Source organism: Saccharothrix sp., from assembly GCF_031180885.1.
In the GTDB taxonomy this organism is placed as follows: Bacteria; Actinomycetota; Actinomycetes; order Mycobacteriales; family Pseudonocardiaceae; genus Actinosynnema.
On the sequence record NZ_JAPSLK010000001.1, the window covers coordinates 644,719 to 700,678 of the forward strand.

General features: G+C 72.1%; 53 protein-coding genes, 4 tRNA genes and 1 other RNA gene (2 of these 58 running past the window's edge). 37 read left to right on the top strand and 21 right to left on the bottom strand.

The annotated features are described in order from the left end of the window. Both RIN75_RS03210 and RIN75_RS03215 read left to right on the top strand, forming a co-directional pair. Positions 1–43, top strand: a tRNA-Ser gene (locus RIN75_RS03210) (it extends 47 nt beyond the left edge of the window). A gap of 39 nt (positions 44–82) precedes the next feature. Beyond that, a tRNA-Arg gene (locus RIN75_RS03215) sits at positions 83–155 on the top strand. On the opposite strand, the gene RIN75_RS03220 is transcribed toward RIN75_RS03215, so the two are convergent. Both RIN75_RS03220 and RIN75_RS03225 read right to left on the bottom strand, forming a co-directional pair. Next, the gene (locus tag RIN75_RS03220; RefSeq protein WP_309110210.1) at positions 129–308 is read right to left on the bottom strand and encodes a hypothetical protein; all 180 of its coding nucleotides are present in this window, start codon (positions 306–308) and stop codon (positions 129–131) included. The two genes, RIN75_RS03215 and RIN75_RS03220, sit on opposite strands and share 27 nt — an antisense overlap. Positions 309–712: 404 nt before the next feature. Beyond that, entirely contained in the window at positions 713–1,375 is a 663-nt protein-coding gene (locus tag RIN75_RS03225) for a hypothetical protein (protein WP_309110211.1), read from the bottom strand. Between the two features lie 198 nt (positions 1,376–1,573). On the opposite strand from RIN75_RS03225, the gene RIN75_RS03230 reads away from it, so the two are divergent. The 3 genes from RIN75_RS03230 to RIN75_RS03240 are packed head-to-tail and all read left to right on the top strand — an operon-like array spanning position 1,574 to position 3,186. Continuing rightward, a complete protein-coding gene (locus tag RIN75_RS03230) occupies positions 1,574–1,984 on the top strand; it encodes a hypothetical protein (RefSeq protein ID WP_309110212.1) in 411 nt (136 codons plus the stop codon). Next, on the top strand, positions 1,985–2,203 hold the full coding sequence (locus RIN75_RS03235; protein WP_375295896.1) for a helix-turn-helix transcriptional regulator: 219 nt from the start codon (positions 1,985–1,987) through the stop codon (positions 2,201–2,203). It begins immediately after the preceding gene. 5 nt (positions 2,204–2,208) lie between these two features. Continuing rightward, the gene (locus RIN75_RS03240) at positions 2,209–3,186 is read left to right on the top strand and encodes an NAD(P)-dependent alcohol dehydrogenase (RefSeq protein ID WP_309110214.1); all 978 of its coding nucleotides are present in this window, start codon (positions 2,209–2,211) and stop codon (positions 3,184–3,186) included. Here RIN75_RS03240 and RIN75_RS03245 read toward each other — a convergent pair. After that, a complete protein-coding gene (locus RIN75_RS03245; RefSeq protein WP_309110215.1) occupies positions 3,152–3,967 on the bottom strand; it encodes a serine hydrolase domain-containing protein in 816 nt (271 codons plus the stop codon). The two genes, RIN75_RS03240 and RIN75_RS03245, sit on opposite strands and share 35 nt — an antisense overlap. A gap of 17 nt (positions 3,968–3,984) precedes the next feature. On the opposite strand from RIN75_RS03245, the gene RIN75_RS03250 reads away from it, so the two are divergent. Continuing rightward, entirely contained in the window at positions 3,985–4,869 is an 885-nt protein-coding gene (locus tag RIN75_RS03250) for a ribonuclease Z (protein WP_309110216.1), read from the top strand. On the opposite strand, the gene RIN75_RS03255 is transcribed toward RIN75_RS03250, so the two are convergent. Continuing rightward, positions 4,764–5,192, bottom strand: coding sequence for a hypothetical protein (locus RIN75_RS03255; protein ID WP_309110217.1), 429 nt, complete (start codon positions 5,190–5,192; stop codon positions 4,764–4,766). The two genes, RIN75_RS03250 and RIN75_RS03255, sit on opposite strands and share 106 nt — an antisense overlap. Positions 5,193–5,469: 277 nt before the next feature. Here RIN75_RS03255 and RIN75_RS03260 point away from each other — a divergent pair, with 277 nt between their 5' ends. Together RIN75_RS03260 and RIN75_RS03265 are read left to right on the top strand one after the other, a co-directional pair. Then, positions 5,470–6,213: a hypothetical protein gene (locus RIN75_RS03260; protein ID WP_309110218.1), complete on the top strand. Its 744-nt coding sequence runs from the start codon at positions 5,470–5,472 to the stop codon at positions 6,211–6,213. A 225-nt stretch (positions 6,214–6,438) separates the two neighbouring features. Beyond that, positions 6,439–7,020: a hypothetical protein gene (locus RIN75_RS03265; RefSeq protein ID WP_309110219.1), complete on the top strand. Its 582-nt coding sequence runs from the start codon at positions 6,439–6,441 to the stop codon at positions 7,018–7,020. Here the strand turns inward: RIN75_RS03265 and RIN75_RS03270 are convergent. After that, positions 7,017–7,841 carry an NAD-dependent epimerase/dehydratase family protein gene (locus RIN75_RS03270; protein WP_309110220.1) on the bottom strand — a complete coding sequence of 275 codons (825 nt, stop codon included), beginning with the start codon at positions 7,839–7,841 and terminating at the stop codon, positions 7,017–7,019. The two genes, RIN75_RS03265 and RIN75_RS03270, sit on opposite strands and share 4 nt — an antisense overlap. Before the next feature lie 145 nt (positions 7,842–7,986). On the opposite strand from RIN75_RS03270, the gene RIN75_RS03275 reads away from it, so the two are divergent. After that, on the top strand, positions 7,987–8,199 hold the full coding sequence (locus tag RIN75_RS03275) for a hypothetical protein (protein WP_309110221.1): 213 nt from the start codon (positions 7,987–7,989) through the stop codon (positions 8,197–8,199). 150 nt (positions 8,200–8,349) lie between these two features. Continuing rightward, positions 8,350–9,783 (top strand): hypothetical protein, encoded by a 1,434-nt coding sequence (locus RIN75_RS03280; RefSeq protein WP_309110222.1) that lies wholly within the window; start codon positions 8,350–8,352, stop codon positions 9,781–9,783. A 67-nt stretch (positions 9,784–9,850) separates the two neighbouring features. On the opposite strand, the gene RIN75_RS03285 is transcribed toward RIN75_RS03280, so the two are convergent. Next, a complete protein-coding gene (locus tag RIN75_RS03285) occupies positions 9,851–10,603 on the bottom strand; it encodes a hypothetical protein (protein WP_309110223.1) in 753 nt (250 codons plus the stop codon). A gap of 205 nt (positions 10,604–10,808) precedes the next feature. On the opposite strand from RIN75_RS03285, the gene RIN75_RS03290 reads away from it, so the two are divergent. Both RIN75_RS03290 and RIN75_RS03295 read left to right on the top strand, forming a co-directional pair. Beyond that, positions 10,809–12,020, top strand: a complete 1,212-nt coding sequence (locus tag RIN75_RS03290) for a DNA cytosine methyltransferase (protein ID WP_309110224.1) — start codon at positions 10,809–10,811, stop codon at positions 12,018–12,020. 386 nt (positions 12,021–12,406) lie between these two features. After that, complete coding sequence (locus tag RIN75_RS03295) at positions 12,407–13,624, top strand: thioester domain-containing protein (RefSeq protein WP_309110225.1); 1,218 nt, start codon at positions 12,407–12,409, stop codon at positions 13,622–13,624. 200 nt (positions 13,625–13,824) lie between these two features. Here RIN75_RS03295 and RIN75_RS03300 read toward each other — a convergent pair whose 3' ends face one another. Continuing rightward, positions 13,825–15,135 (bottom strand): BNR-4 repeat-containing protein, encoded by a 1,311-nt coding sequence (locus RIN75_RS03300; RefSeq protein WP_309110226.1) that lies wholly within the window; start codon positions 15,133–15,135, stop codon positions 13,825–13,827. A gap of 144 nt (positions 15,136–15,279) precedes the next feature. Between RIN75_RS03300 and RIN75_RS03305 the strand changes: the two genes are divergently transcribed. Both RIN75_RS03305 and RIN75_RS03310 read left to right on the top strand, forming a co-directional pair. Further along, a complete protein-coding gene (locus RIN75_RS03305) occupies positions 15,280–15,453 on the top strand; it encodes an antitoxin (protein WP_121223668.1) in 174 nt (57 codons plus the stop codon). Next, positions 15,450–16,073: a putative glycolipid-binding domain-containing protein gene (locus RIN75_RS03310; RefSeq protein ID WP_309110227.1), complete on the top strand. Its 624-nt coding sequence runs from the start codon at positions 15,450–15,452 to the stop codon at positions 16,071–16,073. Before RIN75_RS03305 ends, RIN75_RS03310 begins: the two co-directional genes overlap by 4 nt. A gap of 22 nt (positions 16,074–16,095) precedes the next feature. Here RIN75_RS03310 and RIN75_RS03315 read toward each other — a convergent pair whose 3' ends face one another. The 4 genes from RIN75_RS03315 to RIN75_RS03330 are packed head-to-tail and all read right to left on the bottom strand — an operon-like array spanning position 16,096 to position 21,923. Further along, the gene (locus RIN75_RS03315) at positions 16,096–17,277 is read right to left on the bottom strand and encodes a thiolase family protein (protein ID WP_309110228.1); all 1,182 of its coding nucleotides are present in this window, start codon (positions 17,275–17,277) and stop codon (positions 16,096–16,098) included. Between the two features lie 48 nt (positions 17,278–17,325). Continuing rightward, positions 17,326–19,131 (bottom strand): fibronectin type III domain-containing protein, encoded by a 1,806-nt coding sequence (locus tag RIN75_RS03320; RefSeq protein ID WP_309110229.1) that lies wholly within the window; start codon positions 19,129–19,131, stop codon positions 17,326–17,328. Between the two features lie 56 nt (positions 19,132–19,187). Continuing rightward, the gene (locus RIN75_RS03325; RefSeq protein ID WP_309110230.1) at positions 19,188–20,957 is read right to left on the bottom strand and encodes a fibronectin type III domain-containing protein; all 1,770 of its coding nucleotides are present in this window, start codon (positions 20,955–20,957) and stop codon (positions 19,188–19,190) included. A 9-nt stretch (positions 20,958–20,966) separates the two neighbouring features. Beyond that, entirely contained in the window at positions 20,967–21,923 is a 957-nt protein-coding gene (locus RIN75_RS03330; protein WP_309110231.1) for a prephenate dehydrogenase, read from the bottom strand. 98 nt (positions 21,924–22,021) lie between these two features. Here RIN75_RS03330 and RIN75_RS03335 point away from each other — a divergent pair, with 98 nt between their 5' ends. Then, positions 22,022–22,837: a GrpB family protein gene (locus tag RIN75_RS03335; protein WP_309110232.1), complete on the top strand. Its 816-nt coding sequence runs from the start codon at positions 22,022–22,024 to the stop codon at positions 22,835–22,837. 265 nt (positions 22,838–23,102) lie between these two features. Here RIN75_RS03335 and RIN75_RS03340 read toward each other — a convergent pair whose 3' ends face one another. Next, positions 23,103–24,338 (bottom strand): M20 family metallopeptidase, encoded by a 1,236-nt coding sequence (locus tag RIN75_RS03340; RefSeq protein ID WP_309110233.1) that lies wholly within the window; start codon positions 24,336–24,338, stop codon positions 23,103–23,105. Positions 24,339–24,427: 89 nt separating this feature from the next. Here RIN75_RS03340 and RIN75_RS03345 point away from each other — a divergent pair, with 89 nt between their 5' ends. From RIN75_RS03345 to RIN75_RS03365, 5 genes are all read left to right on the top strand, one after another. Further along, on the top strand, positions 24,428–24,916 hold the full coding sequence (locus tag RIN75_RS03345; protein ID WP_309110234.1) for a tRNA adenosine deaminase-associated protein: 489 nt from the start codon (positions 24,428–24,430) through the stop codon (positions 24,914–24,916). Continuing rightward, the gene (locus tag RIN75_RS03350; RefSeq protein WP_309110235.1) at positions 24,913–25,362 is read left to right on the top strand and encodes a nucleoside deaminase; all 450 of its coding nucleotides are present in this window, start codon (positions 24,913–24,915) and stop codon (positions 25,360–25,362) included. Before RIN75_RS03345 ends, RIN75_RS03350 begins: the two co-directional genes overlap by 4 nt. A gap of 93 nt (positions 25,363–25,455) precedes the next feature. After that, positions 25,456–26,016: an RNA polymerase sigma factor gene (locus tag RIN75_RS03355; RefSeq protein WP_309110236.1), complete on the top strand. Its 561-nt coding sequence runs from the start codon at positions 25,456–25,458 to the stop codon at positions 26,014–26,016. A 113-nt stretch (positions 26,017–26,129) separates the two neighbouring features. Then, a tRNA-Ser gene (locus tag RIN75_RS03360) sits at positions 26,130–26,214 on the top strand. Positions 26,215–26,576: 362 nt separating this feature from the next. Next, positions 26,577–29,018 carry an endonuclease/exonuclease/phosphatase family protein gene (locus tag RIN75_RS03365; protein ID WP_375295897.1) on the top strand — a complete coding sequence of 814 codons (2,442 nt, stop codon included), beginning with the start codon at positions 26,577–26,579 and terminating at the stop codon, positions 29,016–29,018. Between the two features lie 57 nt (positions 29,019–29,075). On the opposite strand, the gene RIN75_RS03370 is transcribed toward RIN75_RS03365, so the two are convergent. Further along, a tRNA-Ser gene (locus RIN75_RS03370) sits at positions 29,076–29,160 on the bottom strand. A 186-nt stretch (positions 29,161–29,346) separates the two neighbouring features. On the opposite strand from RIN75_RS03370, the gene ffs reads away from it, so the two are divergent. From ffs to RIN75_RS03395, 5 genes are all read left to right on the top strand, one after another. Then, positions 29,347–29,441, top strand: an RNA gene (ffs, locus tag RIN75_RS03375) — signal recognition particle sRNA small type. Positions 29,442–29,472: 31 nt separating this feature from the next. After that, entirely contained in the window at positions 29,473–31,551 is a 2,079-nt protein-coding gene (locus tag RIN75_RS03380; protein WP_309110237.1) for a DNA polymerase III subunit gamma and tau, read from the top strand. 67 nt (positions 31,552–31,618) lie between these two features. Beyond that, positions 31,619–31,936 carry a YbaB/EbfC family nucleoid-associated protein gene (locus RIN75_RS03385; RefSeq protein ID WP_309110434.1) on the top strand — a complete coding sequence of 106 codons (318 nt, stop codon included), beginning with the start codon at positions 31,619–31,621 and terminating at the stop codon, positions 31,934–31,936. After that, positions 31,936–32,529, top strand: coding sequence for a recombination mediator RecR (gene recR, locus RIN75_RS03390; protein WP_309110238.1), 594 nt, complete (start codon positions 31,936–31,938; stop codon positions 32,527–32,529). The genes RIN75_RS03385 and recR overlap by 1 nt, the downstream gene beginning before the upstream one ends. Beyond that, positions 32,526–32,999: a hypothetical protein gene (locus RIN75_RS03395; RefSeq protein ID WP_309110239.1), complete on the top strand. Its 474-nt coding sequence runs from the start codon at positions 32,526–32,528 to the stop codon at positions 32,997–32,999. Before recR ends, RIN75_RS03395 begins: the two co-directional genes overlap by 4 nt. Here RIN75_RS03395 and RIN75_RS03400 read toward each other — a convergent pair. After that, a complete protein-coding gene (locus RIN75_RS03400) occupies positions 32,989–36,243 on the bottom strand; it encodes a tetratricopeptide repeat protein (protein ID WP_309110240.1) in 3,255 nt (1,084 codons plus the stop codon). The two genes, RIN75_RS03395 and RIN75_RS03400, sit on opposite strands and share 11 nt — an antisense overlap. A gap of 228 nt (positions 36,244–36,471) precedes the next feature. Here RIN75_RS03400 and RIN75_RS03405 point away from each other — a divergent pair, with 228 nt between their 5' ends. The 5 genes from RIN75_RS03405 to RIN75_RS03425 all read left to right on the top strand — a co-directional run bounded on the left by RIN75_RS03405 (position 36,472) and on the right by RIN75_RS03425 (position 42,296). Further along, entirely contained in the window at positions 36,472–38,151 is a 1,680-nt protein-coding gene (locus RIN75_RS03405) for an ABC transporter substrate-binding protein (RefSeq protein WP_375295898.1), read from the top strand. A gap of 73 nt (positions 38,152–38,224) precedes the next feature. Then, positions 38,225–39,229, top strand: coding sequence for an ABC transporter permease (locus tag RIN75_RS03410; RefSeq protein WP_309110241.1), 1,005 nt, complete (start codon positions 38,225–38,227; stop codon positions 39,227–39,229). Further along, positions 39,226–40,152 (top strand): ABC transporter permease, encoded by a 927-nt coding sequence (locus RIN75_RS03415; protein ID WP_309110242.1) that lies wholly within the window; start codon positions 39,226–39,228, stop codon positions 40,150–40,152. Before RIN75_RS03410 ends, RIN75_RS03415 begins: the two co-directional genes overlap by 4 nt. Positions 40,153–40,158: 6 nt before the next feature. Beyond that, on the top strand, positions 40,159–41,157 hold the full coding sequence (locus RIN75_RS03420; protein WP_309110243.1) for an ABC transporter ATP-binding protein: 999 nt from the start codon (positions 40,159–40,161) through the stop codon (positions 41,155–41,157). Then, on the top strand, positions 41,154–42,296 hold the full coding sequence (locus RIN75_RS03425) for an oligopeptide/dipeptide ABC transporter ATP-binding protein (RefSeq protein WP_309110244.1): 1,143 nt from the start codon (positions 41,154–41,156) through the stop codon (positions 42,294–42,296). The genes RIN75_RS03420 and RIN75_RS03425 overlap by 4 nt, the downstream gene beginning before the upstream one ends. A gap of 88 nt (positions 42,297–42,384) precedes the next feature. Here RIN75_RS03425 and RIN75_RS03430 read toward each other — a convergent pair whose 3' ends face one another. Further along, on the bottom strand, positions 42,385–42,990 hold the full coding sequence (locus RIN75_RS03430) for a TIGR03086 family metal-binding protein (protein ID WP_309110245.1): 606 nt from the start codon (positions 42,988–42,990) through the stop codon (positions 42,385–42,387). Between the two features lie 80 nt (positions 42,991–43,070). Here RIN75_RS03430 and RIN75_RS03435 point away from each other — a divergent pair, with 80 nt between their 5' ends. Beyond that, a complete protein-coding gene (locus RIN75_RS03435; RefSeq protein WP_309110246.1) occupies positions 43,071–43,667 on the top strand; it encodes a TetR/AcrR family transcriptional regulator in 597 nt (198 codons plus the stop codon). Here RIN75_RS03435 and RIN75_RS03440 read toward each other — a convergent pair whose 3' ends face one another. Then, positions 43,668–44,222 carry a DedA family protein gene (locus tag RIN75_RS03440; protein WP_309110247.1) on the bottom strand — a complete coding sequence of 185 codons (555 nt, stop codon included), beginning with the start codon at positions 44,220–44,222 and terminating at the stop codon, positions 43,668–43,670. 97 nt (positions 44,223–44,319) lie between these two features. Continuing rightward, positions 44,320–46,113, bottom strand: a complete 1,794-nt coding sequence (gene leuA, locus RIN75_RS03445) for a 2-isopropylmalate synthase (RefSeq protein ID WP_309110248.1) — start codon at positions 46,111–46,113, stop codon at positions 44,320–44,322. 270 nt (positions 46,114–46,383) lie between these two features. Here leuA and RIN75_RS03450 point away from each other — a divergent pair, with 270 nt between their 5' ends. Together RIN75_RS03450 and RIN75_RS03455 are read left to right on the top strand one after the other, a co-directional pair. Continuing rightward, a complete protein-coding gene (locus RIN75_RS03450; RefSeq protein ID WP_309110249.1) occupies positions 46,384–46,683 on the top strand; it encodes a hypothetical protein in 300 nt (99 codons plus the stop codon). A 140-nt stretch (positions 46,684–46,823) separates the two neighbouring features. Then, positions 46,824–47,138 carry a hypothetical protein gene (locus RIN75_RS03455; protein WP_309110250.1) on the top strand — a complete coding sequence of 105 codons (315 nt, stop codon included), beginning with the start codon at positions 46,824–46,826 and terminating at the stop codon, positions 47,136–47,138. Here RIN75_RS03455 and RIN75_RS03460 read toward each other — a convergent pair. Then, positions 47,103–47,699, bottom strand: coding sequence for a nitroreductase family protein (locus RIN75_RS03460; protein WP_309110251.1), 597 nt, complete (start codon positions 47,697–47,699; stop codon positions 47,103–47,105). The two genes, RIN75_RS03455 and RIN75_RS03460, sit on opposite strands and share 36 nt — an antisense overlap. Further along, the gene (locus RIN75_RS03465) at positions 47,699–48,898 is read right to left on the bottom strand and encodes a hypothetical protein (RefSeq protein WP_309110252.1); all 1,200 of its coding nucleotides are present in this window, start codon (positions 48,896–48,898) and stop codon (positions 47,699–47,701) included. The genes RIN75_RS03460 and RIN75_RS03465 overlap by 1 nt, the downstream gene beginning before the upstream one ends. 143 nt (positions 48,899–49,041) lie before the next feature. On the opposite strand from RIN75_RS03465, the gene RIN75_RS03470 reads away from it, so the two are divergent. The 3 genes from RIN75_RS03470 to RIN75_RS03480 are packed head-to-tail and all read left to right on the top strand — an operon-like array spanning position 49,042 to position 52,803. Continuing rightward, positions 49,042–50,307: an aspartate kinase gene (locus RIN75_RS03470; RefSeq protein WP_121223638.1), complete on the top strand. Its 1,266-nt coding sequence runs from the start codon at positions 49,042–49,044 to the stop codon at positions 50,305–50,307. Continuing rightward, positions 50,304–51,365 carry an aspartate-semialdehyde dehydrogenase gene (locus RIN75_RS03475; protein ID WP_309110253.1) on the top strand — a complete coding sequence of 354 codons (1,062 nt, stop codon included), beginning with the start codon at positions 50,304–50,306 and terminating at the stop codon, positions 51,363–51,365. The genes RIN75_RS03470 and RIN75_RS03475 overlap by 4 nt, the downstream gene beginning before the upstream one ends. A gap of 10 nt (positions 51,366–51,375) precedes the next feature. Further along, complete coding sequence (locus tag RIN75_RS03480; RefSeq protein WP_309110254.1) at positions 51,376–52,803, top strand: gluconokinase; 1,428 nt, start codon at positions 51,376–51,378, stop codon at positions 52,801–52,803. Here the strand turns inward: RIN75_RS03480 and RIN75_RS03485 are convergent. After that, positions 52,786–53,952 carry an MFS transporter gene (locus tag RIN75_RS03485; RefSeq protein WP_309110255.1) on the bottom strand — a complete coding sequence of 389 codons (1,167 nt, stop codon included), beginning with the start codon at positions 53,950–53,952 and terminating at the stop codon, positions 52,786–52,788. The two genes, RIN75_RS03480 and RIN75_RS03485, sit on opposite strands and share 18 nt — an antisense overlap. Before the next feature lie 669 nt (positions 53,953–54,621). Further along, the gene (locus tag RIN75_RS03490; RefSeq protein WP_309110256.1) at positions 54,622–55,689 is read right to left on the bottom strand and encodes an alpha/beta hydrolase; all 1,068 of its coding nucleotides are present in this window, start codon (positions 55,687–55,689) and stop codon (positions 54,622–54,624) included. Between the two features lie 79 nt (positions 55,690–55,768). Here RIN75_RS03490 and RIN75_RS03495 point away from each other — a divergent pair, with 79 nt between their 5' ends. Continuing rightward, positions 55,769–55,960, top strand: the beginning of a protein-coding gene (locus RIN75_RS03495) for an NAD(P)H-dependent oxidoreductase (RefSeq protein WP_309110257.1). Its footprint extends 369 nt past the window's final position; only the first 192 of its 561 coding nucleotides appear in the window; it begins with the start codon at positions 55,769–55,771; the stop codon falls past the right edge of the window.

A 55,960-nucleotide genomic window follows, 5' to 3' on the forward strand; every position in this document is an offset into this window, starting at 1 on the left:
TTGGGTTTACCGCCCATCCCGGGTTCAAATCCCGGAGCCTCCGCAACACCCGACCCCGGTCGGGTGACAACTGAAGAACGATGCGCTCGTAGCTCAACGGATAGAGCATCTGACTACGGATCAGAAGGTTACAGGTTCGAATCCTGTCGAGCGCGCTCCACAAGAACCGCCGTGATGTCTCGCGGCGGTTCTTGCTTTATCACGTAGACGTACGAACCGGCCAGCAGCGGCAGCGTGCCGTCACACAGGTGCGCCGTGCGCTTGTGGAACGCCACGAGCACCGCGTGCGCCTGCGCGTCGAGCAGCACGCTCCCAACGGCCGCGAGAACCACCACGCCGACCCGAGTGCCACCCGACTCTCCGCCTGACCCCGGTGGTCATTCCGCCTCCCGGCCGCCTCGGCAGTCCGCTCGATGACGCCGACCAGGTGGTCGGGGTCGAAGCCCGTGATCATCCACAGAGGACAGTGGGACCGTGGTGCCGTTCCGGTCCCCAAGCCTGGCGGCACTCGGTGAGAGCCCCGGACGAAAGCCATCCCGGATTGGCCGACGCGGCGGTCCTGCTGGGTCCGAGCGGGTTGGCGACGTTCTCACGCGCGCTCGCGACCGCATCGTCCACATGGTCGCCGACGCACGAAAGGCCTGCGGCCACGACCTCTGCGACAAGCGAGAACCGCCGCGAGACGAGGTCTCGCGGCGGTCCCCCGCAAAGGTCAGGGGCGCTGCCAGATCTGGTACGGCAAGCCCTTGTTGCCGTTGACCACGATCCGGATGTAAGGGTTGTTCATCCTGATGCACCCGTACTTCACGATGCAGTTCTCCACCTTCCCCTGCATCGTCGACGCGTAGTGCGGCGTGTTCTTGCCGCTCTGCGTGTTGCTCACCAGCCCGCGGTCGTAGTTGAAGCCGTCGTTGTTCTTGATGTAGTGCCGGCGCTCCTTGATGGTGACCTTGCCGTTCGCCGACCAGCAGTAGTGCAGGACCTTGTGCCATTCGAACGCCTTGGCGCCCAGCACGGTCTTGTAGGAGATGTAGCGGTCCGCGCGGTGGCAGCCCTTCTTGCCCGCCTTGCCCGCCGCGGCGGTGGAGACGTCATGGACCTTGGTCTTGGCCGGGTCGACGACCTGCGCGGCCACCTTGCGGTTCTTCGCCAGGGCCTTGCGGTCGGCGGCGGAGAGCTTGCCGGTCCTGGCCAGGTTGTCCAGCGCGCGCACGGTCTCCGCGCCCAGGCTCGCCCGGTCGGCCTCCGTCGCGGCGGCGACCGGGACGATCTCGGGCTCGCGGTCGGACGCGGTCAGGGCGACCGTTCCCAGCACACCGGCGACGGCCAGTGCCAGGGCCGCGCGGGTGGCGGTTCGCTTGAGCAGGGTGATCACTGCCTTCTCCTCCATCAGGGGTGTCGAGCGCCAAGTCGCTCGAAACGGAGACAAGCCGTGCGAACCGGTGTCCGACAAGCGCCTGAGCTGCACCGGGACTGTCCCGGACGGCCGACCGGTGTCAAAGACTCTTGACATCATGTCCCCCGAGCTTGACACTGGCTCGTGTCAGGTTTTCTTTACACCGAAGGGGTCGGGGTGTCGTACGAAGAGCGCGGGACGTGGGTGTACCTGGTGGTCACCCTCGGCACGTACGTGGCGTACGCGGTCATCCTGCTCAGACGGAGCGGGCCGCTGGTCGACGTCGCGTACAAGAGCACCCTGTTGTGGGCCATCGGGATCGCCGTCGCGGCGTCCGTCGTCGGGCGCATCCTGGTCGAGGTCTTCGCGCGCGGCGACCAGAAGACCGACGTCCGGGACCGGGACATCAACCGGATCGGCGAGTACGTCGGTGGCGCGGTGCTCGGGGTCGGGATGGTCCTGCCGCTCGCGTTGACCCTGCTCGAAGCGCGGCACTTCTGGATCGCCAACGCGATGTACGCGGTGTTCGTGCTCGCGGCGGTGGTCGGCAGCGTCGTCAAGCTCGTCGCCTACCGGCGGGGGTTCTGAGTGGGCAAGCCGACGAAGGTGACCAATTCGATCCGGGCGCTGCGGTTCGCGCACGGCGAGATGACGCAGGCGGAACTGGCGAAGGCCGTGGACGTGACCCGCCAGACCATCATCGCCATCGAGCAGGGCAAGTACTCGCCCTCGCTGGAGATGGCCTTCCAGATCGCGCGCGTGTTCGGCGTGCCGCTGACCGACGTCTTCCAGTACCCCGAGGAGTGAGCCACGTGAAAGCCCTTGTGCACCAACGCTATGGCGACCCGGCGGAGGTGTTGACCGTCGAAGCGGTCGACCGGCCCGAACCGCGTGCGGGGGAGGTGCTGGTGCGGGTCGCGGCGGTGCCGCTCTCGGGCACGGACTGGCACCTCGTCCGCGGCCTGCCCTACGTGGCCCGGTTCGCCACCGGGCTGACAAGACCGCGCAACCGGTTCTTCGGGCTCGAACTCGCGGGCACCGTCGAAGCCGTCGGCCCCGGGGTGACCACGCTCCACCCGGGCGACGAGGTGTTCGGCTGGCACGCCGGGACCTGCGCCGAGTACGTGGCGGTGCCGGAACAGCAGCTCGTGCCGAAACCCGCGAACCTGACGCTCGCGGAGGCCGCCGCCGTCCCGATCTCCGCCTTCACCGCGATCCAGGCGCTCCGCGCGGCGACCGGCCGGCGGCTGTTGATCTCCGGCGCGTCCGGCGGGGTCGGCACGTACGCGGTCCAGCTCGCCAAGGCGCAGGGCGCGGAGGTGACCGGGATCTGTTCGCCCGCCAAAGCGGACCTGGTGCGCGGCCTCGGGGCGGACCACGTCCTCGACCACACCCGCGACGAGTTCGGCGGCGGCCGGACGTTCGACAGCCTCATCGACGTCTTCGGCAACCCGTCGCTGAAGGACTGCGGCCGGGTCATCGAACCCGGCGGCACGCTGGTCCTGGTCGGCGGCAGCGGCGGCAAGTGGTTCATGGGCGTCGACCGGTGGCTGCGGGCCGTGCTCACCGCCCCGTTCCGCCGGTTCAAACCCAAGGTCCTGGTCCACCGGGACAGCCGGGACGACCTGCTGGCCCTCAAGGACCTGATCGAGGACGGCAAGGTCCGCCCGGTGCTCGACCGGGTCTACCCCCTCGACCAGGTCCCCACGGCCATCGAGGACGTGCGCCGGGGTGACGTGCGCGGGCAGGCCGTGATCAGCCTCGCAGTTCCGCCAGCACCCCGTCCGTGAACGGCGTCCACGCCTCCACGGCCCACTCGCCGAACCGCCGGTCGGTCAGCGCCACGCACCCCGCGCCCGCGTCCGGGTCGATCCACAGGAACGTGCCGCTCTGCCCGAAGTGCCCGCACGTCCGGGGCGAGCTGGTGGTGCCCGTCCAGTGCGGCGACTTGGTCGACCGGATCTCGAAGCCCAGGCCCCAGTCGTTCTCCTTCTGCATCCCGTAGCCGGGCAGCACCCCGCGCAGCCCCGGGAAGGCCACCGACACGGCCTCGGCCACCAGCCCGGCGGACACCAGCTTCGGGGCCTGCACCTCGGCTGCGAACCGGACCAGGTCGTCCACGGTGGACGTGGCGCCGGCGGCGGGTGAAGCGTCCAAAGTGGACGATGTCATGCCCAGCGGCGTGAACACGGCCTCGGTCAGGTAGTCCGCGAACGGGATGTCGGTGGCCGCCGCCACCGTGTCCGCCATCAGCTCGAAGCCGGTGTTGGAGTAGATCCGCTTCGTCCCCGGCGCGGCCTGGACCGCGGACGAGTCGAACGCCAGCCCGGACGTGTGCGCGATCAGGTGGCGCAGCGTCGACCCCTCCGGCCCGGCCGGCTGGTCCCACTCCACCGCTCCCTCCTCCACGGCCACCAGCACCGCGTACGCCGTGAGCAGCTTGGTCACCGAGGCCAGGGGGAAGCGGTGGTCGGTCGGGCCGGTCGCGCCGAGCACCCGCCCGGAGGCGTCGACCACCGCGACCGCCGCCGTCTCGACCGGCCACCGGGACACCACGTGCAGACTCTCCATGCCGCAGACTCTGCCATGTGTCACCCCGTGAGCTGGTCGTGCTCGGCACCGCGAGCCAGGTACCCACCCGCACCCGCGCCCACAACGGCTACCTGCTGCGGTGGGACGACGAGGGTTTCCTGTTCGACCCCGGCGAAGGCGCCCAGCGGCAGATGCTGCTCGCCGGCGTGCCCGCGCGGGACGTCACCCGGCTGTGCGTCACGCACTTCCACGGCGACCACTGCCTGGGCGTGCCCGGCGTGGTGCAGCGGCTGTCCCTGGACCGCGCGCCGCACCCCGTGCACGCCTACTACCCGGCGTCCGGCGAGGAGTACTTCGGGCGGCTGCGGCACGCCAGTTCGTTCTTCGACGCGCTGGACCTGCGCCAGGTGCCGGTGGACGGGCCGGGCGTGGTCGCCGACGGCCCGTTCGGCGTGCTGGAGGCGCGGAGGCTGGACCACGTGATCGAGACCTACGGGTACCGCGTGGTGGAGCCGGACGGCCGGCGCATGGTCCCCGAACTCCTGGCGGAGCACGGCATCAGCGGACCGGCGGTGCGCGCGCTGACCCCGCCGCTGCTGGACGAGGTCAGCGTGCCGCGGCCGGGTCAGCGGTTCGCGTTCGTCATGGACACCCGGCTGTGCGACGGGGTGTACGAGCTGGCGGACGGCGCGGACCTGCTGGTGATCGAGTCGACGTTCCTGCACGCGGACGAGCGGCTGGCGGTCGAGTACGGCCACCTGACCGCGCGGCAGGCGGCGCGGGTGGCGGCCGAGAGCGGGGTGCGCAAGCTGGTGCTGACCCACTTCTCCCAGCGCTACACCGATCCCGAGCTGTTCCGGGCGGAGGCGGCGGAGGTGTTCGACGGCGAGTTGGTGGTCGCCGCCGACCTCGACCGGGTCCCGGTGCCACGCCGCCGCTGACCGCGGTCCGCGCCCGGCCCCTGCCCGGGCTGGTCGACACCCGGCTGGCCGCTGCCCGGCTGCCCACCGCCCGGCTGGCCGCTGCCCGGCACCACGACGAGCGGCTGCACCTCGGCCGGCTTGACCTCGGCGGGCTCCACCACCCGGTGCTCGACCCCGAACGGCCCGACGTGGATCACGACGTCGCCCGCCGCGTGCAGCGCGCCGACCACCACGGCGGCGGCCAGCAGGAGCCCCACCAGCAGGCGCAGCAGGGCGGCCCAGCTGGTGGCGAGCCGGTGCAGCAGGGCGGGCCAGGTGCTCGGGTCGCGCGGGGCGGGCATGGTCGGCTCCAGGTGTCGCGGGTCGAGTTGTCGATCTCCAGTGAAGCCGGCCGGCGCGCAATTCGGCAACGATGGTTTTCGCAATATGCCGGAAAGTCGCCGATGATCTTCGCGAGTCCGTCCCGGGGAGGGGAAAGTTTCCGGAAAGTGGGCGACAAGTCCATGCCGCGTGGAGCGGAAAGTCCACGGAATTTCCCCAGTTCGCGCATCGCGATTCCCGTACTTGTGCGGAAACGCTTCCGGTGTGCCGCGGTGCCGAGTTGAACGAACGTTTCCGGTGTCGGAAGATCTGCGCACGAGCCGGCGGCGCACGCCGGCCGTCCGCTGCTTCGGCGAGAGGGTTCCCTTGTCCGTGCCGATGGGTTCGCTGCACAAGAAGTTCGGCGTGCGCGGGCTCGACCTGATGGAGGTTCGGCGCTCCGATCTGGGTCGACACCTGCACGTCCACCCGCACGACGACGAATGGCACGTCCTCGCGAAGATCGTGTGGCAGGTCGACCGCGCCATTCGACGGGCCACCCGCGACGAGAAGAACCGCGACATCCTCAGGTACGCGTACAACACACCGCGCGACAGCGCGTTGAACGCCTTGTGGCTGCTCGGCCGGCTCGACCTGCTGGCCGCCCGACGCGGTAAGGGGTGGGCCAGGTCCACCACCAACAAAGTCGCGCCCAAGCTCGCGGAGTCGGTCGTGCGCGAACTCCAACGCGCACTACCCGCGCCCGACGGGGTGGAACTGGCCGAACTCGTCGAAGCCGAACGCGATTACGGCCGAGCCGGCACGGGCAGGGCGCGGATCGAGGTCGACGAAAGCCACCTGTCGAACCTGATCGACGAGTGGAACACGTCCCGTCGGGACGAGATCGAGTACTGGCGCAGCGAGGGCGTCCACCTGCTCGGGCGGCTCGCCGGGACGCCCGGGGTGGGACTGGCGGTGGACCCGGTGGTGGGCGGCACCGGCAGCACGTACTGGACCGCCGGGGAAGTGGCGCGACGCTGGGCCGCGGCGGGGGAGGGGTGAAGGTGGAGGGCGGTTTCTCGGTCGACCCGCGCGAGTTGGAGGAGCTGGCCGGCCGGTTCCTCGCGGTCGCGGACGGCGGACCAGGCTCCCGGTGACCCGGGCTGGACCCGTGCCTTCGCCGACACGACCGCCGCCCAGCGGGAACCGCTCGCCGACGGCGCGGACCAGCTGCCCGGCATCCGGCCCGAGTTCTGGCACGGTCCGACGAGCGAGCGGTTCGCCGACGTGCGCGACCGGCTCGCCGAAGCGTGGCGGGCCGTGCACGACACCCACGACGGCGTCGCGCGGCGGATCCAGCGGTACAACCTGTTCGTGCACGACCTCCAGCACCTGTGGGAGGCCGATCGCGGCAACCCCGTGGCCCTGCGGCACACGGCCGAGCTGCACCGGCGCATCACCGAGGAACTGGCGGCCGAACTGCTGGCGGGCGCGGCCGAACTGGACGCCGTCGCCGTCCCGACCACCCCAGCCGAACCGGTCGACGCCAACCACCCGCCGACCGCCCCGGACGACCCCCGGCCGGCCGAGTCGCGCGACCAAGGGCCGCCGGCCGATCGCCACCCGGACCCGTCAGTCGCTCCGCGCGACCCGATGCCGGCCGACGCGCGCCAGGTCCCGGTCGACCCGCCGGTGGTGCCCGCCGAGCCACCGCACGAGCAGCACCTCCAGCCCGTCACCGACCCGCCCGACCAAGCGGAGACACCCACCTCCCCCGCCCAGCGCTACCAGCTCACCGAAAAGCTCGGCGTCCAACTCCTCGCCGGCAGCCGGGTCCTGCGCATCCCGTGGGAAGCCGTCCGCCGCTAGACCTCACCCGCCCACTGGTCGCGGACGATCTCCGCCAGCGAGGACTCGCGCGGCACCCAGCCCAGCGCGCGCAGCTTCCCGGTGTCCGCCCGCTGCTCACGCGTCTCGCCGGGGTGCGCCGGGTGGTGGACGACCGGGATCTCGCGCCCGGTGACGCGTTCGGCAGCCGCGAGCACGTCGGTCACGCTCGCCGGGGTCGCGCCGACGTTGTAGGCCTCGCACCGGCCGGGCTCGGCGGTCTCCAGGGCCAGGACGAAGGCGGCGGCCGCGTCGCGGACGTGGACGAAGTCGCGCACCGCCGTGCCATCGCCGTAGACGTCCAGAGCGGGCACCCGACCGGCCGCCACCGCGCAGGCCCGGGTGATCAGCCGCGTCTCGTCGTGGTCGCCGGCGCCCGCGATGTTGAACAACCTCAGCACGGCCCCCGCCACACCGGTCCCCGCGGTCCAGGCGACGGCGTCCTCGGCGGCGGCTTTCGTGGCCGCGTAAGGGTTCGCGGGCACCCGCGGGTGATCTTCGGCGAGCACCGGGCCGCACGGCGTCCCGTACACCCCGGCCGTGGACGCCAGGACGAACCGCGGCGCGCCGGCGCGCAGCAGCCGCAACGTGCCGGTCACGTTGACGTCGTAGTAGTCGAGGGGATTGTTGAACGATTCCCTGATCCGCACGAGTGCCGCGAGGTGCACGATCCCGTCGCACAAAGGGACCTCGGCGGTGCGGACATCGCCCGCGAAGGGGATGACCTCGTGCCCGGCGGCGGCGAGCCCCGCCACGACGTGACGACCCAGGTAGCCGCGGCTGCCGGTGACCAGAACACGCATGCCGCACATCCCAGCACGATCACCCGGCCGGCGGGGTGGAGGCCCGGAACCACCCGGACGGGTGGCGGCGAAGTGGTGGAAATTGACCCTAAAGGTGTTGCCGGTGGCGACCGATACAACCCAAGTGAGTTACCCGCACCCAGCCATGCACACGAGCATCGAGGGCGTTCTCGCGGAGCACGCCGTGCACGAGGCCAAGCGGCAGCGCTTCCTGGAGACCGCCGCGGCGATCGTCGCCGCCGCACCGCCGTCGCTCGACGACACGCTGCTCGGCCTCCTCCTCCAGGTGCCCCAGGCCAACCGCCGGACGGCCTTCCTCAACCAGGTTGACCAGGTACTTCGCACCGCCGCTCGATGATCTCGCGCGGCGGGTTCCACCGCCATCGGCAAGTTTCATCCGGTCGTTGCCGGACCGTGCTAGGCCGATCCACTCGCGGACCTCTACAGTGCGTGACACCCGGCGCTCGCCGGTTGTCTCGTCTGCTTCTCATAAAGCGAGTTCTCGGCGATGGATCATGTCCTTTCCGCGCTCCACGCGCGCCTCGGCACGTTGTTCGGCGACCGGCTGGTCGTGCTCGCGGGTGGTACCCGGCTGAGTACGCGCGCCGGTGAGCTGCACCAGCTCGGTGCCCGCCATACGCTCGTGCTCTCGACGGACGACCACGCGCCGCTGCACGACTCCGAGGTGGCCCGCTGGGTGCCGCTGGGCATCGCGGGCGGGTTCGTCGCCGTCGAGCAGAACCGCCTGACCCGGCTGCTCACCTCGCCCAACCGCCGCGTCCGCGAGGTCCTGGAGGACTTCGACCCGACCGGCGACGCGCTGGTGATCAGCACCCCCTACGTGCACACGCCCGAGTTCGCGGGCCGGCCCGTGCTCAACGCGCGCCGCCCCGAATGGGTGGACCTGGAGAACAAGACCACGATCGACGCGCTGTGGGACGAGCTGTCCGCGCCCCGCGCCCCGGCCGTCGTGCTGGACCTCGACTTCGAGGGCCTGTGGGAGGCCACGCTCAAGCTCGACCGGGGCGCGGGCGTCGTCTGGTCCGGCGACGGCCCGGCGATCAACGGCGGCGCGAACTTCGTGCGCCGCGTGCGCAACCGCGAAGAGGCCCTGGACGCGTTCCAGGTGCTCGCGCCCAAGTGCGAGTTCGTCCGCGTGATGCCGTTCCTGGAGGGCATCCCGGTCAGCGTGCACGGCATCGTCTTCCCGGACGGCACCGCCGTGCTGCGGCCGATCGAGATGGTCGTCCCGCGCCGCGCGGGCCAGGCCCGGTTCCTGTACGCGGGCTGCGCGTCCTACTACGACCCGCCGGCGCGCATCCGCGAGGAGATGCGCAACCTGGCCCGCCGGGTCGGCGAACGCCTGCGCGAGACGGTCGACTACCGCGGCACGTTCACCCTCGACGGCATCGCCACCGCGGACGGCTTCCTGCCCACCGAGATCAACACCCGCTACGGCGGCGCGATGGTGTGCTTCGAGGACGCCCTCCCCCAGTTGCCGCTGGCGCTGGTGCAGGTCGCCCTGGTGGCCGGGCACGACCTGGGCATCTCGTCCATCGAGTTCGAGGAGCTGCTGGTCGGGGCGGCGGACGCGTTCCGGCACGGTTCGGTCGGCGCCAACGTCCGCGCGCTCAACCCGACCGAGACGGTGGAACGCCCGATCGTGTTCACCGAGTGGTCGTGCCGGTTCGCCCACCCCGACGAGACCCCGCACGGGTTCCTGCGGCTGCGCCCGTCGCCGCTGGGCGCCCGGCTGGAGCTGGACTTCGTCGCCGACCAGCTCAACCTGGGCCGGCCGGTGGTGGCGCTGACCGTCGCCGCCTTCGCCCTGGCCGACCAGGAGTGGGGCACCGCGCTCGGCCCGCTGGAACCCGCCGTCCCGGTCGCCGCGGACGACGAGGTCCTGGCGCCCGTGGTCGAACTGGGCGCCGTCACGGCCTGACCCACCGGCTTTACCGCTGCGCCACCGGCTTCGCGGCCTGACCCGCCGGCTCGCGGCCGGCGCGGGTTCAGCCGTAGGCCGCGCGGAACGCGTACCGGAAGCCCATCAGCTGCGCCGTCACGGCGGGCGGCTGGTGGGCCGGGTACGCGCCGCCCTCGTAGCGGGCCAGTTCCTCGGCGTCGCCCTGCGCGATGGCGTACGCCCACGTGTCGTCCGTGCCCTCGTCCAGCAGCAGGTGCAGGGCGACGCACGCGGCCTCCACCAGCAGCTGCGGGTGGGTGCCCGCGAACGCGATGCCCTGCGCCACGTCCACCACGTGCTTGGGCACCACCTCCGGCACGGCGACGGCCAGGGCGAGCGCGCAGGCCACCTCCGCACCCGCCAGCGCGTCGAACACCTTCGGCGCGCCCTTGGCGACGGCGTAGCGGGTCTGGGTGATCCAGTCCGGCGGCTGGCGGGGCAGCTCGCGGCGCAACGGGTTCCAGTGCCGGCGGGTCCGCTTGCCGTCGTCGGTGAACCCCGCGCCCGCCAGGGCCATCGCGGCCAGCAGGAACACCACCCGGTCCCGGGCCGCGCCGGGCACCTTGTAGTTCGCCCCCAGCTCGACGAGGAACGGCACGGCGTGGAAGCTCGCCTCCGACACCGTGTCGTCGTCCAGCAGCCGCGCTTCGAGGTCAGTGCAAGCGTCAAGATCACCTTGCGCCGTCGCACGCAGCAGCACATCGACCCGGTGACCGTGGTCCAATTCGGACCACGGGACTTTCTCCAAGCCGCGCAACGGGTCTGGTCGTTGCCAGGCGGGTGGCAGCGCTGTGTCCAATTGCCGCTCCTTCGTCGCGGCGGCTCGGCCGCCGGGCGGGTCGGTGTGTCGCGGGGTGTTCGGGTCGGATCGAAAAGCATGATCCGTCCCGAACACCCCGCGACACACCGACGCGGCCTCGCGTCGGGCAAGCTACGTGATCCACACCGTCGACACCCGGCAACCGCGCGCCGGGGGATTTGGTGTCGCGCCGTAGGATCGGCGGGTGCGCGGACCCAGCTACAAGGTCGTCGACCTGTTCTCCGGCGCGGGCGGGATGAGCCTCGGGTTCCAAGCGCACCGCGACTTCACCGTGGTCGGCGCGGCGGACGCGCAGATCGGCAAGCCGTCGTCGCGGCTCGGGTCGTTGCGCTGCAACGGGACCTACCGCGACAACATCGGCGTCGACCCCCTCCAGGTGGACCTCGGGCGGCTCGACCCGGCCGTGCTGCGGCAGGTGTGGAACCTGCGCCGCGGCGAGCTGGACGTGCTGGTCGCCTGCCCGCCGTGCTCCGGCTTCACCCGCATCTCGCCCGCCAACCACCTGCGCGACGACCCGCGCAACTCGCTGGTCGGCCGGGTCGCGGCGTACGTGGCGGAGTTCCGGCCCCGGGTCATGCTGCTGGAGAACGCCCGCGAGCTGGTGAAGGGCAAGCAGCGCCACCACCTCGACGGCCTGGTCGACCAGCTCGTCGAACTCGGGTACGAAGTGGACGCGAGCTGCCACATGCTGTCCAGGTTCGGGCTGCCGCAGTTGCGGGAGCGCGCGATGGTGGTCGCCGTGGACGCCGGCGTGCCGCTGCGGACCATGGAGGACCTCTGGTCGGGCTGGGAAGTCAGGCCCGGCGCGGTGACCGTCCGGCGGGCGATCGGCAAGCTGCCGCCGGTCGAGGCCGGGGTGGCGGACCCCGAGGACGCGATGCACGTGTCGCCGTCGTTCCGCAGTGCGAAGTCCCTCGAACGCATGATGGCGATCCCGGCGGACGGCGGGTCGTGGGGCGACCTGGTCGGGTCGCCGGCGGAGGAGCTGCTGAACCCGGCGCAGCGCAAGATCATCGACGACGGCAAGTGGGGGTCCCACCCGGACGTGTACGGGCGCATGTGGTGGGACGAGCCGGCGCGGACGATCAAGCGCGAGTGCGGGCACGTCGGCAACGGCCGGTACGCGCACCCCGTCCAGCACCGGCTGTGCACGGTCCGGGAAATGGCGCTGTTGCAAGGGTTCCCGCGCAAGTTCCGGTTCGACGTGTCCATCATCGGCAACGCTTACCGCCACTTGGGGGATGCCGTTCCGCCGTTGGTTTCATACCAGCTGGCGGCGTTGTGCAAGTGGATCCTCAGTGGACAGCCGCCGACGGCGAAGGACCTGTGCCTGCCCGGGACCTCGTTGCGGGTGGGGGACATCCGGCCGGTCGGCGCGGCGGAACTGGTCGCCTAGATCACTTTTCGGCAACGGACCGGCGTCGGTTTGTGCCGCGAGGTTTCCGCGTCGGTGGTCCACGCCCTTGCTGACCTGCGGTGATGCGTCTCGCGTGGACTGACCTGAGACCTTTCGCCGGCGGCCGAAACGGCCGTCCAGCCGACTCCGACACCCCTGTGGATCGTCCATTGTGGACTATCCACTCGCGTTTTGGCTGCTCGTAGCCAGTGCTACACAGAGTGTCACCCACACCTGTTCGGGGGTAACTCGATCGGATAGTGTTCGGCCGATTCCTGTCGATTCGGTGTCGGAGCCCCCTGCCAGGCGGTCCCCCGAAGACGACTCGAAGCCCGCCGCCTTTTTGAAACACACCAACGGGCTACTCGCGAGCCTCAAGGAGACACATGGCACCCCGGTTGACCCTGAAGCGCGTAGGGGCTGCGGTCCTTGGCGCCTCTCTTCTCTTCCTGAACGCCGCGCTTCCCGCGTCCGCCGACGCCGTCGAGGTCAAGCCGTTCCCCGGCGCCGACGAGCCCGGCATGGGCGTGCACCTGAAGAAGGGCGACAAGGACTACAACGACGGCAAGCCCGTCAACGCCGAGCTGATCGGCCTCAAGATCACCGAGGGTGGCGAGAAGGACACGGCGACCGCGTACTGCGTCGAGCTGCCCACGCGGCTCGAGGACAACACGCCGCTCGAAGAGGTCCCGTGGGGTGAGCACCCGAACTCCGAGAGCAAGTTCCCGGAGAACGCCGCCAAGGTCAACTGGATCCTCCACAACAGCTACCCGAAGAAGGACGCGAAGGAAGCGGCCAAGGAGCTGGGTGCCGAGGGTGCCAAGAAGAGCTCGGTGATCGCGGCCACCCAGGCCGCCATCTGGCACTACACCGACGGCGTCGACCTGAACACCTCGGACGCGACCGCCGAGGACCCGAGCGTCGACGCCGACGTCGTCGCGATGTACAACAAGCTGACGGGCGCGAACAACCCGGGCCTCGACCAGGAGCCCGCCCCGACGCTGAAGATCGAGCCGAAGGAGCTGGAGGGCAAGGCGGGCACGGTCATCGGCCCGTTCGTCATCAGCAGCACGGCCAAGACCGGCACCGTCGAGGCGAACCTGCCCCAGGGCGTCCGGTTCAGCGACAAGGACGGCGGCGAGGTGGCCGTCCAGAAGAAGGGCGAGCTGACCGCGGCCTCCGAGGTGAACATCGCCGAGATCTACTTCAAGGTCGACGAGGGCGTCGAGCCGGGCGAGGCCACCTTCACCGTGCGCGCCACCGCGGAACTCCAGCACGGCCGCCTGTTCGTCGCGAAGGACCGCAAGCAGAAGACCCAGTCGCTGGTCATCGCGAAGCCGACCCCGGCGTCGGTGAAGGACTCCGGCAAGCTCAAGTGGGTCGAGAACGTCAAGCCCACCACGCCGACGTCCGAGACCACGACGACGACCACGACCACCACGACCACGACGACCACCACCACCCCGGCCCCGGCCGCCGGTGGCGGTGACGACGACCTGGCCCAGACCGGTGCGTCCATCTTCGTGCCGCTGCTGATCGGCCTCGGCCTGCTCGGTGCCGGTGCGGCCGCACTGATCATCGTGCGCCGCAAGAAGGCCGCGTAGGATTTGCCGCGACTCCGTCGCGGCGGGCCAGGCCGCCTTTAGTCGGCCCATCGCGGCGCGTTCCCTCCGGTCGAAGAACGTGATCGGAGGGAACGGCACCGCGACAGGCCGACGCGGCCTCGCCGGACCGGCTGGAACGGCCCCCTCGGGATCTTCCGAGGGGGCCGTTCGCTTTGGTCGGTTCTGTCCGATTTGGTGGGTCAGCGCTTCAGGCCGGCCACGTAGATGTCGCCATCGGCGATCGCGACGTCCCTCGCACTCGACGCGCCGGACATGAGCACGCGGGCCGGGTCGCGGAAGCCCGTGATCAGCTCGATCCGCTGCACCGGCTTGGGCGTCGGGATCACCGCGTCGGCCGTCCACCGCCCGTCGCGCACCAGGAACGTCCGCACGCCCGGCGCACCGTCCTGCGTGGTCGCGTAGACGCGCCACGTCGTGCCGCCGTGCAGCGGCTCCATCTCGCGGGTGCGCAGGCCGCGTGCCACCTCACGGGTCTCCCACCGGGTGCCGGTCCAGCGGGACAGGAAGTTGTGCAGCGGGCCGCCGTCCGGGTCACCCGTGAACCACAGCACGAACGGCCGGCCCGCCGTCACGCCGACCAGCTGGATGTAGTCCGGCGACTTCACCCCGCCCGGCACGGTCAGAGGTGTCTCGGCGACCTTCAGGTGCTGCTCCTGGTCGGCGTCGTCGACCTGGGTGCCGAGGTCGTGGCCGGCCGCCGAGTAGAAGTGCCGGTTCCGCGGGTCGAACCACGTGTAGTAGACGTTGCGGTGGTACCGGTCGTGCCGGTGGCCCTCCGGTCCGCCGCCGGCGAGCGTGTAGACGATCCGCACCCGCCCGTCGCGCTCCGGGCGGAGCTGGCCGATGTAGATCTCGTTCATGTTGTCCGCGCGGCTGGTCGAGCCGATCACGAACGGGTGGCCGGTCAGCTCCCGCGACGTGCGCCAGGTCTTGCCGCTGTCGTGGGAGACGACGTACCGCATCGGCCGGGTGTCGGTCGGGACGCTCGGGTCGAGGTCCCCCGACGTCTCGCGGAAGAACACGTACACCGCGCCGTCCGGGGCGACGAACGGCATCGGGTAGGTCGCCGCGTCCCGCGAGATCACCCGCTCGGTCCAGGCGCCCTCGATCGACCGCGGCCGCGGCGAGCGGGACATGACCAGCTCGACGTTGTGCATGCCGCGGAACACCAGCAGGTGCCCGTCCGGCGCCTGGACCATCGTCGGGTAGTTGTGCGCGTCCGAACCCCCCTCGCCGACCTTCACCGGCGCGGACCACGTGCCGGTGCGGTGGTCGTAGGACTGGACGTGGTTGTCCTCGTACCGCCCCGACCACGAGATGAACGTCTTGCGGGCGACCGGGTCGTGCACCCCGCCCGCCACCGGGCGGCGGTCGCTGCGGGCGGCGACCGACGTGGCGGGGGTCTGGACGGTGAAGCCCTCCGCGCGGGCGTGCGCGGGGGCCACCGGGATCAGCATGAGCAGTGCCAACAGGCTCGACAGCCGTGACATGTGGCGGTTACCTCCTGGTTCGCGACCACGCGGGCGTGGCCGACCAGGCGGCGGCGAGCCATCCTCGCACGCCGGAGGTAGCGTTTGCCGCTGGGGACGCCGGGGCGATTCGGGTAGCCTGCGTCAGGAGTGCGAAGGAGCACGATGAACTTCGACGAGATCAAGAACAAGGCGTCCGAGCTGCTCGAGGAGAACCACGAGAAGGTGGACCAGGGCATCGACGCCGCGGCCGACTTCATCGCGGGCAAGTTCGGTCACGAGGAGCAGGTCAAGCAGGTGGCCGAGAAGGCCAAGGACATCCTTCCGGGTGGAGAGTGAACTCGTTCAACACGGCTGAGCGGGTCACCCAGACCGGGGAGGCCCGCTCTCCTTCCGCGCAGATCGTGACGTGGCAGGGGTACGACGTGCCCCGGCTCGAACAGGTCCGCTTCCTGCTGTCGGAGCGCAAGCTGCGGGCGTCCGGCCGGATCGTGACGGCCGGGCCGGAGGAGCAGTTCAGCGGCTCGTTCGAGGTGAGCGTCGGCGAGACCGGCAACGTCACCCGGCTGCTGCTGCGCACCGCCACGGTGTCCGAGGAGCGCCAGATCTCGGTGTCCCGGTCCTCGGAGGGCGCCTGGCTGGTCGACTACGGCCAGGGCGCCGAGCGGGCCGACTTCGACGGGGCGGTGGACGTGGACGTGCAGTCCGCGGTGCTGTTCAACGCCATCCCGGTGCGGCGGCTGAACCTCCAGCTGGAGCCCGGCGAGCACGAGCTGCCCGTGGTGTACGTGACGCTGCCCGACCTGTCCGTGCGGCTGGTGCGGCAGAAGTACCGGACCGTGTCGGTGGGCGAGGAGCACTCCGTGGTGTCGTTCGAGAGCGGCGACTTCCAGCAGGACATCACCGTGGACCGCACCGGCCTGGTCGTCGACTACCCCGGCATCGCCTACCGCATCTGACGGCGGCGCTGGTCGTGGTGGGTCAGGCGCGTACCGCGATGGCCATGCCCTGGCCCACGCCGACGCACGCCGCCGCGATGCCGGTGCCGCCGCCGCGGGCCCGCAGGTGCCGGCACAGGTCGACCACCACGCGGGGCAGCGACGCGCCGAGCGGGTGGCCGTAGGCGATCGCGCCGCCGTGCACGTTGACCTTCTCGCGCGCCACCTCCGGCAGGTGGTGCAGCACGGACAGCGCCATCGCCGCGAACGCCTCGTTGATCTCCCACAGGTCGACGTCCTCGGCGTCCAGCTTCAGCCGCGCCAGCAGCTTCCGGATCGCGGTCACCGGGGTCAGCGTGAACCGGTGCGGCTCGTCGGCGGTCACCGCGCTGCCCAGGAACTCCGCGAGCGGCGCGACGCCCAGGTCGGCCGCCACCTGCTCGGTGCCCATCAGCACCGCCACCGCGCCGTCGCTCAACGGCGACGAGTTGCCCGCCGTGACCGGCCCGCCCTCGGAGAACGCCGACGCCAGCTTGCCCAGCTTCTCCAGCGACGTCTCCGGCCGCACCGACTCGTCCCGCCGCACCGCCGCACCGTCCCGCAGCTGTACGGCGAACGCGAACCCGTCGTGCACGCCCGCGTCCCACGCCGCCGACGCCCGCCGGTGCGACCGCAGCGCGTACGTGTCCATCTGCTCGCGCGTGATGCCCAGCGACACGGCCACGTCCTCCGCCGCCCGCCCGAGCGGCACCGTCCACTCCGACCGCATCCGCGGGTTCACCAGCCGCCAGCCCAGCGCGGTGGACACCGACTCCAACCGGTCGGCGAACGGCTTGTCCGGCCGCACCACCACGAACGGGGCCCGCGTCATGCCCTCCACCCCGCCCGCGACGAGCAGGTCCGCGTCACCCAGCGCCAGCGCCCGCGCCGCCTGCACGACCGCCTCGCCGCCGGACGCGCACAGCCGGTTCACCGCCACCCCCGGCACGGTCGCGGGCAGCCCGGCCAGCAGCGCCGCCATCCGGCCGATGTTCCGGTTCTCCTCGCCCGCCCCGTTCGTGTTGCCGTAGACGACGTCGTCCACCCGCGCCGGGTCCACCTGGTGCCGGCGCAGCAGCTCGGTGATCGGCAGGGCGGCCAGGTCGTCGACGCGCACCCCGGCCAGCCCGCCGCGGTAGCGGCCGAACGGCGTGCGCGCGGCGTCGAGGATCAGCGGGCGCTGCATGGCCCCATAGTGACACCGGACCCCCGGGTCCGGCAGATCACGCACAGGTCACGCGGTCACCAGGAACGGCACGAAAGCCGAGGTCGGCCGGGTGCCGGCGGACGTGCCGAACACCCGGACCTCGATCATGTGCGGACCCGGCGACAGCCCGCTCGCGTCCAGGGCCAGCCGGTACGTGCCGACCACCCCCGGTCCGCCCAGGTTCGTCGGCACCGCCGCCACCCGGTCGTCGTCCAGCCGCACGGTGAACCCGGCCAGCCCCGCCAGACCCGTGCCGCGCTGACCCGGCCGCCCCGCCAGGGTCAGGTCGAACACCAGCCGCCCCCGGTGCACCGTCGCACCCTCCGGCACCGGCTTGCCGCTCGCGTCGAGGATCGTCCCGTCGATCCGCGCCAGTTCCAGTTCGACCTCGGGCAGCGCGGACGACCCCCCGGAGGGCGCCGTGGTCGGCATCCCCGGTGCGGGCGCCAGGTCCAGGTCGACGTGGGTCGCCTGGACGCGCAGCGGCGTGAGCACGTTCGCCTTCACCCGGCCGTCGTCGACCACCAACGCGCTCGCCGGCACGTCCGCCACCAGCGGGTACCCGACGCCCGCCCGCCACGGCGCGCCCGGCACGGCGGGCCGCAGCGGGACCCGCGCGTCGCCGATGGCCAGGGTGAACTCCGGCGCGGTCGGCGAGGCGTCGGTGTGCAGGAGGGTCATCCGCAACTGCCCGCCGGCCACCCCGATGATCGGCGACCCGGTCAGCGGCGGCGAGTCCGGCTCCACGGCCACCTGGACCGGCGGCCCCGGCAGCGACGGCGGCGCGCTGGTCGGGGCGCCGTCGAACGCCACCAGCCCCACGTGCACCCGCTGCCCGGTCGGCCCGGCCACCGACACCAGCGCGGTCGCCTCCCGCCACCGCGGCACGGCCGGGCTGGTCGCCACCACCTCGCCGTCCAGCAGCACCCGCGTCCCGTCGCGGCGCAGCGCCAGCTCCCACCGGTGGGTCAGGGCGTGCTGGAGCGCCGGCACCTCCCGCACCGCCGTGCTCGGCGTGCCCTCGGCCGTGACCACCTCCGCGGTGGTCTTGCCGTTGCCGGACGCCACCCGCAGCCGGATCGTGTCGGGCGGCAGGCCGTCGCCCATCAGCGTGCTGACCGGCCCCGGGACCAGGTCGAGGAACAGCTCGCCGTCCGCGCCCGGCGCGTCGGTCTCCACCACGAACCGGCCCAGGTCGTCCGCGTCCCGCAGCACGAACGGCGCCCGCGACCGCAACGACGTCGGCGCCGCCGCGCAGGTGCTGCTGATCACCAGCCGGCCGTTCCCGTCGCCCGCGCGGGCCGCGCACGTGCCCCGCGTCGCGAGCCGCCACCGCGCCGGGTCGGGGACGCCGCCCTGGTCGAACGCGTCCGCCAGGGCGTAGTCGCCGGCCTGGACCGCCTTCGGCGTGCCGGTGACCCGCAGCGGGTCGGACCGCTGGCCGAACGCGTCCACCGCCCGGATGTCGACGGTGTACTCGGCGCCGTCGTCGAGGCCGGTCAGCTCGGTCGCCGGCTGGGCGACCAGCCTGGTCTGGTCCGGTGCGCCGCCGCGGCCCCAGCGCACCTCGTAGCCCGGCGCGTCCCCGGTCCACAGCACCTGGAGCCGGCGCGGACCCGGCACCACCCTGGGGCCGCGCGGCGACTCGGGCGCGGCTCCCGGCGTGGGCACCAGCACGCCCGGTGCGGCGAACGGCGCGAGGGACGTGGGCGGCGGCTGGGAGGTCGAGGTCGCGGTGACCGGCTCGCCCGCGCCGTTGGTCCGCAGCACCGCCACCACCCCGCCGAACAGCACCACACCGGCGGCGATGACGGCGATCCGGCGACGGTCCATGCCGCCAAGCTAGGTGCCGGGGTGATCGCGGTCACGGGACGTTGCGCACCCGATATCTACAGGGGCCGGATCTCGAACGAGTACTCGGCCGACCGGGTCCGGCCGCCTTCGTCCACCGGGAGCACCCGCACGCCGACCTGGTGGTTGCCGGTCGACACCCGGTCCAGGTCCAGCAGGAACTCGTACCGCCCGCCCGCCGAGCCGTTCGTGGGCAGCACGACGACACCCTGCCCGTCGAGGTCCACCTCGACGCCCTTGACGGCCGCCACCTCGCCCGGCGTCCCGTCCAGCTCGACCACCACCCGCGCCTTGCCGCCCCGCGGGAACGCCCCGCCCGGCCCGCTCTCGTGCACGACGGTCACCGCCGGGGCCGGCACCTCCGGGGCCTGCGGTCCCCGGTCGGTCATCCTGGGCAGCGGCCGGCGCGCGGTGGCCTGCCCGTCGGCCACCACCAGGTGCGCGTCCAGCACGAAGAACGCCTCCGGCGCCCGCAACCGGACCTCGACCTCCCGGTCCGGCAGCGGCAGCGGGAAGTCGGCGTAGACGAGCTGGGCGGCCATCGGCCCCGTGCGGCTGAACGGCGGCACGGTCACGGCGGGCGCGGACCGGTCCCCGAACTCCACGGTGAACGGCACGTCCCGGACGTCCCCGCGCTGCTGCGCCACCCGCGCGACCACCCGCACGCCGCCCGCGCCTTCCAGCCGGTTCGGGGCCACGGTGCCCAGCGGGACGAGGGTGTCGTCCATGGGGCGCGTGGTGCCCAGCTGCACCAGGGACACCGGCACCGGGCTCTCCGGCGCACCGCCCACGCCGAAGGTGTCCACCCGGGTGCCCCTCGTGTCCCGGAACGCCATCCGGGGGTGCGCGGTCGTCCACGGCACCGCGACCGGCGCGGTGGCCAGCGCCTCGCCGTCCCGCAGCGCCACCACCGCGTCCGGCAGCACCCGCAGCTCCCACCGGTGCCGGACGCCGGGCGTGGGCGGCGGGGCGGTGCCGACGACCGGGACCACCTTCGTGGTCGGGGACAGGCCCTCGCCGAAGTCGAACGTCGCACCGTGCCGGGCGATGGTCAGCACGACCGTCCCCGGCGGGTACGGCTTGGTGAGGTGCCCGAGGTCCTGGAACGGCTCGGGCAGCAACGCCACCAGCACCCGGCCGTCCGCGGACGTCGGCCCGTCGGTGGTGACCACGACCCGACCGACCGCACCGTCCGCACCCGGCACGCCGAGCCGCAGCGGCACGTTCGACTGGAGGTCGAGGAGGTCGCAGGTGACCTCCAGGCGGCGGCCGTTGAGCGGGCGCAGACCCAGGCACTCGCCGCCCCCGTCGACGACCCGCCAGCGGCGCGGGCTCAGCGCCTCCGGACCGTCGAACCGGTCGATCGGCTGGACGAGCTGGTCGGCCCACGTCGCGTCGTGCGCCAGGCGCGGCACGGCCTTGCCGACCACCGGTTCCGACCGCTCGCCGAGCGGCCCGACCGCCCGCACCTCCACGGTGACCTCGCCGTTCGGGTCGAGGTCGGTCAGCTCGGTCTCGGTCGCCCGCACCAGGCGCGTCCGGTCGCCCCAGCGGACCTCGAACCCGCCGTGGGTCAGGCCGTCGGTCGGCGTCCACGTGGCCCGCAGGCTGGTCCGGTCCAGTGCGGTGAGCTTGAGGTCGGTGGGCCGGCGCAGCGGTTGCGCGTCGGCGACGTGCTCCACCCGCTCGTCCAGGAACCGCCCGAACTCCCGCGCCGGCGGCGGCGCGGACTCGTTGCGCAGCACGACCACCGCGCCCGCCACGAGCACCAGCCCGCCGACCCAGACGAGGACCTTGCGCCGCTCCACCCGTCGACCCTACGAGGTGCGCGCGAGCGCGGTGCTGCCGTTCAGCCCAACGATCCGGCCGCCGCGGGAACCAAGCGCCCGCAACGCTTCCAGCGCCTGCGGCGAGGTGAGGTCGATCGTCAGGTCGGTGAGTTCGGCACCTTGCCGCTCCACCAGCGCCCGCCGCGCCGCGTGCCCCGCCTCGATCGTCTTGGCCAGCCCACCCGTGGACGCGAGCGACCCGCGCGCCGCGCCCAGCCGACCCAGGGCGTCGTCCACGGCGTCCAGCAACGCGGACCGGTTGCCCTCGCACATCGCGCGCACCAGCTCGGGCCGACTGCCCGCGACCCGCGTGCCGTCACCGAAGGAGCCCGCCGCCAGCGCCAGGGCCAGCGGCCCACCGTCCGCGCCGACACTGGCCAGCACCGCCGCCAGGACGTGCGGCAAGTGGGAGATCCGGGCCACGGCGGAGTCGTGCTCACCCGCGGTCGTCGGCACCACGTGCGCCCCGGCGGCCAGCGCCAGCTCCACCACGTCGGTCAGGACGTCGAGGTCGGCCCCGTCCTCGGCGGTGACCACCCAGGCGGCGTCGCGGAACAGGTCGGCGGTACCGGCACCCCACCCGGAGGCCGACGTGCCCGCCATCGGGTGCCCGCCGACGTACCGGGCCTGCGGCGCCACCCGTGCCACCAGTTCCGCCACCGGCCCCTTGACGCTGACGACATCGGTGAGCCGAACCCCGTCCGGCACCAACCGCAGCACGTCCTCCACCGCCGGCAACGGCACCGCCACCACCACCAACGCGTCCCGCTCCCGTGCCCGCCGCAGCGCGTCGGCGGTGTCCACCACGTCGAAGCCGTCCGCGCGCGCGGCGTCGGCGTCCCCCGCCGAGGCCGTGGCACCCCACACCACCCGCCCGGCAGCCGCGGCGGCCCGCAACACCGAGCCGCCGATCAACCCCAGTCCGACCACGCACACGTCACGCACGCGGGACATCCTGCCGGCGCACCCCGACAACTCCACACGATCAACTCCCGCACCATCACTTCCCACAACCCCGCAGGGCTGCGGAACGTCCCCGGGTCATGCGGATCGAAGTGATCGCCGGCCCCGAGGCCGACCGCGTGGCGGCGCAACTGCGGGCCCACGACACCGAAGGCCTGCTCACGGTGACCGCGGTGAACCGCCCCGGCCCGGCCGCGCTGGTGATCGGCGAGGACGTGCCGCTGTCGGTGGACATCGCCGACCTGTGGACGCACCGCGTCCGCCCCATGGCACGCCGCCTGGCCGGCCTGGACCGCGCCGCCCCCGCTCCCGCCGTCCTGCACCCCCACGACCCCGCTCTGCCGCGCGCCGCCGAGGTCCTCCTCAACCGCCTGCGCACGGCACTGCACCACACCGACGACGGCCGCTGGACCTACGACCACATCGGCTCGACCGCCGTCCCCGACCTGCGGGCCAAGCGCTTCATCGACCTCCAGATCGGCGCGACCACCCTGCCCGACCGGGGCGTGGACGACCGCCTGGCCACCACGGGTTTCCTCCCCGCGAAGGGCTCCCGCCCCGACTCACCCGGGGTGCACCACGACCTGCCCATCGGCGGCCAGGGCCCGACGGAGGTCTACCGGAAGCGCCTCTACGTCCGCCCCGACCCGGCGGCGCCGGCGATCTTGCACTTCCGCCTGCTCGACTCCCCGTGGTGCGCGGCCACGACGTCCTTCCGCGACCGGCTGAGAGCGGACGCCGCTACCCGCCGCGCGTACGAGGAGGTGAAGGAACGGGCGGCACGCGACCATGCCGGCGATCCGGACTACGACGACTACACGCGCAGCAAGTCGGCCTTCATCACCGGCTGCGGCCGGCGGTTGACGGCGGACGAGAGCGACACCGAGACGGTGTGATCCCGTGGCGCGGGCCGGTGCTGAGGGCTTGGTCCTGCCCCGAGGTGGTCCTGCGGAGGTGGTGCGGACGGGTGTGGTCCCGCCGGAGGTGGTGCGGGCGGGGTTGGTGCGGGCGGTGATGCGGGCGGTGATGCGGGCGGCGCTGGGGTGGCGCGGCGCTGGGGTGGCGCGGCGCTGGGGCGCTGCTGGAGGTGGAGCGGGTGGAGGTGGGGCTGGGTGCCGGCCCCGTGGGGGTGCGGCGCGGCCGGCACCCCCACGGGGCGGGTCAGCGGAGGGCGTCCAGGGCGAAGGCGGTGTAGACGACTACGCCGTGTTCCATGGCGGCCTCGTCGAAGAGGACGCGGTTCGAGTGGTTCGGTTCGGCGTGGGCCAGGTCTACTCCGCGGGGGCAGGCGCCCAGGAAGGCGATCGCGCCCGGCACCCGTTGCAGGACGTAGGAGAAGTCCTCGGCGCCCATCAGCGGGTCGTCCATCGGGGCGGACCAGCGGGAGCCGAGGGCGGCCGCGGTCACCTCGCCGACGTGGAGGCCGACTTCGGCGTCGTTCACCGTGACCGGGTAGCCGGGCACGATCTCCACCCGGGCCCGGCAGCCGTGGGCGGCGGCGACGTGTTCGGCGACCTTCGGCAGTTCGCGCTTCACGAACGCCCTGGTCTCCTCCGACAACGTCCGGATGGTGCCCTCGACCAGCGCGGTCTCGGGGATGATGTTGGTGGTCGTGCCCGCCTTGATGTGGCCGACCGTCACCACCGCCGGGTGGTGCACGCTGACCCGCCGCGCCACCAGCGTCTGGAGCGCCCCGACCAGGGCGGCGGCGGCCGGGATCGGGTCGAGCGCGTCGTGCGGCATGCCGCCGTGGCCGCCGCGGCCGGTGAACGTCACGTGGAACGTGTCGGCGGAGGCCATCGTCGGGCCGGGCCGCGACACCACGACGCCGGACTGCAGCGTCGAGGTGATGTGCAGCGCGAACGCCCGCTCCACCGGCGCGCCCGCCGCCTCCAGCACGCCCTCGTCGAGCATGTACTTGGCCCCGTGCTGCCCTTCCTCGCCGGGCTGGAACATGAACACGACCTGCCCGGCCAGCGCTTCCCGCCGCGAGCTGAGCAGCCGGGCCGCGGACGCCAGCATCGCCACGTGCGTGTCGTGCCCGCAGGCGTGCATCGAACCGTCCACTTCGGACGCGTACGGCAGCCCGGTGTCCTCCTGGAGCGGCAGCGCGTCCATGTCGGCGCGCAGCAGCACGGACGGCCCCGGCTGGGCGCCCCGCAGCACCGCGACCACGGACGACGTGGACCGGCCGGTCGTGATCTCCAGGGGCAACCCGGACAACGCGTGCAGGATCGCCGCCTGCGTCGCGGGCAGGTCGAGGCCCTGCTCCGGGTGCCGGTGCACCTGCCTGCGCAGCGCCACCGTCCTGGGCTGGAGCGCGCGTGCGGCCTCCGCAAGCCCGGTGAACCGGGGCTCGGAGGTGGTCGTCTGTGCGTTCGGCAGAGTTGTGCTCATCCCTCGATAGTGGCATCGGACAGCCCCCGACGCCCGGAGCCGAGCCCCCCGTGCTACCGGGTGCGGTCCGGTGGCCCTACGGTGTGCACATGGCACACCAGGAGCCGGTCAACGGCTTCGCTGTCGCGGTGGTCCGGGAGGACGGCCGCTGGCGGTGCAGCAGGATGGACAGCTCCGCGCTGTCCGAGCTAGACGCGGCCATCACCGAACTCCGCCAACTCCGCTCCACGGGTGCCGTCTTCGGGCTGCTCGCCGTGGACGACGAGTTCTTCATCGTCCTGCGCCCGGTGCCCGGCGGAGTCGCGCTCCTGCTCTCCGACGCCGCCGCCGCGCTCGACTACGACATCGCCGCCGACGTCCTGGACCTCCTGCGGGTCGATCCGCCCGACGAGGAGGACGACGAGCTGTGGCCCGAGGGCGACCTCGCCATCCTCGCCGACCTCGGGATGCCGCAGCACGAACTCCAGGTGATCGTCGACGAGGTCGACCTCTACCCCGACGAGCAGCTCCAGATGATCGCCCAGCGCTGCGGCTTCGGCGACGAGTTCACCAAGCTGCTGGACACCATCCAGGCGTGAACGACGAAGACCTGGTCCGGTCCGCCCTGGAGGTCGCGCGGCTGGCCCCGCGCACCGGTGACGTGCCGATCGGCGCGGTCGTGTACGACCCCGACGGCGTGGAACTGGCCCGGGCCTGCAACGCCCGCGAAGCCCTCGGCGACCCCACCGCGCACGCGGAGGTGCTGGCGCTGCGGGCGGCGGCGGCCGCGTTCGGCGACGGGTGGCGGCTCAACGGCTGCACCCTGGCGGTGACGGTGGAGCCGTGCACCATGTGCGCCGGCGCGCTGGTGCTCGCGCGGGTGGCCCGGGTGGTGTTCGGGGCCTGGGAGCCGCGGACCGGGGCCGTCGGCTCGCTGTGGGACGTGGTCCGCGACCGCCGGCTCAACCACCGGCCCGAGGTGGTGGGCGGGGTCCTGGCGGACGAGTGCGCGACGTTGATGGAGTCCTTCTTCACCGACATGTGAGCCGTGTCGGGTGGTGCCCGCCGGGTGGAAATAGCCCGCACGGGGGAAGCCGTTGGTCGGCGGGCCGCAGTGCGCGCTGCGACGATCGGGTGCGTGTCGGTAGACAGCGTGGACGCCGTGTTGGTGGGCGGGGTCGCCAGGGGCGACCTCGGTGCGTTCGAGGTGCTGGTCCGCCGGTACCAGGGGCGGGTGCTGGGGTTCGCCGTGCGCCTGCTGGGTGATCGGGCCGAGGCCGAGGACGTGACGCAGGAGGTGTTCGCGACGGCGTGGCGGCGGCTGGACTCGCTGGCCGAGCCGGCCGCGGTGCGGACGTGGCTGTTCCGGGTGGCCTACCGGGAGTGCCTCGGGGTGCTGCGGCGGCGGAGGACCGATCCGGTGGGGGAGTTGCCGGACTTCGGGGTCACGCCGGTCGGGGTGGGGCAGGTGCCCCGGGACCCCTCCGCGGTGGCCGAGGTGGTGGCGGTGGTGGCGGCGCTGCGGCTGGCGCTGCGGAGGTTGCCCGAGCCGCAGCGGGTCGCCTGGCTGCTGGCCGAGGTGGACGGGCTCTCCTACGCCCAGATCGCGCTGGCGGTGGGGGCCAGCGAGGAGTCGGTGCGCGGGCGGCTCGCGCGGGCCCGGGTGCGGCTGGCGGAGGTCATGAAGGTGTGGCGGTGACCGGCCGGGAACCCGGGTGGTGGACCCGGTGGCGACCGCCCGCCACGACCTCCCGACGACGCCCGCGACCCCCCGGTGACGGGTGGGTGACCCGGTCTTGTATTGTTCTCGGCGGTGGCGTGTCCGAGCGGCCGAAGGAGCACGCCTCGAAAGCGTGTGAGGTGCAAGCCTCCGTGGGTTCAAATCCCACCGCCACCGCTGACGACGGGGCCCGGTTCGCGATCATCGCGGAACGGGCCCCGTCGGCATTTCGCGCTCTGGTCTTGTCAAGGTGCGACCTCCGGGGGCACCGCGCCGCCTCGTCAGGCGGGCGGCGCCCCGTCGTGTGCGTCGTGCCCCGCCGGCGCTGGGAGGGCCACCGGGCGGCACGTGATCGAGCTTACCCCATGTTCGAACACACGTTCGAGTGATGAACGGCAATCCGTCCTGTGGGTGATCACACGGCCGCCCATCCGGGCAGCGTGTGCCCGTGCAGGGTCAACAGTTAGTGACGGCTTCTTTCGAAGTTCATGCGATCCGGGGAGGATGCGCGGACCCGCCAACATTCTCCGGAGGATCCGTTGAGACCCACCCCGCTCCGCGTCGGGTTAGCGGTCACCGCCGCCTCGGCCGTGTCCCTGGCCCTGGTCGTGCCCGCCACCGCGGCGCCCAGCCCCGATGCGCTCATCGCCGAGGTCTACGGCGGTGGCGGCAATTCGGGCGCCACGCTGACCCGCGACTTCGTCGAGCTGGCCAACCGCGGCGACAGCCCGGTCGCCCTCGCCGGGTGGAGCGTCCAGTACCTGCCCGGCAGCGCGAGCGCGAGCAGCCGGTGGCAGGCCACGCCGCTCACCGGCACCGTCGAGCCCGGCAAGCGGTTCCTGGTCGCCCAGGCGCAGGGCTCGGGCGGCACGGTGCAGCTGCCGACCCCCGACGTCACCGGCGCCATCGCGATGTCCGCCACCGGCGGCACGGTCGCGCTGGTCACCGGCACCGAGCCGCTGACCTGCAAGACCGCCGCCGACTGCGCGGCCGACACCCGCATCCGCGACCTGGTCGGCTACGGCTCGGCCACGGTGGTCCGCGAGACCACCCCGACGGCCAACCTGAGCAACACCACGTCCGCCGCCCGCCCGGCCCTCACCGACACCGACGACAACGCGGCAGACTTCACCGTCGGCGCGCCCACCCCGGTGAACTCCAAGGGCCAGGGCACGGGCGACCCGGACCCGGAGCCCCAGCCGGGCGACAAGCGGATCCGCGACATCCAGGGCACCACCCGCATCTCGCCGCTGGTCGGCACCAAGGTCGCGGGCGTCCCCGGCGTCGTCACGGCCACCCGCGCCACCGGCGACCGCGGCTTCTGGATCCAGGACACCGCGCCGGACACCGACCCGCGCACCAGCGAGGGCGTGTTCGTCTACACCGCGGGCCTCGCGCCGACCGTCGAGCCGGGCGACTCCGTCCTGGTCAGCGGCACCATCGCGGAGTACCGGCCGGGCGGTGACAACGCGTCCAACGCCAACCAGACGCTCACCGAGATCACCGGCGCCACGGTCACCGTCCTGACCAAGGGCAACGCCCTGCCGGCGCCGGTCGTGCTGACCCCGCCGGACGGCTTCATTCCCACCGCGGGCGGCGGCAGCGTTGAAACGTTGCCGCTGGAGCCGGCCAAGTACGGCCAGGACTACTACGAGTCGCTGGAAGGCATGTACGTCCAGGTCGACGACGCCCGCGTGGTCGGCCCGACGAACAACTTCAGCGAGACGTGGATCACCACGCGGCCGGACCAGAACCCGACCCCGCGCGGCGGCACCGTGTACCTCGGTTACGACCAGCCCAACAGCGGCCGGATCAAGGTCAAGGCGGGCAGCGCCACGCCGCAGGCGTCCAACGTGGGCGACGTGTGGCGCGGCGCCACCGTCGGCAACGTCGAGTACACCAACTTCGGCGGCTACACCCTGGCCACCAAGTCGGTCGGCGAGCACGTGTCGGGCGGCATCCAGCCGGAGACCACCGACGCGGCGCGCCAGTACGAGCTGTCCGTGGCCACCTACAACGTGGAGAACCTGGCCGCGACCAACCCGCAGGCCAAGTTCGACCGGCTCGCGGCGGCCGTCGTGAACAACCTGGCGTCCCCGGACGTCGTGGTGCTGGAGGAGATCCAGGACAACAACGGCGCCACCGACGACGGCACGGTCGCGGCGGACCAGACGTTCGCCAAGTTCACCGAGGCGATCGTCGCCGCGGGCGGCCCGCGCTACGAGTGGCGGCAGATCGACCCGCAGAACAAGGCCGACGGCGGCCAGCCGGGCGGCAACATCCGGGTGGCGTTCCTGTTCAACCCGGCGCGGGTGTCCTTCGTGGACCGCGCCGGCGGCGACGCCACGACCCCGGTGTCGGTGGTCAAGCAGCACGGCCGCGCCGCGCTGTCGGTGTCGCCGGGCCGCATCGACCCGGCCAACTTGGCCTGGGCGGACAGCCGCAAGCCGCTGGCGGGCGAGTTCAAGTTCCGCGGTCGCACGGTGTTCGTGGTGGGCAACCACTTCACCTCCAAGGGCGGCGACCAGGCCCTGCACGGCCGCTACCAGGAGCCGAACCGGTCCTCGGAGGTGCAGCGGCTCAAGCAGGCCGCGGCGCTGCGGGCGTTCGTGGACCAGGTGCAGGCGGTCGACCGCGGTGCCAACGTGGTGCTCGCGGGTGACATCAACGACTACCAGTTCTCGCCGACGGTGCAGGCGCTGACGGCGGGCGGTTCGGTGGTGGACCTGATCTCCACGCTGCCCGAGTCGGAGCGGTACAGCTACGTCTTCGACGGCAACTCGCAGACGCTGGACCACATCCTGATCAGCTCGAACATCAACCGCTACCGGTACGACGTGGTGCACATCAACGCCGAGTTCACCGACCAGGCCAGCGACCACGACCCGCAGGTCGTCAAGCTGCGCCCGAGCACGGGGAACCCGCAGGTGGACCGCATGGTGTTCCTGCTGGAGGACATCGCGGAGTGCGTGCGGGGCTGACCCTCCGCCGACGCGAAACGGCCCCGTCCGGGAATCTCCGGGCGGGGCCGTTTTCAGCGGAGGATACGGGATTTGAACCCGTGAGGGGGTTAACCCAACACGATTTCCAATCGTGCGCACTAGGCCGCTATGCGAATCCTCCGCCGAGGAGTCTAACGGAGGCACCTTCCGGTCCCCAAAACGGGTGGTCACACGCCCTCGGCGGGGGTCTGGTGATGATCGGTCCGCCGGGGTCCGGTGGTGCCGACGGCGTCCGGCGGGGCGCGGTGGCCAGGTGGCCGCGGGAGGTGGCGGTGGAAGTGCTCCGCCGGCCCTCGGCTACACTTGCCGTGGACCTCGTGCGGCGCACATCCCATGAACCTCCCCAGGGCCGGAAGGCAGCAAGGATAAGTGGGCTCTGGCGGGTGCACGGGGTCCCCTTTTTCTGTCGGACCCCTTCGGTAGGGTCTCCGGCGTGGCGCTCGCCCTCTACCGCAAGTACCGACCGGCCACCTTCGCCGAGGTGGTCGGGCAGGAGCACGTCACCGACCCGCTGCGCACGGCGCTGGCCGCCGGTCGGGTCAACCACGCCTACCTGTTCTCCGGTCCGCGCGGCTGCGGCAAGACGTCCTCGGCGCGCATCCTCGCGCGGTCGCTGAACTGCGTGAACGGGCCGACGCCGGACCCGTGCGGCGAGTGCAACTCGTGCATCGGCCTGGCGCCCAACGGCGCGGGCAGCGTGGACGTGGTGGAGCTGGACGCGGCGTCCCACGGCGGTGTCGACGACGCCCGCGAGCTGCGCGACAAGGCGTTCTACGCGCCGGCGGAGTCGCGCTACCGGGTGTTCATCATCGACGAGGCCCACATGGTCACCACGCAGGGCTTCAACGCCCTGCTGAAGATCGTGGAGGAGCCGCCGGAGCACCTGATCTTCATCTTCGCGACCACCGAGCCGGACAAGGTGCTGCCCACCATCCGGTCGCGGACGCACCACTACCCGTTCCGGTTGATCCCGCCGTCGGCGATGCGCGCGCTGCTGGAGCGCAACTGCGCGGCCGAGGGGGTGGCGGTCGAGCCTTCGGTGTTCCCGCTGGTCATCCGGGCGGGCGGGGGCTCGGCGCGGGACACGCAGTCGGTCATGGACCAGTTGCTGTCCGGTGCCGGCCCCGAAGGGGTGAAGTACGACCGGGCGATCGCGTTGCTGGGCGTGACCGACGTGGCGTTGATCGACGACGTCGTGGACGGCCTGGCCGAGGAGGACGGCGCGAAGGTGTTCGGCACGATCGACCGGTTGGTCGACGCCGGGCACGACCCGCGCCGGTTCGCCGCCGACCTGCTGGACCGGCTGCGGGACCTGGTCCTGCTGCACGCGGTGCCGGACGCGGGGGAGCGCGGGCTGGTGAACGTGCCGGACGACGTGCTGGTCAAGATGCTCGCGCAGCGCGACGCGACGCGGCCGGCGACGGTCACCCGGTGGGCCGAGGTGCTGCACCAGGGGCTGACGGACATGCGCGGGTCGACGGCGCCGCGGTTGCTGCTGGAGCTGGTGTCGGCGCGGATGCTGCTGCCGTCGGCCAGTGACGCGGAGTCGGCGGTGTTGCAGCGGGTCGAGCGCCTGGAGAAGTACGGGCCGCCGGCGGGTGCGCAGGCCGGTGGACCGGCGGCGGGCGGTCCGGTGCAGGCTGCCGGTGGTGCGCCCGCGCCGGCCGAGGGCGGGCGGACCTTCCAGCGGCCATCGCAGCGAGCGGCCCAATCCGAGCCCGCCCCGCAGAACCCGCCCGCGCAACCGCCGGCCGCGCCGAGCCGCGCCGCCGCGCCGGCCGCCGCCGGGCCGGGCCAGGCCGGGCCGGGTGCGCAGGGCCACGCCGGGCCGGGTGAGGCTGCCGTGCCGAACCACGCCGCCGGTCAGCCGCAGCCCGCCGCCCAGGCCGCGCCGAGCCGTCCCGAGCCGCCGGCCCCACCTGTCGAACAGGCCCCGCCCGCGTCAGGCGGGGTGGACGTCGCGGAGGTGCGGCGGCGGTGGGCCGAGTTGTGCGGGATCGTCAAGGGGCTCGCCGGACCCAGTGCCAGCGCGCTGCTGACCAGCGGCGCGACCGTGGCCGAGGTCGACGGCAACTCCGTCACCATCACCCACACCTCCGCCCCCCTCGCCCGCCGGCTGGCCGAGCCGCGCACCGTGGACGCCATCGCGTCCGCGTTCAGCCAGGTGTTCGGCGGGTCGTGGCAGGTCCGGTGCGTCCACGGCGCGCCCAACCAGGCCGCGCCCCGCCCGACCCCCCAGCGCGAGCAGCGGCCCGCGCCGACCCGACCCAGCCAGGCGGCCCGCACGCAGGAGCCCCGGCAGCCGCCGACCCGGCCGGCGCCCGTGGACGACGTGCCGCCGCCGCCCGAGCCGCCGGAGCCCGATGAGCCCCTCCCGCCGGAGCCGGTGGACGAGGAGGAGATGCTCGCCGAGGCCGCCCGGCCCGGTGACGCCGGTGATCAGCTCGACCCCGAGCAGGTCGTGCTCAAGCTGCTCGCCGACGAGTTGGGCGCGCGCCCGCTGAAGGGCTGAGCGCGCGACTACGCTGGTGGCAAACCCCAAGCGAGAGGAACCCGCGGTGCAACCCGGTGGGCCGAACATGCAGCAGATCCTCCAGCAGGCGCAGAAGATGCAGCAGCAACTCGCCGCCGCACAGCAGGAGTTGGCCGAGGCCGAGGTGACCGGCACCGCGGGCGGCGGGCTGGTGACCGCCGTCGTGTCCGGTGGCGGCGAGCTGAAGAGCCTGAACATCGACCCCAAGGTGGTCGACCCGGACGACGTGGAGACGCTGTCCGACCTGGTCGTGGCCGCCGTCCGCGACGCCAACCGCGCCGCGCAGGAGCTGGCCGCGCAGAAGATGGGTCCGCTGGCCTCCGGCATGGGCGGCCTGGACTCCCTCGGCGGGCTGTTCGGCTGATGTACGAGGGGCCCGTCCAGGACTTGATCGACGAACTCGGCCGCCTGCCGGGCGTCGGTCCCAAGAGCGCGCAGCGCATCGCCTTCCACCTCCTCGGGGCGGACCCGGCCGACATCACCCGGCTCCAGGACGCCCTCCAGAAGGTCAAGGACGGCGTGGTGTTCTGCGAGGTGTGCGGCAACGTCTCGGCCGAGGCGACGTGCCGCATCTGCCGCGACCCACGCCGCGACCTGAGCCTGATCTGCGTGGTCGAGGAGCCGAAGGACGTGCTGGCCGTCGAGCGGACCCGGGAGTTCAAGGGCCGCTACCACGTGCTGGGCGGCGCGCTGGACCCGTTGTCCGGGGTGGGCCCCGACCAGCTGCGCATCCGGCAGCTGCTGACCCGGATCGGCACCGAGGTCAACGAGATCATCATCGCCACCGACCCGAACACCGAGGGCGAGGCGACCGCCACCTACCTGGTGCGGATGCTGCGGGACTTCCCCGGCCTGACCGTGACGCGCCTGGCGTCCGGCCTGCCGATGGGCGGTGACCTGGAGTTCGCCGACGAGCTCACCCTCGGCCGGGCCCTGTCCGGCCGGCGCAGCATGTGAGGCTCGTCGCCGTCGACGGCCCCTCGGGGTCGGGCAAGACGACCTTCGCGGCCGGGCTGGGCGGTGTGGTGGTGCCGACCGACCACTTCGCGACCTGGGACGACCCGGTGTCGTGGTGGCCCCGCCTGGTCGCGCAGGTGCTGGAACCGCTGTGGGCGGGCCGCCCGGCCCGCTACCAGCGCATGGACTGGAGCGAGGGCCGGCCTCGTCTCGGCGAGTGGGTGACCGTCGAGCCACCCGAACTGCTCGTCGTCGAGGGCGTGTCGGCGGCCCGCCGGTCCATCGCGGCGCGGCTGGACGAGGCGATCTGGGTCGAGCTGCCCGACGAGCGGGAACGGCTCGAACGGGCCGTCAAGAGGGACGGCGAGGCCAGTCGCGGTCACCTGGAGCGCTGGCAGGCCTTCGAACGGGGCTGGTTCGCGGTCGACGGCACGAAGGCCCGCGCCGACCGGATCGTGATCACCGACTGAGGGCCGCGCGCACGACCTCGGCGTCCGGGCACCCGATGGCGGTGAACCACTCCAGGGCCGAGGTCCACAGGGACCGTGCCTCCTCCAACGAACCCGCCGCCGCGTACGCGTCCCCCGCCACGTGCGCCGCGCGGGCCTGGACGTACCGCTGGCCGGCCGCCTGGCTGCGGTCCAGCGCGCGGTGGGCCAGGTCCAGGGCCTGCGGCACGTCGCCCTGGTCCAGCCGGACCCGGGCCAGCAGGGCCAGCACGTCCACCTCGGCGAGCTTCAACCGGTACCGGACCGCGCTGTCCAGGGCCTGCTGGGCCGAGTACCGGGCCTCGTCCAGCCGCCCCGCCGCCCGGTGCGCCACCGCCAACCCGCGCCGGGCGGCGCAGATGCCCCACGGGTAGCCGTTCTCCTCGGCGATCCGCAGCGCCTCGGTGTGCAGCTCCACGGCCTCCGCGTGCCGCCCGTCGCCGTGCAGCGCCTCGCCCAGGGCGTTCTTGGTGTCGCACGCCCCCTTCAGGTTGCCCAGATGCTCGGCCATCTCCAGCGCCTTGGACGCCTCCTCGATGGCCTCCGCGTACCGGCCGCGCATGTTCAGCGTGTGCGCCAGGCCCTCGTGCGGGATGTGCACGAACCCCCGCGCGCCGGACCGCTCGTACAGGTCCACCGCCCGCCGGTACAGCTCCGCCGCCCGCTCCGGCTGGCCCTGGAACAGGTGCACCTCGGCCAGCGCCCGGTGGCTGTCGGCCTGGGTGATCCACACGCCCAGCCGGTTGCCGACGTCCAGGGACCCCTCGAACGACGACACCGCCCGGTCCAGCTGCCCGAGCTGGAGGTACACCCCGCCCAGGTTGATCAGGGCCACGCCCTCCTGCTGCAGCGCCCCGATCTCGCGGGTGATCACCAGCGCCCGCTCCAGGCAGTCCGCGGCCTGCTCCAGCTCGCCGGTGTCGATGTAGACGCCGCCCAGGTTGATCAGCACCGCCGCCTCGGCCGCGGGCGCCGCGCCGGTGCGCTGCTGGATGGGGATGGCCCGGCGGAAGCAGTCGACGGCCACCCGGTGCTGCCCGATCGTCCAGTACAGCGTGCCCAGCGACGACAGCATCGCCACCTCGCCCGCGGCGTCGCCGATCGCCTGCGCCACGGACAGCCCCGCCTTGGCCACCGCGAGCCACTCCGCCGGCAGGCCCTGGCCGTAGAAGTACCGGCGCAACGCGTCCGCGAGCTGCCAGCAGTCCCGGTCCGGCTCCCGGTCGGCCGCGTGCAGCACCAGGGCCACCAGGTTCGCCCGTTCCGCGTCCAGCCACGCCAGCGCCTCGCCCGCGGCGGCGAACACGCGCGGGGTCACGCCCGCCACCACCGACTCGCGCGGCAGCCGCAGCATGCTGGACTTCGCCGCGTCGGTCGCGTTGTCCACCGACCGGATCGACCAGTCCAGCAGCCGCCGGTGGGCCTGCGCGCGCTCGGCCGGGTCGTCCTCGAACGTGAGCCGCTCGGCCGCGTAGTCCCGCAGCAGGTCGTGGAACTGGTAGCGGCCCGGCGCGTGGTTGTCGACCAGGTTCGCGGTGGCCAGCCGGTCCAGCCGGCGGCGGGCGTCCTGGGTGGTCAGGCCGCCCAGCGCGGCGGCGATGTCCGGTGTGATGTCCCCCGGCGCGAGGCTGAGCAGCCGGAACAGCGACGCCAACTCGGGCTTCAACGCCGTGTAGGACAGGTCGAAGGCGGCGTGCACGGCCGCCCGCTCGTCGCCCTCGACGGCCAGCGCCGCGAGCCGGTTGCCCGCCCGCAGCTCCTCCACGTAGGAGGCGATGGTGGTCTCCGGCCGGGACAGCAGGTTGGCCGCCGCGATCCGCAGCGCCAGCGGCAGGTGCGCGCACAGCTCGGCGAGCTGCTCGGCCGCCTCCGACTGCTCCGCGACCACGTCCTCGCCCAGCATCCCGGCGAGCAGCGCCCGCGTCTCCTGCCGGTCCAGCACGTCCAGCCGCACGTTGGCCGCGGCGTGGCTGACCGCCAGCCCGCGAAGCGTGTCGCGGCTGGTCACCAGCACCGCGCAGCCCGGCGAGCCGGGCAGCAGCGGCCGGATCTGCTCGGCGTTGGCCGCGTTGTCGAGCACCAGCAGCACCTGCTGGTCGGTCAGCCGGGACCGGAACATCGCCTCCTGCTCGTCCTGGTCCAGCGGCACGGACTCCGGCGGCACGCCCTGCGCCCGCAGGAACCGCGGCAGCACGTCCACCGCGCTCAACGGCGGGCCCTGGGCGTACCCGCGCAGGTTCACGTACAGCTGGCCGTCCGGGAAGTACTTGCGCATCTTGTGCGCCGCGTGCACGGCCAGCGCCGTCTTGCCCACCCCGGGCGGACCGGCCAGCGTCACCACCGGCACGCCCTGCGCCGTCCGCAGCAACGCCTCGATCAGGTGAACCGCCTGCTCACGCCCCACGAAGTCGCCGATGTCCGCGGGCAGCTGGGACGGCACCACCCGGTCCCGCCGCGCGGGCGCCGCCGACCCGGACACCTCCAGCGACCCGCCCAGCACCTGCTGGTGCACCCGCCGCAACTCGTCGCCGGGGTCGATGCCGAGCTGGTCGGCCAGCAGGTCGCTGACCCGCTTGTACGCGTGCAGCGCGTCGGCCTGCCGCCCGGACCGGTACAACGCGGTCATCAGCTGCGACCACAGCCGCTCCCGCAGCGGGTGCTCGCTGGTCAGCCGGGACAGCTCGGGGATCAGCTCGGCGTGCCGGCCAAGCTCCAGCTCGACCTCGACCCGCCGCTCCTCGACGTGCAGCCGCCGCTCGCCCAGCCGGGGGACCTCGTCGCGGTGCAGCACCTCCGACGGCACGTCCACCATCGCCGGCCCCCGCCACAGGCCCAGCGCCGCGGTGAAGATCGCCGACGCCGGCTCCAGCCGCCCCGCGAGCCGCTCCTGCTCGCCCTCCTCGACCAGCTGTTCGAAGCGGACGACGTCGATCGTCCGTTCGTCGACGTCGATCAGGTAACCGTCCGGCACCGTCCGGATCGGCACGGCGGGCCCCAGCACCTGCCGCAGCCGCATCACGTAGGTCTGGAGGGTGCCGCGGGCGCGGGCGGGCGGTTCGGCGCCCCACACGTGCTCGGCCAGCTCGTCGACCGACACGCCGGCGCCGGCCCGCATCAGCAGCGACACCAGCAGCGCCCGCTGCCGACCTGCGCGGACGACCACCTGCTCGCCGTCGACCAGCACCTGCAACGGCCCGAGGACGCGGAACTCGACCTGAGGGCCCACCCGTCCCGACCTCCCCTCCCGCGCACGGGTTTCTGTTGTCCGTTGTACAGCGTAGGAGAGCGTTTGAAGGATCGGTCGTCGTCACGTTGGGTCAACGAACCTGTGCCGGAAGTACGAGAATGCCCATTCGCGTGGCCGGATCGTGACCTGGCTTACTGCGGAAGGGTTGCGCGCAACGGTTAGGGTCCGACACCACACCGAGATCCCGGATTTCCCAAGGGGTGTTTGATGGTCCATTCCCGAACGGCTCGGCGCCGCTGGACGGCCGCGATCGGCCTGACCGGCGTCGCCGTCCTCGCACTGTCCGCCTGCGCGCAATCCGAGCGTGGTGGAGACTCCGGGTCCGGCAAGACCGGCGGGACGATGGTCTTCGGGGCCGCGGGCGAGCCCAAGAACTTCGACCCGATCTTCAACGACGACGGTGAGAGCTTCCGGCCGATCCGCCAGATGTACGACACGCTCATCACCTATAAGCGCGGCTCGGCGGACCTCGCGCCCGGCCTCGCGGAGAAGTGGGAGCCGAGCGCGGACGGCAAGTCGTGGACGTTCACACTGCGGAAAAATGTGAAATTCCACGACGGCACTCCGTTCAATGCGGCCGCGGTCTGCTTCAACTTCGACCGCTGGTTCAACATGAAGGGCGCCGCCGCGCAGAGCCAGATGATCTACTACGGCGACGTGTTCGGCGGCTTCGCCAAGAACGAGGGCGACGCGGCCGGCGAGCCGCTGTACAAGTCCTGCGAGGCCAAGGACGAGGGCACCGCGGTCCTGAACCTCAACGCCTACAAGGGCGCGTTCCCGGCCGCCTTCGGCCTCACGTCGTTCTCCATCTCCAGCCCCGAGGCGCTGAAGAAGTACGACGCGGACGCCGTCCAGCAGTCGGGTGACTCGTTCACCTACCCGGCCTACGCGACCGAGCACCCGACCGGCACCGGCGCGTTCAAGTTCGAGAAGTTCGACAAGGCCAACAAGACCATCACCCTGGTCCGCAACGACGACTACTGGGGCGAGAAGGCCAAGCTGGACAAGCTGATCTTCAAGATCATCCCGGACGAGAACGCCCGCAAGCAGGAGCTCAAGGCCGGCACGATCGACGGCTACGACTACCCGAACCCGGCGGACTACAACACCCTGAAGTCCGACGGCTTCAACGTCACGCCGCGCCCGGCGTTCAACATCCTGTACCTGGGCATCAACGGCGCGAACACCCCGGCGCTGAAGGACCTGCGGGTGCGCCAGGCCATCGCCCACGCCGTGAACCGCGAGCAGCTGGTCAAGACCAAGCTCCCGACGGGCGCCGAGGTGGCCACCCAGTTCATGCCCAAGACGGTCGCGGGCTACGCCGACGACGTGCAGAAGTACCCGTACGACGTCAACAAGGCCAAGGACCTGCTGGCCCAGGCCGGCGCCACCGGCCTGACGCTGAAGTTCTACGTGCCGACCGAGGTCAGCCGCCCGTACATGCCGAACCCGACCGAGATCGCGGCCGTGATCACGGACGACCTGAAGGCCGCGGGCATCAACGTCGAGATCGTGTCGCGCCCGTGGAACGGCGGCTACAAGGACGACGTCCAGAAGGCCGGCAAGCACGACCTGCACCTCCTGGGCTGGACCGGTGACTACAACGACGCCGGCAACTTCATCGGCACGTTCTTCGGCCGCGCCAAGGCCGAGTTCGGCTTCGACGACAAGAACCTGTTCGACGCCCTGGCCGCGGCCGACGCGGTCGTCGACCAGACCAAGCACGCGGACGCCTACAAGCAGGTCAACCGCGACATCATGAGCAAGTACCTGCCCGCGGTGCCCGTTTCCCACTCCCCGCCGGCGATCGTGGTGAGCAGCAAGATCTCGGGCCTGGTGCCCAGCCCGCTCACCGACGAGCGCTTCGACACGGTGAGCAAGGGCTGATCCGACTGGTCAGTGCAGGTGGTGGCGCCCGTGATCCGGGTGCCACCACCTTGCTGTCCAAGGGGTTTCCACCATGCTGCGATTCATAGTCCGTCGCCTGCTCCAGGCGATCCCGACGCTGTTGATCCTCTCCCTGCTCGTCTTCGTGTGGCTGCGGCTGCTGCCCGGCGGACCCGCCGGCGCGCTGCTGGGCGACAAGGCGACCCCGGAGAAGATCGAGGCGCTCAACAAGGTGCTGGGGCTCGACCAGCCCCTGGTCATCCAGTACTTCAAGTTCCTCGGGCGCATCCTCACCGGGGACTTCGGCAGCTCGCTGATCAGCGGTGAGCCGGTGATGACCGAGATCGGCCGGGCCCTGCCCGCGACGATCGAGCTGTCCATGGCGGCGCTGCTGTTCGCCGTGGTGCTCGGCATCCCGCTGGGCTACCTGGCGGCGAGCTACCGCGGGCGCTTCCTCGACAACGCCACCGTCATCGGCACGCTGGTCGGCGTCGCCGTCCCGGTGTTCTTCCTGGGCATCCTGCTCAAGAAGGTGTTCGCTCAGGACCTGGCGCTGTTCCCGCCGTCGGGCCGGCAGGACGTCACGATCGACCCCACGCACGTCACGAACTTCGCCGTCCTCGACGGCATCCTCACCCAGGAGTGGGACGCCTCGGCCGACGCCCTGTGGCACCTGGTGCTGCCCGCGATCGCGCTAGGCACCATCCCGCTCGCGGTGATCGTCCGGATCACCCGCGCGTCCGTGCTGGACGTGCTCAACGAGGACTTCGTGCGCACCGCCAACGCGAAGGGCCTCCAGGCGACGATCGTGCGGCGCAGGCACGTGCTGCGCAACGCGATGCTGCCGGTGTCCACGACCATCGGCCTCCAGACGGGCCTGCTGCTGGGCGGCGCGGTGCTGACCGAGCGCGTGTTCGTGTGGGGCGGTCTGGGGTCGCTGCTGGCCCAGGGCATCGAGCGCCGCGACTACCCGCGCCTGCAAGCGCTGCTGCTGCTCGCGGCCGTGGTCTACGTCCTGGTGAACCTGCTGGTGGACATCTCGTACGCCATCATCGACCCGAGGGTGCGGACATCATGACGACCCTGCTGAACCGCAAGAAGCGGCGGATCGACGACTTGGCGGAGTCCGCCGGCACGAGCCTCGCGGCGGACGCGCTCAAGCGCATGTCGCGCAGCCCCGTGGCGATCATCGGCGGGATCATCGTGTCGCTGTTCGTGCTGCTCGCGATCGTGGCGCCATTCATCACGCCGAAGGACCCGTACAAGCGGTACCCGGAGCTGCTGGAACACTCCACGGCCGAGTTCGTCCCCGGACCGATGCCCGGGTTCATCCTCGGCAGCGACGAGATGGGCCGTGACTTCTTCAGCCGGCTGCTCGTCGGCGCGCAGCAGTCGTTGATCGTCGGGGTCGGCGCCACCCTGATCGGCCTGGTCCTGGGCATGATCATCGGTGGTGCGGCGGGCGCGTTCGGCGGCTGGGTGGACAGCTGGCTCATGCGGTTCACCGACATCATGCTGTCCATCCCGAGCCTGCTGCTGGCCATCTCCATCGCGGCGCTGGCCAGCCGGGGCAGCCAGACCACGGTCATCATCGCGGTCGCGGTGACCACCGTGCCGATCTTCGCCCGACTCTTGCGCGGCGCGATGTTGGCGCAACGGCACAGCGACCACGTGTTGGCGGCCACGGCGCTCGGCGTGAAGCGGAGGACGATCGTGTTCCGGCACATGCTGCCGAACTCGCTCGGCCCGGTGATCGTCCAGTCCACGTTGACGCTGGCCACTTCGATCATCGAGGCCGCGTCGCTGTCGTTCCTCGGTCTCGGCGATCCCAACCCGGACCGCGCCGAGTGGGGCCTGATGCTGGGTATCGCGCAGAGCCGGATCGACATCAAGCCGGAGCTGGCGTTCTACCCGGCGATCGCGATCATCATCGTGGCGCTGGGCTTCACGCTGCTCGGCGAGTCGCTGCGCGAGGCTCTCGACCCGAAGAACCGGAGGTGATCCGCGGTGGCCTTGCTCGAAGTGCGTGACCTGCGCGTGGTGTTCCAGCGCCGGGGCACCGAACCGTTCAGCGCCGTGGACGGCGTCTCCTTCGACGTGAACCCCGGGCAGACCGTCGGCCTGGTCGGCGAGTCCGGCTGCGGCAAGTCGGTGACCTCGCTGGCGATCATGGGCCTGCTGCCCGCGCGCGGCAACAAGGTGACCGGGTCGGTGAAGTTCGAGGGCACGGACCTGCTGACCCTGTCCAACCGGGAGATGCGGGACCGGCGCGGCCGGGACCTGGGCATGGTGTTCCAGGACCCGCTGTCGTCGCTGAACCCGGTCATCCCGATCGGCCTCCAGGTCACCGAGGTGCTGGAGCGGCACCGCGACATGCCGCGCAAGAAGGCGATGGTCGAGGCGGCGGAGCTGCTGGACAAGGTCGGCATCCCCGACCCGACCCGGCGGCTCTCGGAGTACCCGCACCAGCTCTCCGGCGGGATGCGGCAGCGCGCGCTGATCGCGATCGCGCTGGCGTGCCGGCCGCGGCTGCTCATCGCCGACGAGCCGACCACCGCGCTCGACGTGACCATCCAGGCGCAGATCCTGGCCCTGCTCAAGGAACTCGTGCAGGACACCGGGACCGCGCTGATCATGATCACGCACGACCTGGGCGTCGTGGCCGGGCTGTGCGACGAGGTGAACGTCCTCTACGGCGGCCGCGTCGTGGAACGGGCGGAGCGGCACCAGCTTTTCGCAGAACCGCGCCACCCGTACACGCACGGCCTGCTGGCCTCCATCCCGCGCCTGGACGCGGCGCGCGGCGAGAAGCTGGTGCCGATCAAGGGCTCGGTCGCGGACAACATCCCGTGGGACAGCGCCTGCGCCTTCGCACCGCGCTGCCCGAACGCGCTGGACGTGTGCCGCCAGGTCACGCCCGCGCTGGAGGACGAGGACCGGCGGTCGCTGCGCTGCCACAACCCGGTGCTGCCGGGAACGCCCGCCGCACAGGAGGTGCCCGCATGACCGCCGCAGTCGAGCCCGCGGCCGCCGACGCGCCCGTGGGCGGGTCGCTGGTCTCGGTGCAGGACCTCAAGGTCCACTTCCCGATCAAGCGCGGCCTGATCGTGGACCGCACGGTCGGCCACGTCTTCGCCGTCGACGGCGTGGACATGGAGATCCGGCGCGGCGAGACCTACGGCCTGGTCGGCGAGTCCGGCTGCGGCAAGTCCACGCTCGGGCGGGGGATGCTGCGGCTGGTGGAGCCCACCGGCGGCAAGGTCGTGTTCGACGGCACGGACCTGGTGGAGCTGAAGGGCGAGTCGCTGCGCAGGATGCGGCGGCGGATCCAGATGGTCTTCCAGGACCCGATGTCGTCGCTGGACCCGCGGCAGTCGGTGGAGTCGATCCTGGTCGAGGGCCTGCGGGCGCACGGCCTGGACAAGGGTCGGGAGGCCACCGGCAAGCGCTTGCGCGAACTGCTCTCGGCGGTGGGCCTGCCGTCGACCTCGCTGCGGAAGTACCCGCACGAGTTCTCCGGCGGCCAGCGGCAGCGCATCGGCATCGCCCGCGCGCTGGCGGTGGAGCCCGACCTGATCATCGCCGACGAGCCGGTGTCCGCGCTGGACGTGTCGGTGCAGGCGCAGGTGGTGAACCTGCTGGAGGAGCTGCAGGAGCAGTTCGGCCTGACCTACCTGGTCATCGCGCACGACCTGGCCGTGGTGCGGCACATCTCCGACCGGGTGGGTGTGATGTACCTGGGCGGGATCGTGGAGGAGGCGTCCTCGGACGACCTCTACGCCGAGCCGCTGCACCCGTACACCAAGGCCCTGCTGTCGGCGATCCCGGTGCCCGACCCGGAGGTCGAGGACCGGCGCGAGCGGATCCTGCTCACCGGTGACCTGCCGTCGCCGGCGAACCCGCCGAACGGCTGCCGGTTCCACACCCGGTGCCCGTGGAAGCAGGAGACGAAGTGCGCCACCGACCGGCCCGCGCTGCGCGAGGTGCGGCCGGGGCACAAGGTGGCGTGCCACTGGGCGGAGGACATCCAGGCCGGCCGCATCCGGCCGCACGAGGTGGAGACCGTGCTGGTGGAGGAGGGCGGCATCTCGCCCGACGTGCCGCTGATCGGGCCGTCCTCGGTGACCGAGGTGCTCAACCCGTAGCACCGCTAGGCCGCCGTCGGCTTGTCGCGTCGCCTTTCCCGCCGATCACGCTTTCCGATCAGCGGGAAACGCGGCGCGACGAGCCGACCTACAGGGCGGCCGAGCCGCGCGACGGAGTCGCGCCATTCAACACGGCCCGCCAGTTCGGCTCGCGGCCCAAGAGCCCGACGAGCCGGTCGGTCAGCGGTGCTTCTGCCGGCACGTCGACCGGGAGCCCGAAAGCCGCGCCCGGCCCCCGGACGTCCGGGGTCGACGGGTAGCGGCTGGCCATCTTGAAGGCGGCGAGCGCCATCTCGTCGTCCAACGTCGAGTCGAACCCGACCGCCTTCGCCAGGTCCCAGGCGTGGACCAGGTTGTCCACGAAGTGCCCGGCCACCAGGCCGCGGCCCGGCTGGGGGCCGTAACCGGGGAACACGCTGGGCCGGTCGAGGAAGCCGTCGGTGCGGAACGCCTCGGTGACCCGGTCGGCGGCGGCCGCGTAGGCCGCCAGCAGGTCGTCGCTCGCCTGGGGTGCTGTGTCGGTCTCCCGCGCGGCGGCGTCGAACTTGAGGGTGCTGTCGACCTGGTGTTGCAGCAGGTCGCGGACGGTCCAGCCGGCGCACGGCGTGGGCAGGTCGAAGTGGTGCGGTTCGAGCTTGCGGTAGAGCGTGACGTTGAGGTCGAGAGCGGTGCGGTCGAGGTCGAGCAGGTCCATGCGTCCCCCTCCGGGAATTTGTACGAACGATCGTACAGTTAGTTTGGGGTGTGACGTCAAGGACGGCTAGCGTGGTCGGCGTGAAGGTCGACGGGCGTTTGGAGCGGGGCGAGCAGACCCGCCGGCAGATCCTGCGGCGGGCCGCGGAGATCGCGTCGGTGGAGGGTCTGGAGGGTCTGTCGATCGGGCGGCTGGCGACCGAGTTGGAGGTCAGCAAGAGCGGCGTGTTCGCCCACTTCGGGTCCAAGGAGGAACTGCAACTGGCCACCGTGCGGGCGGCGGCGAAGATCTTCGTGGACGAGGTCGTGACCCCGGCTCTGGACGTGCCGCCGGGCCGGGCGCGGTTGGAGCTGCTGCTGGAGGGGTGGCTGAGCTACTCGGAGCGTCGGACGTTCCCCGGCGGGTGCTTCTTCTACGCGGTGCAGGCCGAGTTCGACGCGCGGCACGGCCGGGTGCGCGATGCGGTCGCCGAGTACGGGCGCGGTTGGAACACGCTGGTGCGCGAGACGATCGAGGGCGTGCCGGACTTGGCGGTGGACGCGGACCAGTTGGCGTTCGAACTGATCGCGTTCCTGGAGATGGCCAACGCCCAATCCGTCCTGCACGACGACCCAACCGCCTACACCCGAGCCCGAACCGCCGTCCGCTCCACCCTCGACCGCGCGGTTCAAGCCTGATCAGGCGGCCGCGTCGACCACCCGGCGTTGGGCGGACTTCACGGCCATGCCCACCGGGATGCTGATCAGCACCGCCGTGCCCCACGACAGGGCGATCGCGAGCAGCGGGTCGTCGATCACCTGGCCGCCGAAGTACCCGATCAACGCCGTGTACCCGCTCCACAGCGTCGCCCCCGCCAGCGCGACCGGCGCGAACCGCCTGCTGGGCCACCGCAACGACCCCGCCAGCAACGCCCCGACCAGCCCACCTCCGGGCACCCACCGCACCGCCACCAGGATCGGCTCACCCCGCGAAGCCAGTCGCGCCGCCGTCCACTCCACCACCGCCCGCGGCCCCGGCCGCCGGCTGAACCGGCGCAGCGCGCGCATCCCGGCGCTGCGGCCGAGCGAGTAGTTGACCAGGTCGGCGACGAAGCACCCCAGCGCCGCCACCGCGATCACCCCGGTCAACGGCAGCTCACCGGACGCGGCCAGCACGGCACAACCGATGAGCACGGCCTCGGTCGGCGCCAACGGCACGGCGGCGACCACGAACAGCACCACGAGGGCGGTCATGATCGGAGAACGCTAGCCGGACCGGGTTGACTCCGAGGGTCGCCCGACCTTCAGCAAAGGCTCAGGCGACCCCCGGAACAACGCTCGTCAACGGGGCTCAGCGGTGGGCGCGGTTCAGGGCGGAGACGACGGCGCGCAGCGAGGCCGCGACCGTGGACGAGTCGATGCCCACGCCCCACAGGACCCGGTCGCCCACCGCGCACTCCAGGTACGCCGCCGCCCGGGCGTCGTCACCGGCGGACATGGCGTGCTCGGAGTAGTCCAGCACCCGCACGTCGTACCCGACCGAGGCCAGCGCGTCGACGAACGCGGCGATCGGGCCGTTGCCGGACCCCGTGATCTCCTGCGTCTCGCCGTCGACCACGACCACGGCCTTGATCGTCTCGTGGCCGCTGCCGTCGCCGGACACCTTCTGCCGCAACAGCCGCAGCGGCGCGGTCGGGTCCAGGTACTCCTCGGAGAACGCGTCCCACATGTCCTTGGGCGAGATCTCGCCACCCTGCGTGTCGGTGACCTCCTGGATGACCCGGGAGAACTCCACCTGCAACCGCCGCGGCAGGTCCAGGTGGTGCTCGGTCTTCATCAGGTAGGCCACGCCGCCCTTGCCGGACTGCGAGTTGACCCGGATGACCGCCTCGTAGTTGCGGCCCACGTCCTTCGGGTCGATCGGCAGGTACGGGACCTCCCACGGGAACTCGTCCACGTGCTCGCCGGCCGCCTTGGCCGCGTCCTCCAGCGCCTCGAAGCCCTTCTTGATGGCGTCCTGGTGCGAGCCGGAGAACGCGGTGAACACCAGGTCGCCGCCGTACGGGTGGCGCTCGGGCACGGGCAGCTGGTTGCAGTACTCGACCGTGCGGCGGATCTCGTCGATGTCGGAGAAGTCCAGCTGCGGGTCCACGCCCTGGCTGAACATGTTCATGCCCAGCGTCACCAGGCACACGTTGCCCGTGCGCTCGCCGTTGCCGAACAGGCAGCCCTCGATGCGGTCCGCGCCCGCCAGGTAGCCCAGTTCGGCGGCGGCCACGCCGGTGCCCCGGTCGTTGTGCGGGTGCAGCGACAGGATGATCGAGTCGCGGCGGGCCAGGTTGCGCGACATCCACTCGATCGAGTCGGCGTACACGTTGGGCGTGGCCATCTCGACGGTCGCGGGCAGGTTGACGATCAGCGGCTTGTCGGGCGTGGGCTGGATGATCGCGGAGACCGCGTCGCAGACCTCCAGCGCGTAGGACAGCTCGGTGCCGGTGTAGGACTCGGGGGAGTACTCGTAGCGGAAGTCCGTCTCCGGGTACTTCTTCGCCTCCTCCAGCGCGAACGCCGCCGCGTCGGTGGCGATCTTCTTGATGCCCTCGCGGTCGGACTTGAACACCACGCGCCGCTGGAGGATCGACGTGGAGTTGTAGAAGTGGACGATCGCCTTGTGCGCGCCGCGCAGCGACTCGAAGGTGCGCTCGATCAGCTCGGGCCGGCACTGGGTCAGCACCTGGATGGTGACGTCCGGCGGGATCGCGCCGTCCTCGATGATCTCGCGGACGAAGTCGAAGTCGGTCTGCGAGGCGGCCGGGAAGCCGACCTCGATCTCCTTGAAACCCATCCGCACCAGCAGGTCGAACATCTTGCGCTTGCGGGCGGGGGACATGGGGTCGATCAGTGCCTGGTTGCCGTCGCGCAGGTCGACCGCGCACCACAGCGGGGCCTTCTCGATGCGCTTGGTCGGCCACGTGCGGTCGGGTACGTCCACCGTCTCGACCTGCTCGTGGAACGGTCGGTAGCGGTGCACCGGCATCGACGTGCCGCGCTGCGGGTTCCAGGCGGGCTGGTCGGCGGGGGCGGGCCGGGCCGGGGTGCGGATGCGGCTGGTGCCGGACGTGTACGCGTCGGGTGACGTGGTCATGGTGCTGACAGCTCCTGCTGGCCGTTCGGGAGGACGACCGGCGGCAACGCTCGATCCCGCGACGGGGGGCCGGTCAGATCAGACCCCGTCACGGCGGCGAAGCAGGAGGGCACGTGCCACGTCGGACAGGTTAACCACATTCCGCCGAGACCTGGAACCGAGCGTCCAGAATATGGACGGGCGGGGCGGTCCGCAGGCGTGGACGCGTCCGAGGAGGTGGTCCCGGTTAGCGGGTGTTTATCACCCGATGGTGTGAGGTACCTGAACGGCATGTCCAGATGGCGAACCTCAACGCGCAGCGGCAGCTACACCGCTGCCCGAGTGATCAGCGGCGTGGGCGCTGTGTTCGCTCTCATCGAGGTCCTCTACATCCTGATGATCCTCTTCGGGGCGAACCAGGCCAACGCGTTCTTCCGCTTCATCCAGCAGCTCGCCGAGCCGCTGGCGCTGTTCTTCCCAGGGCTGTTCCAGCTCGGCAACCCCAACCTGGACGTCATCGTGAACTACGGTCTCGCGGCGGTGTTCTGGCTGGTGGTGACCGGCATCCTGGCCCGTGTCGTAGCGCGGTGAGGCCGCGTCGGCTTGTCGGGTCGCCTTTCCCGCCGATCAGCTTTTCCGATCGGTGGGAAACGCGGCCCGACAAGCCGACGCGGCCTCACCCGCGACACCGGAGGCGGCGCAATTCAACACGGTCGTGTCAGACTCCCGTCATGGCTGAACACACGGCGTCGTCGGATGTGCGGACGCGGATCGTGTCGGTCGTGGCGGGGGTCGTCGGCTGGGCAGGGCTGCTCATCGCGGTCGTCCTGGTCGCTCACGTCCTGCTGACCGTGGGTGGGGCCAACCCGGCCAACTCGATCACCACAACGGTCGCGAGCTGGGCAGACCGTCTTGCCCTCGGCTTCCGCGACCTGTTCACGCCCGAGGACCCGAAACTCCGCGTGTTGATCAACTACGGCATCGCGGCCGTGTTCTGGTTGATCGTCCGGTCACTGGTCGTGAAGCTCGTCCGCCGACTCGGCTGAGTACAGCGGCGAGCCCCACTCGCCGGTGAACACCGTCTCCGTGAGCGGCTTGCGCTTCCGGACCCGGTGTTCCCGCGCCCGCAGGTCCTCCGGCAGATCCGAGTCGTCGCCGAGCACCCCGACGGCCACCACGACCACCGGGACCACGTCCTCCGGCAGCCCGAACGCCTCCCGCACGGCGTCCTTCGAGAACCCGCCCATCTGGTGCGTGACCAGGCCGTTCTCCACCGCCTGCAAGCTGAGGTTCGCCACCGCCAAGCCCACGCCGTACTCGGTGTTCGGCAACGGTCCGCGATCATCCCCAGTGACCCGGCAAGCCACCATCAGCACCGAAGCCCGGCCCGCCCACACCTGGTTGCCCGGCCGCAACGCGTTGAAGATGCGCTGGAACCCCGAGTCGGCCCGGAACCCGACGATGAACCGCGCCGGCTGGGTGTTGCCGTGCGAAGGCGCCCACCGGGCGGCCTCCAGCAACGGCCGCAGGTCGGATGGGGTCAGCACAGCCGCAGGGTCGAACGCGCGGGGGCTCCAGCGCTTGGCGATGATCGGGTTGAGTTCCATCAGATCGCATACTGCCAAGCCGTGATGGCGTAGGCGCCGAACCAGGCGCTGAACACCGCCACCCCCACCAGCACCGCCACCACCGTGGACGTCCGCCGCCGCGCCATCGCCAGCGCCACCGGCACGAGCAGCGTGAACGCGGGCAGCAGCAGCCTGGCCTTGGAGTTCATCAGGCCGTTCGACCCCAGGTCCATGGCCAGCACGCCCGCCCCGTACACCACCAGCGGCCACTCCAGCCCGCGCCGGATGCTCAAGCCCACCAGGGCGATCGCCACGACCAGGAACCACACCGTCGCCAGCTCCAGCACCGACCGCGGTTCACCCAGGATGAGCAGGGCGAACTTCAACGTGGCCGCCCCGCCGTCGAACCGGGAGTCCCACCCGCGCTGCTGCACGGCGAACCACCCGTCCCACTGGCCGGTGCGCACCGCCACGTACCCCAGGTACCCGAGCAGCCCGAGCGGGGCGATCAGACCGCCCACCCACGGCCGCCACGAGTCCTGCCGCTGCACGATCGCGACGAAAGCCGCCAGGCACACCGCCAGGATCAACGCCGCCGCCGTCGGCCGCACCAGCCCGGCGCACGCGCAGCACAGCCCGGCCGGCACCCACCGCCGTTCGACCACACCCACCAGCGACCACGCGGCCAACGCGCAGAAGGTCGCCTCGGAGTACGTCATCGACAGCACGATCGCCATCGGCGAGGCCGCGAACAGCACCACCAGCACCAGGCCCGCGCGGTAGGACCCGCCGAACACCCGCGACCCCAGCCGCTGCAACCCGTACGCGCAGAACACCCCGCTGACCAGGCTCACCGCGAACGCCGCACCGACTGGTTCGACCCCCGGCAGCCCGTCCACCCACCGCACCAGCGCCGGGTAGCCGGGGAAGAACGCCAGCGGCGTCTCCGGGTTGCGCCGCCCGAACGCGTCCACCAGGAACGGCGGCACGCTGCCGTACCCGCCCTCGGCGATGCCCAGGAACCACTGCCCGTCCCACGACGTGAGCGCGCGCGTGACGTCCTTGTTCCACCGGTCCGCCATCAGCGCGAGCACGAGCAGCCCGAACTCCCGGACCACCAGGTACGCCACGGCCGGGGCGAGCGCCAGGGTGACCCGGTGTCTGGCCGCGCGCGCCAGCCGGTCGCGCGCGCTCGGCGCGTCCTCGGGCTCCACGCGAACCGCCTCCAGGGTCGACACAGCAGGAGAGGGTAGTGCCCGTCACGGTGCCCGCTGTCCACTCCTTGGGCCAGGTAGTCTGCCTGCAAGCTGGGGTTTCACGCCCGCGTAACCGGCTGCGTGGAACTCCCTCGGCGTTTGTCGGCTCGGAGGGAGAAGGATCAGTGGCGCTCGTCGTCCAGAAGTACGGCGGTTCCTCGGTCGAGAGCGCCGAGCGGATCAAACGGGTGGCCGAGCGCATCGTCGCGACCCGGAAGGCGGGCAACGACGTCGTCGTCGCCGTCTCCGCCATGGGTGACACGACCGACGAGCTGCTCGACCTCGCGCGCCAGGTGTCCCCGGTGCCGCCCGCCCGCGAGATGGACATGCTGCTGACCTCCGGTGAGCGCATCTCCATGTCGCTGCTGGCGATGGCGATCCACTCGCTGGGCGCCCAGGCCCGCTCCTACACCGGCTCGCAGGCCGGCGTGATCACCACCTCCGTGCACGGCAAGGCGCGCATCATCGACGTGACGCCCAGCCGCATCCAGGACGCGCTGTCCGAGGGCGCCATCGCGATCGTCGCGGGCTTCCAGGGCGTGAGCCAGGACAGCAAGGAGATCACCACGCTGGGCCGCGGCGGCACCGACACCACCGCGGTGGCCCTGGCGGCGGCGTTGAAGGCCGACGTCTGCGAGATCTACACCGACGTGGACGGCGTGTTCACCGCCGACCCGCGCATCGTGCCGAACGCCAAGCGGCTGGAGACCATCACCTACGAGGAGATGCTCGAGATGGCGGCGTGCGGGGCCAAGGTGCTCATGCTCCGCTGCGTCGAGTACGCCCGCCGCTACGGCGTCCCGGTGCACGTCCGATCTTCGTTCAGCAACAAGCCCGGGACCATCGTGTCCGGGTCAGTGGAGGACCTTCCCGTGGAACAGGCGATGATCACCGGCGTCGCGCACGACCGGTCGGAGGCCAAGGTCACCGTGACCGCGGTGCCGGACCACCCCGGCGTCGCGGCCCGCATCTTCCGCGTCGTGGCCGAGGCGGAACTCGACATCGACATGGTCGTGCAGAACGTGTCCCAGGCCGTGTCCGGCCGCACCGACGTGACCTTCACGCTGTCCAAGGACGACGGCCCGCGCGCCGTGGCGGCGTTGAACAAGGCGCGCGAGGAGATCGGCTTCGAGCAGGTCCTCTACGACGACCACGTGGGCAAGGTGTCGCTGATCGGCGCGGGGATGCGCTCGCACCCCGGTGTGACGGCGACGTTCTGCGAGGCGCTCGCCTCGGCGGGGGTGAACATCGAGATCATCTCCACTTCGGAGATCCGCATCTCCGTGATCTGCCGGGACACCCAGCTGGACGACGCGGTCCGTGCGCTGCACGACGCGTTCGAGCTGGGTGGGGACGAAGAGGCCGTGGTGTACGCCGGGAGTGGACGATGAGCCCTGTTCTTGCCCTCGTGGGGGCCACGGGTGCCGTGGGCACCGTCATGATCGACATCATCAACGGCCGGCCGTCCGTGCCGTGGGGCGAGATCCGGCTGATCGCGTCCCCGCGCTCGGCGGGCAAGAAGATCACCGTGCGCGGCGAGGAGCTGACCGTCGTCGCGCTGTCGCCGGAGGCGTTCGACGGCGTCGACATCGCGATGTTCGACGTGCCGGACGAGGTGTCCGCGGAGTGGGCCCCGATCGCGGCGGCGCGCGGCGCGGTGGCGGTGGACAACTCGGGCGCGTTCCGCATGGACCCCGAGGTGCCGCTGGTGGTGCCGGAGGTCAACGCGGACAAGATCTCCGAGCGCCCCAAGGGGATCATCGCGAACCCGAACTGCACGACCCTGTCCATGATGGCCGCGCTTGGTGCGCTGCACCGGGAATTCGGGCTGCGTGAGCTGGTCGTGGCGTCCTACCAGGCGGCTTCGGGCGGCGGCCAGGCGGCGATCGACCGCCTGTACGGCGAGCTGGAAGCGTTGGCGGGCAAGGAGGTCGGCGTCCGCGCGGGCGACGTGCGCGAGGCGCTGGAGGCGGCCGGCCTGCCGGTCTCCGACTCCCCGTTCCCGGCGCCGCTGGCGCTGAACGTGGTGCCGTGGGCCGGGTCGCTGAAGGACGAGGGCTGGACCAGCGAGGAGCTGAAGGTCCGCAACGAGTCCCGCAAGATCCTCGGCATCCCGGACCTGAAGGTGTCGGCGACCTGCGTGCGCGTCCCCGTGGTCACCACGCACTCGCTGGCCGTCCACGCGACCTTCGCCCGCGAGGTGACGGTCGAGCAGGCGCACAAGATCTTCGAGGCGCAGCCGTCGATCGTGCTCGTGGACGACCCGACGGCGAAGAGGTTCCCGACGCCGGCGGACGTGGTGGGCGAGGACCCCACGTACGTGGGCCGGGTGCGCCAGGCGCTGGACTTCCCGAACACGCTGGACTTCTTCGTGTGCGGTGACAACCTCCGCAAGGGTGCCGCGCTCAACACCTACGAGATCGCCGAGGAACTGGCCGACCGCCTGTAGGTTCGCCGTCATGGCGGACGTGGTGCTCGCGATCGACCTGGGAACGACCGCGACCAAGGTGATCGCGGTCGACCGGAACGCGGGCGTGGTGGCATCGGCGGAGCACGGCTACCCGATGCGCACCACGCCCTTCGGCGAGGCCACGCACGACCCGGAAGAGGTGTGGGACGCGGCCGTCCGCGCGTTGCGGGAGGTCGCGTCCGCCGGGCACACCGTCCGCGCCCTGTCGTTGACGGGCGCGATGCACACGTTGCTGGGGCTGGATCCCGACCTCAAGCCGAGCACGCCGTCCCTGAGCTGGGCGGACAACCGCGCGGTCGCCGAGGTGGGCCGGTTGCGCGGCACGCCGCTGGGTATCGGCCTGCACCGCGCCACCGGGACGCCCATCCACACGATGTCGCCGTTGGTGAAGCTCGCCTGGTTCGCCGGGCGCGGCGTCACGGCGGCCAAGTGGTGCGGGCTCAAGGATTACGTGACCCACCGGCTCACCGGCGTCCTGGCGACTGAGCACTCCTCTGCCTCAGCCACCGGCCTGCTGGACCTGGCCACTTCGACCTGGCACTCCGACGCACTGGCCTTCGCCGGCGTGACCGCCAACGAACTGCCCGACCTGCGCGCCCCCACCGACACCCTGCCGCTGACCTTCGACGTCCCCGGCATCCCGCTCGGCACCCCCGTCGTCCTGGGCGGTGGTGACGGCCCCATGGCGAACCTCGGGGTCGGCGCGGTCGTGCCGGGTGTGGCGGCGGTGTCGTTGGGGACCAGTGGCGCGTTGCGGGTGGTCCGGGACCGGCCCGCGGTGGACGAGGACGGGCGGGTGTTCTGCTACGCCGTCGGCGGCGGGCTGTGGGTGCTGGGTGGCGCGGTCAGCAACGGCGGTGTGGTGGCGCGGTGGGCGTCGGACACCTTCGGGGCCGACCTGACGACCCTGCTGGACGAGGCCGCGAGCGTGCCGCCCGGCGCGTCCGGCATCACGGCCCTGCCCTACCTGCTCGGCGAACGCGCCCCGTGGTGGGACCCGGACGCGTCCTCCGCGCTGATCGGCGTGCGGCGGGAGCACGGCCGGGCGGAGATCACCCGCGCGCTGGTCGAGGGCGTGGCGCAGCAGCTCGCGCTGGTGCTGGACGCGGTGCGCTCGGTGGCGGAGGTGGACGCGATCCGGGCGACGGGCGGGGCGTTCCGCAGCGACCTGTGGGCGACCGTCCTGGCCGGGACCCTCGGCCTGCCGCTGGAGGTGGCGGAGGACAGCGAGGGCTCAGGCGTCGGCGCGGCCCTGCTCGCGTGGCACGCGCTCGGCGACCTGCCCGACCTGACCGAGGCCGCTCGGCTGATCCGGCCGACGAAGCGGATCGCCGTCGGCCTGGACCTCATCGAGCACTACGCCCGAACCCGCCCGTTGGTCGCCAAGCTCTACCGCGCGCTACACGAGCTGCGCTGACCGGGTCCGGGTCCGGGTCAGCGCCAGTGACGCCGCAGCGATCCCGACCGCGCCCAGGCCCGCCACCGCGAAGCCCCAGCCCGGCGCGGAGTGGTCGATCACGAACCCGGTCAACGGCGCGCCCAGCGCCGCGCCCAGCGTGAACGCCGATCCCTGCAACCCCAGCGCCTCACCGCGCGCGTTGCCCGGCGCGAGTTCGGCGATCGCGTCCCCGGTCCCCGCGATCGTCGGCGCGCACAGGAAGTTCGTCGGCACGAGCGCCAGGGCGAGCACCCAGGCGGACCCCGTGACCAACCCGATCGGGACGGCCAGCAGCCCCATGAGCCCCATCAGGACCCACACGGGCGGCACCCGGTCCAGTGCCCCGTAGACGAACCCGCCCGCCAGCGACGCGACGCACATCACGACGATCACCGCACCGGTCCACGCGGTCAGGCCGAGGTCGCGCATGGCCGCCACGACCGCCACCTCGACCCCGGACAGCGCGAACGTCGCCCCGCCCGCGCTGATCAGCACGCCGACCAACGGCCGGGTCAGCCACTCGCGCCGGGGCACCCGTTCGCCCTTCTCGCTGCTCACCGGCGGGTTCACCGCGTACAGGACCAGACCGAACAGGACCATCAGCGCGCCGATCGTCCACATGGCGACCCGGCTGCTCCAGTGCGTGGTGAGGAACACGCCCAGCGCCGGCCCGGCCATGAACGCCACCTCGACGGCCATCGAGTCCAGCGCCAACGCGGTGCGCCGACCGGACCGGTCGACCAGCGCGGTCACCACCTGCCGGCCCAGCGACATCACCGGGATGGTGCTCAGACCCGCCAGGAAGCACGTCACCAGCAGTGCCTCGAACGGCAGCGCGGGTGCCACGAACCAGAACACACCCTCGGTGACCAGCGACAACGCCAGCATCGCGCGCAGGCCCCGGCGGTCGGTGAGCCGACCCATCAGCGGCGACCCGACCGCGATCCCGATGGTCGACATGGCCCCGACCAGACCCGCCGCGCCGTACCCGCGCTCCAGGCCGAGCAGGACGTGCATGGTGATCGTCATGCCCGCCGCGGTGGCCGGTATGCGCGCGAGCAGCATCAGGACCAGCGAGGACGGGACCCGGGGCGTGCGCAGGACGGCCAGGTAGGGGGCGAGGTTCACACGGTCCATCTTCACCCGGACGGGCAAAGGCTTTTGTCGACCGACCCCGGGGCGTGCGCTTCTCCTGCTTCCAGGGGTAGCGGGGCGCGACGATCTCGAACGAGTCCACCAGCCAGGTCGCGCGCGACTCGGGCGCCTCGTCGTCCCGGCGCGCCGCGACCGGGCGGCCCGACGCGCGGACCCAGCGGGGCTCGCCGGCTTCGGGCAGGCGGACCACGGCAGGCGCGTCGCCCAGCCGTGCCCGGACCCGGCCCGGGTTCGCGCACGGCCGCGATCCTGGACGCGTTCTTGTCCCGCCGGCGGTGCGGAGGCGGGCGTCGGGACAGGCGGCGCTGAGGCCGGTACCGGCGGCGCCGAAGCCGGCGTGGGCGGCGGCTCCGGCAGCCAGGGTTCACCGCAGGACAACTGACGCAACGGGCCGCCCTCACGGGATCGAGGGCGGCCCGCTGTCGGTGCCCGGTGGGAGAATGAGCCCCCGGGGGCGCTGGAACCGGATTGTCGGTGCTCCCTGGGAGAATTGACCCCAGGGGCGCTCAAACCGGATTGTCGGTGGTCTCTGGAAGAATGGAGATCGGGGGCTGCTCAGCGCGTCGGGGGCTGCTCAGCGCGCCCCGAAGCTCATCAGGCCGCCGCTCCGACGCCCTCAAGCCGTCCCAGGCACCTCGCTCATCAAGCCGTCTCGGGCACGTCCTGCCGGGCGTTCGCCAGCGCCAGCCCCGTGCGCAGCGCGCCCACGGCCTCGGCCACCGCCTCCCGGAACACGCCACCCACCCCCAGGATGTTCGCGAACCCGTGGAACAGCCCCTCGTGCCGCCGCAGCACCACCGGCACACCCTGGGCCGCCAACTTCTCCGCAAAAGCCTCGCCCTCGTCCCGCAACGGGTCGAAGCCCGCCGTCGCCAGGTAGGTCGGCGGCAGCCCGCTCAGGTCCTCCGCCAGCAGCACCGACAGGCGCGGGTCGGCGTGGGAGTCGCGGGACGGGGCGTAGTGGTCGAGGAACCAGTCCATCTTCTCGTCGGTCAGGAAGAACCCGTGGCCGAACAGCTCGCGGGACCGCCGCCGCACCGTCGCGTCCACCGCCGGGTAGAACAGCAGCAGGAACACCGGCCGGGCCACCCGTGCGTGCAGCGCGGTCACCGCTGCCAGGTTGCCGCCGGCGCTGTCCCCGCCCAGGGCGATCCGCGCCGGGTCGACCTTCAACTCCGAAGCGTTCGCCACCGCCCACTCGAACGCGGTCTGCGCGTCGTCCGCCGCCGCCGGGAACGGGTGTTCGGGCGCCAGCCGGTAGTCCGCCGACAGCACCCGCACCCCGGCCTCCACGGCCAGGAACCGGCACAGGTTGTCGTGGCTGTCCAGGTCGCCGCTGACCCACCCGCCGCCGTGGTAGAAGACCAGCAGCGGCGAGCCCTCGGCCAGGCCGTGCGGGGTGTAGAAGCGGCCCGGGACGCCGTCCATGTGGACCGCCCGGACCGTCACGCCCTCCACGACCGGGCCGCTGACCAGGGCGTTGCTCCTGGTCAGGGCGCTGCGGTTGGCGGCCGGGGTGGTGGTCGTCCACTCCTCGCCGGACAACTGCTGCAACCGCAGGATCAGCTGGGCCTCGGGGTGCAGGCGCTGGCCGTCCAGCACGATCGGGCGACCGATGATGAGGTTGCGCAACGGCCGGGGCAGGCCGAACGCGAACCGCAGGACGCCGGCGACGACGCCGGGGGGAACCGACTCGGCGAGCTTCGACATGAGACGCACGTTACTAGCGGGTAGGTCCCGAAGCCAGGATTGGACCTCCAGATAGGTCGAGGTGGCAGGATCGGGCACCATGACGGTCACGGTGGTGGGCATCGGCGGGTCGCTCCGCCCGAACTCGCAGTCCGAGCGCGCGATGCGCATCGTCCTCGGTGCGGCGGCGGACGCGGGCGCCAAGATCATCGAGGTGTCCGGCCCGGACCTCGTCCTGCCGTTCTACGACCCGGCCGTCCCCGAACGCCCCGAGAACGCCCGCCGCCTGATC

Bases quoted from the DNA above. Each gene is read 5' to 3' on its own strand.
- RIN75_RS03415 (WP_309110242.1), top strand. From the start codon at position 39,226: ATGACGACCCTGCTGAACCGCAAGAAGCGGCGGATCGACGACTTGGCG.
- RIN75_RS03475 (WP_309110253.1), top strand. From the start codon at position 50,304: ATGAGCCCTGTTCTTGCCCTCGTGGGGGCCACGGGTGCCGTGGGCACC.
- RIN75_RS03340 (WP_309110233.1), bottom strand. From the start codon at position 24,338: ATGAGCACAACTCTGCCGAACGCACAGACGACCACCTCCGAGCCCCGG.
- RIN75_RS03305 (WP_121223668.1), top strand. From the start codon at position 15,280: ATGAACTTCGACGAGATCAAGAACAAGGCGTCCGAGCTGCTCGAGGAG.
- RIN75_RS03255 (WP_309110217.1), bottom strand. From the start codon at position 5,192: ATGCCCGCCCCGCGCGACCCGAGCACCTGGCCCGCCCTGCTGCACCGG.
- RIN75_RS03480 (WP_309110254.1), top strand. From the start codon at position 51,376: ATGGCGGACGTGGTGCTCGCGATCGACCTGGGAACGACCGCGACCAAG.
- RIN75_RS03385 (WP_309110434.1), top strand. From the start codon at position 31,619: ATGCAGCAGATCCTCCAGCAGGCGCAGAAGATGCAGCAGCAACTCGCC.
- RIN75_RS03490 (WP_309110256.1), bottom strand. From the start codon at position 55,689: ATGTCGAAGCTCGCCGAGTCGGTTCCCCCCGGCGTCGTCGCCGGCGTC.
- RIN75_RS03405 (WP_375295898.1), top strand. From the start codon at position 36,472: ATGGTCCATTCCCGAACGGCTCGGCGCCGCTGGACGGCCGCGATCGGC.
- RIN75_RS03410 (WP_309110241.1), top strand. From the start codon at position 38,225: ATGCTGCGATTCATAGTCCGTCGCCTGCTCCAGGCGATCCCGACGCTG.
- recR (WP_309110238.1), top strand. From the start codon at position 31,936: ATGTACGAGGGGCCCGTCCAGGACTTGATCGACGAACTCGGCCGCCTG.
- RIN75_RS03455 (WP_309110250.1), top strand. From the start codon at position 46,824: ATGGCTGAACACACGGCGTCGTCGGATGTGCGGACGCGGATCGTGTCG.
- RIN75_RS03345 (WP_309110234.1), top strand. From the start codon at position 24,428: ATGGCACACCAGGAGCCGGTCAACGGCTTCGCTGTCGCGGTGGTCCGG.
- RIN75_RS03280 (WP_309110222.1), top strand. From the start codon at position 8,350: ATGGATCATGTCCTTTCCGCGCTCCACGCGCGCCTCGGCACGTTGTTC.
- RIN75_RS03450 (WP_309110249.1), top strand. From the start codon at position 46,384: ATGTCCAGATGGCGAACCTCAACGCGCAGCGGCAGCTACACCGCTGCC.
- RIN75_RS03315 (WP_309110228.1), bottom strand. From the start codon at position 17,277: ATGCAGCGCCCGCTGATCCTCGACGCCGCGCGCACGCCGTTCGGCCGC.
- RIN75_RS03320 (WP_309110229.1), bottom strand. From the start codon at position 19,131: ATGGACCGTCGCCGGATCGCCGTCATCGCCGCCGGTGTGGTGCTGTTC.
- RIN75_RS03335 (WP_309110232.1), top strand. From the start codon at position 22,022: ATGCGGATCGAAGTGATCGCCGGCCCCGAGGCCGACCGCGTGGCGGCG.
- RIN75_RS03270 (WP_309110220.1), bottom strand. From the start codon at position 7,841: ATGCGTGTTCTGGTCACCGGCAGCCGCGGCTACCTGGGTCGTCACGTC.
- leuA (WP_309110248.1), bottom strand. From the start codon at position 46,113: ATGACCACGTCACCCGACGCGTACACGTCCGGCACCAGCCGCATCCGC.
- RIN75_RS03275 (WP_309110221.1), top strand. From the start codon at position 7,987: ATGCACACGAGCATCGAGGGCGTTCTCGCGGAGCACGCCGTGCACGAG.
- RIN75_RS03425 (WP_309110244.1), top strand. From the start codon at position 41,154: ATGACCGCCGCAGTCGAGCCCGCGGCCGCCGACGCGCCCGTGGGCGGG.
- RIN75_RS03440 (WP_309110247.1), bottom strand. From the start codon at position 44,222: ATGACCGCCCTCGTGGTGCTGTTCGTGGTCGCCGCCGTGCCGTTGGCG.
- RIN75_RS03295 (WP_309110225.1), top strand. From the start codon at position 12,407: ATGGCACCCCGGTTGACCCTGAAGCGCGTAGGGGCTGCGGTCCTTGGC.
- RIN75_RS03300 (WP_309110226.1), bottom strand. From the start codon at position 15,135: ATGTCACGGCTGTCGAGCCTGTTGGCACTGCTCATGCTGATCCCGGTG.
- RIN75_RS03430 (WP_309110245.1), bottom strand. From the start codon at position 42,990: ATGGACCTGCTCGACCTCGACCGCACCGCTCTCGACCTCAACGTCACG.
- RIN75_RS03460 (WP_309110251.1), bottom strand. From the start codon at position 47,699: ATGGAACTCAACCCGATCATCGCCAAGCGCTGGAGCCCCCGCGCGTTC.
- RIN75_RS03245 (WP_309110215.1), bottom strand. From the start codon at position 3,967: ATGGAGAGTCTGCACGTGGTGTCCCGGTGGCCGGTCGAGACGGCGGCG.